At 34.4% G+C, this 47584-nt stretch carries 48 protein-coding genes, 1 tRNA gene and 1 pseudogene (1 of these 50 cut by a window edge); 18 read left to right on the top strand and 32 right to left on the bottom strand.

The features are described from left to right. The first annotated feature begins 104 nt into the window (after positions 1-104). Entirely contained in the window at positions 105-536 is a 432-nt protein-coding gene (locus BA768_RS02570; protein WP_065719562.1) for a hypothetical protein, read from the top strand. Between the two features lie 509 nt (positions 537-1045). On the opposite strand, the gene BA768_RS02565 is transcribed toward BA768_RS02570, so the two are convergent. After that, a complete protein-coding gene (locus tag BA768_RS02565; protein ID WP_065719561.1) occupies positions 1046-1255 on the bottom strand; it encodes a hypothetical protein in 210 nt (69 codons plus the stop codon). A gap of 234 nt (positions 1256-1489) precedes the next feature. Here BA768_RS02565 and ybaK point away from each other — a divergent pair, with 234 nt between their 5' ends. Next, positions 1490-1960 (top strand): Cys-tRNA(Pro) deacylase, encoded by a 471-nt coding sequence (gene ybaK / locus BA768_RS02560; RefSeq protein ID WP_065719560.1) that lies wholly within the window; start codon positions 1490-1492, stop codon positions 1958-1960. A 27-nt stretch (positions 1961-1987) separates the two neighbouring features. Here ybaK and BA768_RS02555 read toward each other — a convergent pair whose 3' ends face one another. The 3 genes from BA768_RS02555 to BA768_RS02545 form a co-directional block, all read right to left on the bottom strand. Then, complete coding sequence (locus BA768_RS02555) at positions 1988-2833, bottom strand: AraC family transcriptional regulator (RefSeq protein WP_065719559.1); 846 nt, start codon at positions 2831-2833, stop codon at positions 1988-1990. Positions 2834-2849: 16 nt separating this feature from the next. Further along, on the bottom strand, positions 2850-3386 hold the full coding sequence (locus BA768_RS02550) for an FUSC family protein (RefSeq protein WP_065719558.1): 537 nt from the start codon (positions 3384-3386) through the stop codon (positions 2850-2852). Between the two features lie 292 nt (positions 3387-3678). Then, positions 3679-4305, bottom strand: coding sequence for a hypothetical protein (locus tag BA768_RS02545; protein ID WP_165601765.1), 627 nt, complete (start codon positions 4303-4305; stop codon positions 3679-3681). A gap of 371 nt (positions 4306-4676) precedes the next feature. Between BA768_RS02545 and BA768_RS02540 the strand changes: the two genes are divergently transcribed. The 7 genes and pseudogenes from BA768_RS02540 (at position 4677) to BA768_RS02510 (ending at position 9385) form a co-directional block, all read left to right on the top strand. Beyond that, positions 4677-5591 carry an AEC family transporter gene (locus tag BA768_RS02540; protein WP_065719556.1) on the top strand — a complete coding sequence of 305 codons (915 nt, stop codon included), beginning with the start codon at positions 4677-4679 and terminating at the stop codon, positions 5589-5591. 127 nt (positions 5592-5718) lie between these two features. Beyond that, on the top strand, positions 5719-6498 hold the full coding sequence (locus tag BA768_RS02535) for an SDR family NAD(P)-dependent oxidoreductase (RefSeq protein WP_065719555.1): 780 nt from the start codon (positions 5719-5721) through the stop codon (positions 6496-6498). A 46-nt stretch (positions 6499-6544) separates the two neighbouring features. Continuing rightward, a pseudogene (locus BA768_RS02530) lies at positions 6545-6709 on the top strand (Dps family protein); the annotation flags it as partial. 438 nt (positions 6710-7147) lie between these two features. Further along, positions 7148-7220, top strand: a tRNA-Phe gene (locus tag BA768_RS02525). Between the two features lie 113 nt (positions 7221-7333). Next, positions 7334-8512: a thioredoxin family protein gene (locus tag BA768_RS02520; protein WP_065719554.1), complete on the top strand. Its 1179-nt coding sequence runs from the start codon at positions 7334-7336 to the stop codon at positions 8510-8512. 10 nt (positions 8513-8522) lie between these two features. Further along, positions 8523-9173 (top strand): DUF3575 domain-containing protein, encoded by a 651-nt coding sequence (locus BA768_RS02515; RefSeq protein WP_083206567.1) that lies wholly within the window; start codon positions 8523-8525, stop codon positions 9171-9173. A gap of 5 nt (positions 9174-9178) precedes the next feature. Then, positions 9179-9385: a hypothetical protein gene (locus tag BA768_RS02510; protein WP_065719553.1), complete on the top strand. Its 207-nt coding sequence runs from the start codon at positions 9179-9181 to the stop codon at positions 9383-9385. A gap of 54 nt (positions 9386-9439) precedes the next feature. Here the strand turns inward: BA768_RS02510 and BA768_RS02505 are convergent, their stop codons facing one another. Continuing rightward, positions 9440-10636, bottom strand: a complete 1197-nt coding sequence (locus BA768_RS02505; protein WP_065719552.1) for an exo-beta-N-acetylmuramidase NamZ domain-containing protein — start codon at positions 10634-10636, stop codon at positions 9440-9442. 4 nt (positions 10637-10640) lie between these two features. Between BA768_RS02505 and BA768_RS02500 the strand changes: the two genes are divergently transcribed. Together BA768_RS02500 and BA768_RS02495 are read left to right on the top strand one after the other, a co-directional pair. Then, positions 10641-11870: an ABC transporter permease gene (locus tag BA768_RS02500; RefSeq protein WP_065719583.1), complete on the top strand. Its 1230-nt coding sequence runs from the start codon at positions 10641-10643 to the stop codon at positions 11868-11870. 356 nt (positions 11871-12226) lie between these two features. Continuing rightward, the gene (locus tag BA768_RS02495) at positions 12227-13210 is read left to right on the top strand and encodes a PLP-dependent cysteine synthase family protein (RefSeq protein WP_034677106.1); all 984 of its coding nucleotides are present in this window, start codon (positions 12227-12229) and stop codon (positions 13208-13210) included. Positions 13211-13264: 54 nt separating this feature from the next. Here the strand turns inward: BA768_RS02495 and BA768_RS02490 are convergent, their stop codons facing one another. From BA768_RS02490 to BA768_RS02480, 3 genes are all read right to left on the bottom strand, one after another. Beyond that, a complete protein-coding gene (locus BA768_RS02490) occupies positions 13265-13795 on the bottom strand; it encodes a hypothetical protein (protein WP_065719551.1) in 531 nt (176 codons plus the stop codon). Positions 13796-13925: 130 nt separating this feature from the next. Then, positions 13926-14228, bottom strand: a complete 303-nt coding sequence (locus BA768_RS02485; RefSeq protein ID WP_065719550.1) for a chaperone modulator CbpM — start codon at positions 14226-14228, stop codon at positions 13926-13928. A 3-nt stretch (positions 14229-14231) separates the two neighbouring features. Further along, entirely contained in the window at positions 14232-15149 is a 918-nt protein-coding gene (locus tag BA768_RS02480) for a DnaJ C-terminal domain-containing protein (protein ID WP_065719582.1), read from the bottom strand. Between the two features lie 92 nt (positions 15150-15241). On the opposite strand from BA768_RS02480, the gene BA768_RS02475 reads away from it, so the two are divergent. Beyond that, a complete protein-coding gene (locus BA768_RS02475; RefSeq protein WP_065719549.1) occupies positions 15242-16441 on the top strand; it encodes a dicarboxylate/amino acid:cation symporter in 1200 nt (399 codons plus the stop codon). A gap of 52 nt (positions 16442-16493) precedes the next feature. Here the strand turns inward: BA768_RS02475 and BA768_RS02470 are convergent, their stop codons facing one another. From BA768_RS02470 to BA768_RS02410, 13 genes are all read right to left on the bottom strand, one after another. Beyond that, entirely contained in the window at positions 16494-17822 is a 1329-nt protein-coding gene (locus BA768_RS02470; protein ID WP_065719548.1) for a hydroxymethylglutaryl-CoA synthase family protein, read from the bottom strand. A gap of 142 nt (positions 17823-17964) precedes the next feature. Next, positions 17965-18795: a T9SS type A sorting domain-containing protein gene (locus BA768_RS02465; protein WP_065719547.1), complete on the bottom strand. Its 831-nt coding sequence runs from the start codon at positions 18793-18795 to the stop codon at positions 17965-17967. A 172-nt stretch (positions 18796-18967) separates the two neighbouring features. Further along, the gene (locus BA768_RS02460; protein ID WP_065719546.1) at positions 18968-21478 is read right to left on the bottom strand and encodes a M1 family metallopeptidase; all 2511 of its coding nucleotides are present in this window, start codon (positions 21476-21478) and stop codon (positions 18968-18970) included. A 79-nt stretch (positions 21479-21557) separates the two neighbouring features. Then, entirely contained in the window at positions 21558-21776 is a 219-nt protein-coding gene (locus BA768_RS02455; protein WP_065719545.1) for a hypothetical protein, read from the bottom strand. Positions 21777-21836: 60 nt separating this feature from the next. Then, on the bottom strand, positions 21837-22145 hold the full coding sequence (locus BA768_RS02450; RefSeq protein WP_034674183.1) for a hypothetical protein: 309 nt from the start codon (positions 22143-22145) through the stop codon (positions 21837-21839). After that, positions 22142-22381, bottom strand: a complete 240-nt coding sequence (locus tag BA768_RS02445; RefSeq protein ID WP_034674181.1) for a hypothetical protein — start codon at positions 22379-22381, stop codon at positions 22142-22144. The genes BA768_RS02450 and BA768_RS02445 overlap by 4 nt, the downstream gene beginning before the upstream one ends. 43 nt (positions 22382-22424) lie before the next feature. Then, positions 22425-23219, bottom strand: coding sequence for a thymidylate synthase (locus tag BA768_RS02440; RefSeq protein WP_034674180.1), 795 nt, complete (start codon positions 23217-23219; stop codon positions 22425-22427). Positions 23220-23353: 134 nt separating this feature from the next. Next, positions 23354-24103, bottom strand: a complete 750-nt coding sequence (locus tag BA768_RS02435; protein ID WP_065719544.1) for an SDR family NAD(P)-dependent oxidoreductase — start codon at positions 24101-24103, stop codon at positions 23354-23356. 128 nt (positions 24104-24231) lie between these two features. Continuing rightward, positions 24232-24672, bottom strand: coding sequence for a hypothetical protein (locus BA768_RS02430; protein WP_034674176.1), 441 nt, complete (start codon positions 24670-24672; stop codon positions 24232-24234). Between the two features lie 75 nt (positions 24673-24747). Continuing rightward, positions 24748-26022 (bottom strand): alpha-amylase family glycosyl hydrolase, encoded by a 1275-nt coding sequence (locus BA768_RS02425; RefSeq protein ID WP_065719581.1) that lies wholly within the window; start codon positions 26020-26022, stop codon positions 24748-24750. A gap of 235 nt (positions 26023-26257) precedes the next feature. Beyond that, positions 26258-26851, bottom strand: a complete 594-nt coding sequence (locus BA768_RS02420) for an IS1096 element passenger TnpR family protein (protein ID WP_065719543.1) — start codon at positions 26849-26851, stop codon at positions 26258-26260. A gap of 132 nt (positions 26852-26983) precedes the next feature. Then, positions 26984-28015, bottom strand: a complete 1032-nt coding sequence (locus BA768_RS02415) for a sensor histidine kinase (RefSeq protein WP_034674171.1) — start codon at positions 28013-28015, stop codon at positions 26984-26986. A 46-nt stretch (positions 28016-28061) separates the two neighbouring features. Further along, positions 28062-28739, bottom strand: coding sequence for a response regulator transcription factor (locus BA768_RS02410; protein ID WP_034674169.1), 678 nt, complete (start codon positions 28737-28739; stop codon positions 28062-28064). Between the two features lie 197 nt (positions 28740-28936). Between BA768_RS02410 and BA768_RS02405 the strand changes: the two genes are divergently transcribed. The 3 genes from BA768_RS02405 to BA768_RS02395 all read left to right on the top strand — a co-directional run bounded on the left by BA768_RS02405 (position 28937) and on the right by BA768_RS02395 (position 34167). Beyond that, positions 28937-31567, top strand: coding sequence for a TonB-dependent receptor plug domain-containing protein (locus BA768_RS02405; RefSeq protein ID WP_065719542.1), 2631 nt, complete (start codon positions 28937-28939; stop codon positions 31565-31567). Positions 31568-31585: 18 nt separating this feature from the next. After that, positions 31586-32776 (top strand): hypothetical protein, encoded by a 1191-nt coding sequence (locus BA768_RS02400; RefSeq protein WP_065719541.1) that lies wholly within the window; start codon positions 31586-31588, stop codon positions 32774-32776. Between the two features lie 218 nt (positions 32777-32994). Then, the gene (locus tag BA768_RS02395; RefSeq protein ID WP_065719580.1) at positions 32995-34167 is read left to right on the top strand and encodes a hypothetical protein; all 1173 of its coding nucleotides are present in this window, start codon (positions 32995-32997) and stop codon (positions 34165-34167) included. Between the two features lie 64 nt (positions 34168-34231). On the opposite strand, the gene BA768_RS02390 is transcribed toward BA768_RS02395, so the two are convergent. The 7 genes from BA768_RS02390 to BA768_RS02360 form a co-directional block, all read right to left on the bottom strand. After that, positions 34232-35077, bottom strand: a complete 846-nt coding sequence (locus tag BA768_RS02390; RefSeq protein ID WP_065719540.1) for a helix-turn-helix domain-containing protein — start codon at positions 35075-35077, stop codon at positions 34232-34234. 71 nt (positions 35078-35148) lie between these two features. After that, positions 35149-35733 (bottom strand): ankyrin repeat domain-containing protein, encoded by a 585-nt coding sequence (locus tag BA768_RS02385; RefSeq protein WP_228388264.1) that lies wholly within the window; start codon positions 35731-35733, stop codon positions 35149-35151. 85 nt (positions 35734-35818) lie between these two features. Further along, positions 35819-37150: an amidohydrolase gene (locus tag BA768_RS02380; RefSeq protein ID WP_065719539.1), complete on the bottom strand. Its 1332-nt coding sequence runs from the start codon at positions 37148-37150 to the stop codon at positions 35819-35821. 196 nt (positions 37151-37346) lie between these two features. Further along, the gene (gene hemL, locus BA768_RS02375; RefSeq protein WP_065719538.1) at positions 37347-38630 is read right to left on the bottom strand and encodes a glutamate-1-semialdehyde 2,1-aminomutase; all 1284 of its coding nucleotides are present in this window, start codon (positions 38628-38630) and stop codon (positions 37347-37349) included. A gap of 89 nt (positions 38631-38719) precedes the next feature. Then, positions 38720-39775 carry a glucosaminidase domain-containing protein gene (locus tag BA768_RS02370; RefSeq protein WP_034674155.1) on the bottom strand — a complete coding sequence of 352 codons (1056 nt, stop codon included), beginning with the start codon at positions 39773-39775 and terminating at the stop codon, positions 38720-38722. A 62-nt stretch (positions 39776-39837) separates the two neighbouring features. Further along, entirely contained in the window at positions 39838-40743 is a 906-nt protein-coding gene (locus BA768_RS02365; protein ID WP_065719537.1) for a 1-aminocyclopropane-1-carboxylate deaminase/D-cysteine desulfhydrase, read from the bottom strand. Between the two features lie 61 nt (positions 40744-40804). Next, the gene (locus tag BA768_RS02360; RefSeq protein ID WP_034674151.1) at positions 40805-41134 is read right to left on the bottom strand and encodes a hypothetical protein; all 330 of its coding nucleotides are present in this window, start codon (positions 41132-41134) and stop codon (positions 40805-40807) included. 31 nt (positions 41135-41165) lie between these two features. Between BA768_RS02360 and BA768_RS02355 the strand changes: the two genes are divergently transcribed. Both BA768_RS02355 and BA768_RS02350 read left to right on the top strand, forming a co-directional pair. Next, entirely contained in the window at positions 41166-41348 is a 183-nt protein-coding gene (locus tag BA768_RS02355; protein ID WP_034674149.1) for a DUF5522 domain-containing protein, read from the top strand. A gap of 1 nt (position 41349) precedes the next feature. After that, positions 41350-41877, top strand: a complete 528-nt coding sequence (locus BA768_RS02350; RefSeq protein ID WP_047480708.1) for a DUF4136 domain-containing protein — start codon at positions 41350-41352, stop codon at positions 41875-41877. Between the two features lie 93 nt (positions 41878-41970). On the opposite strand, the gene BA768_RS02345 is transcribed toward BA768_RS02350, so the two are convergent. Beyond that, entirely contained in the window at positions 41971-42771 is an 801-nt protein-coding gene (locus BA768_RS02345; protein ID WP_065719536.1) for a T9SS type A sorting domain-containing protein, read from the bottom strand. Positions 42772-43046: 275 nt separating this feature from the next. Between BA768_RS02345 and BA768_RS02340 the strand changes: the two genes are divergently transcribed. Next, positions 43047-44840, top strand: coding sequence for an endonuclease (locus tag BA768_RS02340; protein ID WP_065719535.1), 1794 nt, complete (start codon positions 43047-43049; stop codon positions 44838-44840). 77 nt (positions 44841-44917) lie between these two features. Here BA768_RS02340 and BA768_RS02335 read toward each other — a convergent pair whose 3' ends face one another. The 3 genes from BA768_RS02335 to BA768_RS02325 all read right to left on the bottom strand — a co-directional run. Next, positions 44918-45874: a hypothetical protein gene (locus BA768_RS02335; protein ID WP_065719534.1), complete on the bottom strand. Its 957-nt coding sequence runs from the start codon at positions 45872-45874 to the stop codon at positions 44918-44920. An 88-nt stretch (positions 45875-45962) separates the two neighbouring features. Then, the gene (locus BA768_RS02330; protein ID WP_123947048.1) at positions 45963-46763 is read right to left on the bottom strand and encodes a hypothetical protein; all 801 of its coding nucleotides are present in this window, start codon (positions 46761-46763) and stop codon (positions 45963-45965) included. A gap of 27 nt (positions 46764-46790) precedes the next feature. Then, positions 46791-47584, bottom strand: the 3' portion of a protein-coding gene (locus BA768_RS02325; RefSeq protein WP_065719532.1) for a M23 family metallopeptidase. 2233 nt of this gene lie beyond the right edge of the window; 794 of the gene's 3027 nt are visible here — the last part of the coding sequence; the start codon falls outside the window, past its right edge — the gene reads right to left on this strand; it ends in the stop codon at positions 46791-46793.

Genomic DNA, 47584 nt, shown 5'->3' with positions numbered 1-47584 from the left:
TGGATTCAAAACAAGAATACTAAGTAAAATAATGACACTCACATTTATCCAATTCATAAATGTTTTTGTTTATAAAAGAAAAATGAATAATATTAAAATAGCTATTGTGTGATAATGCACTACGGGTTAAAGTATTAAAAATACAGTCTGGAACCAACAAAATTGAAGAAGAAAAAAAATTACGTTTATTAATCAATAGTAGTGCTCTGGATTTTATTAACGATACCTTTAAAAATGGAAAAAATGCAGATAGTGTCAAAGAGGTTAGAAAACTTTATGAACTGAGAGTTGCCTGGTTAACGGGTGGAGATTTTCATGAGGTAAGAAAAAATTCTCAAAATGAAATTGAAGAGCTTTCTTTCCTTGAACAAGTTATTCATGTTCAGTTTGTGGTAACAGATTTTAAGCGTAAAATATTGCTCAAATTATACAGAGAAGGCTCTTATACTTCTGAAAATATTCGAAAATTAGAAAAAGAAATGGATCTTGATGAGTCGAGACTCCGCAGTCAGCTGAAAAATATGTTGGATGATTAGAAGAAGGAAGTTTTCGCTCCAAAAACCAAGAAAAATATAATATGAGCATAATATAGAAAACCATGCTTTGGTTTAACAATATGAAGTGAATGGAAATTTGCTTTCCTCCAAAAATTCTGAAATACCTTGAAAATTTCCAACTTAATAGGGGCATTTAAAAGCAAATCTTAATATTTCTTCGAGAGTTTACCAAAAGTTGCGAAAAAAGTTTATTGAGCGACATCTTTTTTTTTAATCTAAAATAAGAAAAGAAACTTTAGCCACAAAGCTGTTTCAATAATTTTCAAAAAAAGAATGACAAAAGCTATTCCTCAATGCTGTTGTTTACAGCGCTGACTATATTGTTTGTAAGTAGCTCATTGGCATTGCTTACTTAATCTTCCAATCAACAGTTAATATACGAATTATTTTTTCATGAAAACACCATCTATTTTTGACCATATTACCTAAAATTATAAATTTTTATAGACTTTATCTCCTTAGCTTTATCTATTTTGTATAAGATTCCGCTAAGGTAAAATCGGATTGCTTGCGGTAGCAACTCCCGTAGTAATACCACTTAAATTAACAACAATAGTAGGATTTACTATTGTGAGCATATCCCTTCTGTAAACACTCACACTAAGTCTGGCATCTATTTTTTTATCAAATGACCTCTCATTATTGGGAGTAAATTTTACATGCCAAGTACCATTTTTTACAAAAGATCGATCTGCCACACGTTACTCAAAAGGTTTTTAAAACCCAGCTTGACAACCAGATTTTGCTTCGATCTATTATGGACTATTATTCTTTGATGATCTGGCTTTCGCTGGCAATCTTATTTCTTTTAATTTGCTACTATATCAAAGAGAAAAAAGTGTATGTTCACTTCAGACCATTATTGCCTATCTAACTTAATAATTATTTGGTATTTGGGAGAAACAATAAAGTATTTATAAATTCAATCAAAAATGGAAAAGACCAATGCGACCAGAACGCTTGACAGATTACAGATAAGTTATGAGCTTAATAACTACCATATAGATGGTGATGATCTAAGTGCTGTTCATCTCGCCGAAATAAATGGAATCGATATTAACACTTTATATAAGACCTTGGTATTGGTGGGCGAAAAAACTAATCTACTTGTAGCGATAATACCTGGCAATGCAACTCTTGATCTAAAAAAACTTGCCAAGCTCAGCCAAAACAAAAACTGCAAAATGTTGCCGACAAAAGATCTGTTAAAATTTACAGGCTACGTCCGTGGTGGTTGCTCCCCTATCGGAATGAAAAAGCAATTTCCCACTTATGTTGACAATGTTATTTTGAATCAAGAACTGGTGTATGTCAACGGTGGAAAAAAAGGAACGCAATTAACGCTGAATCCTAATGAGCTAATTGCTGTCACCAGTGCAACAGTTGGCAATATTATCGTATAAAAACTGAGCATCTTTAAAAACTCTTTCTTACTCTTTTCTATTTCTTTTGGCACAAGATGAAGGATTTACACCCAAATTGTTTTTATAATAATGAGAAAAATGGCTTTCATCATTAAAACCAAATTCATCAGCTATATGTTTTAAAGTAAAATGTCCTGCTTCCAACCTTTTATTAATAAGTGATATCCGATATTGATTAATATATTCCCTGTAGCCCATTTCAAAATTTCTTTTAAAATAGGCACTGAAATAAGTACATGAAATATTAAATTGGGATGCAATACACCTTATTCTTATTTTATTAGGATCGTAAATATGATGATGGATGTAAGATATGAGTTGTTCTTTTTCCTGCAGATTATCTTTTCCGTTAAGCGACATATCCTGCATGGTTTCTTTTATGATACCGAAAATAGAAAGTATATGGTGAAAAATAACTGGGGAAGATGCTACAGCATGAACTTCATTATAAAGCAATATATTATCTACTGTATTCCTTAATACTTTGTGGATTTCTGGACTAAACTCTAGTTTTATCTCCTTTAGAATTTTATTATTCATGATTTTTTCAGGAGTATTGTCTATATAATTCGAAAATTTCCAATACTCTTTACTTATGAAATAAGTACTTGTATATTTGATGCATACAATTCTGCTTTTTTCTTCCATTATAAAATTATGTTCATCTTCCGGAGAGATAACAAACAAATCTCCTGATGTGTACAAAAAATCATTTTGATTTATTTGATGAATTCCCCTTCCATTATAAATGTATACCAGCTCAAAATAGTTTTGTCTGTGAACTGTCAAATGAAAATCATTCTCCTCAAAATCAAGTATTTCCAATGTATTGAATTGCTTTAGTTGAGCCATATAAACTTGTGTAGAATCAATCTTGGGGGTTTTCTATTTTTTTATGTTTTATCCTCTCAATTATAATTGTTGCCATCAAAGAAACTGTACCGCCTGCTACGGATTCTAAAAACCGCATCAAACCAGACTGCCAGACAATATCAAAAGTCTGATCATGAGTGCTTAACCCTACAATAATTACAGTTATGCAACCAATCTTCAATGCTCCTGTCCATTTGAAAACTGAGATAAATATACAAGTCAGAAAAAGAGAAATACCCACTGACAAAAATAGATTATTGGTAAAATAAATTATTGACGTTGCTAGAAAAGCACCAATAAAAGTTCCTAGTATTCTATCTTTCATCAGGTTTTTAGCATTTTTGGGAAGATCATCAAAAACTACAATGGCAGATATGGCGCACCATATACCGCTCAGATAGTCATCAGAAAGCTGTAGAACCATATTAATACCAAGTCCAAAAAAATAGGAGATAAAAATTACCAAAGTAAGCAACGAAGCTTTTACATAAATGCTGGCATCTGTATAGTTTTTGAGATTATATAACTTCATTGGGAGTAATTTATTTTGGTATTACAAATATACAAATCAATGTTCTATTGATACAATTTACAACAATTAGTTATATAGTAATTCTGCATAAGAAGATTTATAGCCAAGACATACTGATTACATTTTGGGGATCTAGTTACGATGAACTTTAAAACTATGAAAGGATATTTACAGCAATAAAATTTTTCAACATCTGATTTTCCGATGCTCTGGAAAATATTCATAAACTTTTAACATTAAATCTAAAATCTCTTAATATTTTAAAAGTAAATTTGTAAAGGATGTTTGCAAATTATAAATATAATATTTTTAGAGCTGGATATGCAAATAAAAATTGGTAGTTCTTAATTTTAAGACCACTTTTATCAATAGTCTTCCATAAAATCAGTTTTTTAATCAACCTTCGGAAAAGTTTATTAATAAAAAAGACTAAAAGAAAAAATGCGGCAACAATCCCCAATGCCGTCAGCCAATTTGAGGTAAGATTTTCTAAAGCGTGATCCTTCCTGCTGTTCACAATTTGGGCATCGATATCTGACAAATATCTTTTTGCCAAAGAATCCTGAGAGGCATTTTCCCAAAGTGCATCCTCCTCTCCGATGCTTGTAATAATCTTGCCCGCATATAGAATATCAATGTAATCCCTATTAATTTGAGATTTTAGAGAATCTTTAACATATATTTTCTGACTGTAAATTTGCTGTATATGGTGCTCTGCCGTCTGTGCCCTGTCATATGCAGAGTATGGTCCTAAATTTCCGTAAATATTAAAAATATTTCTACCAAATAGCGTTACGGGATAAGGTTTAACCTTTTTACGCAAAGCATTGATTTTTTCTTTTTGAACGGCAATGCCCAGTGAATCATTGGTTCTTATTTTTTTAAGCTCAGATTTATATTTCTCTAGTTCTTTAGACATTGAATTGATAATATTATCCAATTCATCCTTAAGAATTGATGTTCTTATAGAATCTTTTGTTTTTAAAAGTTTATTGTTTTCCTTAATTTTCTTTAGTTCGGCAAAATTAGAATTCTGATGACCAGCAGGTACTTGTGCAAAACATATTATATTGAAAAAAATAAGCAAGAATACTTGGACAGATATGTTGTATTTCCTTCATATAAACGTCTTAATTTCCTACAAAATTATGAAATTATAATAGAAATACCCGAAAACTATTAAAAGTTCAGGAAGCAATATCATAAATATACAAACGTTTATATCTTTTGTACAAGTAAAAAAAATAGACTTTATAATAATTTTGCAATGGAACACTTACCTACAAAATAATGGTTAACTTTATAATGATAGCCTTCTGTATATCAGCGGGGATGACATTCAGATCCGCAAAACTGATTCCGCAGGATGCACACAAAGGCATCAACACTTGGATTCTATATTTAGCACTCCCTGCAGTTTCCTTCAAATATATACCGAAGATCGAATGGAGTAGCCAGATGCTTTTCCCTGCCCTCTCCCCATTGATAGTGTGGGCAGGAAGCTGGATTTTCATGGAATTGTATTGCCGCCATAAACGTTATGCTCAGCGATCCAGAAGCACACTGGAGCTTGCAGGCGGTTACAGTAATACATCCTTTATAGGATTTCCACTGATTATGGCCTATTATGGAGAGCAGAATCTTAGTATAGCGATTATTTGCGATCAGGTGATGTTTGTTCTTATTTCAACAGTAGGGATTATTTGTGCCATTAAAGGAAACCGTTCTGATAAAGAGGGAGTCAAGCCTTATGTACTAGTAAAAAGATTGATAACATTTCCCCCGTTCATTGGTTGTATGAGTGCTCTTATTCTATCAAATGTAACAGACATCAGCATAGCAGAACCATTTTTTGATAAACTAGCAGCAACTGTAGGACCTCTTGCGTTGTTTTCAGTTGGTTTACAGCTCAAATTCAAAGGGTGGAGACAACAAATCTCCCAGATTTCAATGACAATGCTTTATAAATTAATAATCGCACCTGCATTGGTTTTAGTAGCAGCTCTGATTTTAGGTGTAAAAGGTGAGGTTGCCCGGATTAGCATTTTTGAAGCCGCAATGCCTACCCTCATTACTTCCAGCATTATTGCCGAACAATTCAGACTAAACACTAAGCTGATCAACCTCATCATTGGCATCAGCATATTGGTAGGATTTGTTACCACTGGATTTTGGAATATCATAATGAAATTTTTGATGATTTGATTTTCGGATAATTTCGAAAAACGTACAATATTTATACATCATTTTATCATTATTCTACAAAATAATTCCTATTAAAATTCAGTAAATTCGTATTACACTAAAAGATTAAATTAATAAACAATCGTATATGTGTAAGTTTAAAAACAAAATAGTATTTATCACAGGAGCTGGTGGGGGTATAGGAAAAGCTACTGCCATGACCTTTGCAAAAGTCGGAGCAAATGTAGTTTTGGCTGATGTGAAAAAAGAATTTGTTGAGCCTTTGGCACAAGATATTCAAAAATTGGGAGGTAAAGCATTGGCATTAGCATTAGACGTGACCGAATATCAATCTGTAAAAAATGCAGTTGATGAAGCAGTAAAGACTTTCGGAACCTTAGATATAGCAGTCAATAATGCAGGTGTTGTAGGCATTGGCAGTATTGAAGAAATTGATGAACAGGAATGGGACAGAGTACTTTCTGTAAACGCAAAAGGTGTTTTTATATGTACCAAAGTTGCCTTGGAAGTTATGAAACCTCAAAAAAGCGGGGCAATCATCAATACTGCTTCAATAGCCGGTAAAATGGGAATGGCGCATTTATCACACTATGTTGCATCAAAATTTGCGGTAATCGGATTTACCAACAGTATTGCAAAAGAAGTTGCGGAAACAGGTATTACGGTCAATGCTATTTGTCCGGGTATTATTGGAACCGGAATGTGGCGTGGCGAAGGAGGTATTGCAGACCGTTGGAAACAACCTGGCGAAACTGAAGCTCAATCTTGGGAACGCAACAAGAAAACATTGATTCCGCAAGGAGTAGATCAAAGTGCAGAAGATATAGCAGAAGCTGTAGTATTTTTAGCATCAGCTCCACATATCACAGGGCAGGCAATTGCAGTAGATGGTGGTATGACTATGTAATGAAATTCTATAAATATAAAAATTCAAATCTATAAAAAATAAAAAAATGGATACACAAATCGGAATTAAAAGTGAAAGCAGACAAGCTGTGGCTGACATCCTGTCTAAATTATTGGCAGATGAATTTGTATTGTACACTAAAACAAGAAATGCGCACTGGAATGTAGAAGGATCAGATTTTCATTCAATGCATCTTTTCTTTGAAAGCCAGATGTCGTAAATCGTCATGATTCCTGAATAATAAGGTATATTAATCCATTGTCTTGGTAATCGTTTATATATTCGAGATAATAGTTATATTCAATATCGTTGAACTCTATACTTAAAAGTCTAAATTGTGTTTAGTGCAGATTATTAATTAAGTTATATTTAATTAATTACGGTATAGCAACAGATTTTATCATCATATATTTTTATTTTTTTAGTAATTAATTGGAATTATAAAAAAAAACTTCATACTTTTACTAAACAATTTGCGAAAACACGTTCAATGTTTGAGGTGGAATATTAGGTTACCTAAAAAAATCATCTTTCTTAAACTCTATATAAGAAAGAATTTTGAAACAAAACATATATTCCTGGAGAAACCACAAAACCGCCTTTCATTAGGCGGTTTTCTTTTCAAAAGTTGATAAAGCACAAACCAAAAGGTTTCTTAGCTCAGTTGGTAGAGCAATGGATTGAAAATCCATGTGTCCCTGGTTCGATTCCTGGAGAAACCACAAAACCACTCTTTTTTCAAGGGTGGTTTTTTGTTTTTCAATCTTTTAAAGCATTTCATCATTTATTTACAATCAAAAATAAGTATCTTCGTTTTTTTAAAATTTTATTCATCATGAAAAAATTGATCTCCGGATTATTTATTTTTCTCAGCATACTCATTTTAGCCCAAGAGGAAGGAATTCAATTTGACCAAAGTGCTTTTAAGGATCTTTTAGCAAAAGCAAAAAAAGAAAAAAAACTTATTTTCATTGATGCTTACGCAGTTTGGTGCGGTCCGTGTAAGATGATGGACAAAAATGTTTTCACCCAAAAATCGGTAGGAGATTATTTCAACAAAAACTTTGTGAGTTCTCGAATCGATATGGAAAAAGGTGAAGGAAGAGAGATTGCTCAAAAATTTTCGGTGCGTTCTTATCCTACTTTTCTTTTTCTAAATGGCGACGGGGAATTGGTTTCTCAAAATTACGGTTATATGGAACCAAGCCTTTTTCTTTCTATGGCACAAGATGTAAATGCTGTAAATTCTAAAGAAGGTTCATCTAAAGAAAGATTTGCCAAAGGTGAAAAAAGCCCAGAATTTTTAAAAAACATCATGAAACTTCACTCAAACTCGGATTATGAGTTTTCCAAACAAGCTTCAGAAAGGTATTTTGGAAATAAACCTAAAGATGAAGAACTTACAAAAGATGATGCCGGATTTTTATTTTATTTTCTTAAATCTTCGGAAGATCCGAACTATAAAACTTTTGTAGCCAGAAAAGCTGAGATTATTAAATTCTTACCCGAAGAAAATTATAATGAATTCAACAGTCAGTTAATTTTGGGAAAAGTTGTTCAGGAATCTATTGATGAAAAGAACAAAAAAATCAACGATATTTACTTCTTGAAAACCGCCGAACCTTTAGTTGGAAAAGAAGCAGCAATTTTAAAATTAAACCAAACAAAGCTCGCGTACTATGAGCAAAATGCTAATTTTGCCGAGTACGAAAAAGCGGCGTTGGAATATTATAAAAATGCCGATTCTTTTGAACCTAATGAACTTCTAAAAGCAGCCTGGATTTTTTCTGACAACATCAAAAACCCATCTTCATTGAAGAAAGCAGCAGAATGGGCAGAAAAATCTGTGATGCGCGGAGAAACCTCTGAAAACACCTATATTCTGGCTAAAATTTATTTCAATTTAGGAAGCAAAGATTTAGCAAAGAATTTTGCAGAACAATCTAAAAATATAGCTGCACAATCAGGTAAAGATGCGAGCTTGGCTCAAACATTATTAAACCAAATTAAATAAAACTTACGATTTGAAACATAAATTTTTTATCGCCGCAGTAAGCTTATTTTCAATCATAAATATTAACGCTCAAGAAACTCAGACTACAGAGGTAAAACCTGAATCTGAGAAGAAAGTATATATAAAAGGGAATGCTTTATTTATTCCTATTGGAATTGTTAATATTGGTCTCGAACACCAAATTACTGATAAAATAACGGTTCAGGGAGATGTTTTCATCTCTCCATGGAAATCGTTTGACGGTCATGAATTGCAATATTATTCTGTATCAATAGAAGGAAGATATTATTTTAAAGAAGCTTTTAACGGATGGTTTTTAGGAGCGAATATAGGAGCATCGTCTTTTGTTTTACAAAAATGGAATTATTGGAACGATGATCCTTATCAAAGTAAAAATGAAGAAAATGTTATTTTTACAAAATCAAATTTATATCAAAAGGGATACTCTTTTTTAGCCGGAATTACAGCAGGCTATCAGTTTAAATTATCCGATAACTGGAGAATGGAATTATATGGAACCATTGGAACTTCCCAAGACGTTTACAAAGGCTATGACAGAGTATCCGGAAAAAGATATGATGAAAATCCTGACGGTTACAACAGAAGCGGTGAAATCATTCCTTACAGAGGAGGTGTAATGATTTCTTACAGATTAAAGTAAACAACATGAAATTATTAGGAAGAAACCACATCATCATCTCTATTATTACGTTTGCAATACTTTTTCTGATGAATTATTTGGGAAACGAAGAAGCGGATAAGTTACAACGTGCTTTGATGACAGCTTTAGCAGGAGTAATCGGACTAACGATAGGTTTGTTTATTTTAAACAAAGGAAAGGATGATAAAAATCCGCCACAGAATTTTGATTAAGATCAATAGAAATATATAAAAATGTCAACCGTAAAGTTTACAGTTGACATTTTTTTAATCCTGATAAACAATATATTTCTGTCTTATTTTTTCAAACTTATCTAAACCCGGTTTCCAGGAAGATTTAATTTCTTTCTCTGATTTTCCGCCAACGATTTGTTTTCTCAATTCATCACTTCCCGCTAAAGTATCGAAGAAGAGATTCTTCAGAAAGAAATCCTGTTGCGGGTTTTTATAATTTTTATATGCTCTGAGTAACCATTCCAAATTCAATTCACGCAAATCTTGCCTGTATTCTGAAAGATTTTCCCCATAACATAATTTACCGTTCAGGAAAGGGTCTTTTGCACCGAAATTCGGTTTTGGAGTAAACTGATACGGTAAAGAAGTTGTCCAAGGTGAGCCATAAATCTGAAATGGAAGATTTGTACCTCTTCCTACAGAAACCTGAGTTCCTTCGAAAAAACATAAGCTCGGATATAAATTGATAGATTTATCATTCGGTAAATTGGGAGAAGGTTTATCTAAAATTGCATATCTTTTTTTCTTATGATATTCCTTCATTTCTATTAAAGTATATTTAACCTGAACCTTATTTTTCAGCCATTTTTCACCATTCACCATGTTACCGTATTCACCTATTGTTAAACCATAAACTACAGGAATCTCATGCATTCCGACAAAACTTGCCCATTTTTTCTTTAAAACAGGTCCGTCAATATAGCCGTCATGTGGATTTGGTCGGTCTAAAACCATGATTTCAACATTATTTTCGGCTCCGGCTTCCATTAGATAAGTCAGTGTTGAGATATATGTATAAAATCTCACACCGACATCCTGAATGTCAAATACCACAATATCAATTCCTTTTAACTGTTCAGGTTTTGGTTTTTTATTATTTCCATACAGTGAAACAATCTGGATTCCTGTTTTTACGTCTACTCCGTTTTTTACTTTTTCTCCAGCATCTGCATCACCTCTGAAGCCATGTTCAGGTGCGAAAATGGTTTTAATTTTCACATTATTTTTAACCAGAAAATCCACGAGGTGCGTTTTATCTTTCAACAAACCGGTCTGATTGGTTACAATTCCTATTGTTTTATTTTTCAAAAGAGGAAGATAAATTTCCGGTCGGTCTGCGCCGGTTCTAAAACCGTCTTTATCTGAAGTCTGAGAATAATATCGACTGAATACTCCTAAAAAAATTAGGCAAATAAGAACTAATGTTTTAATTTTGAAATTTAAATTCATAAGCTTGAAATTTCCATTATATTTCTCCCGAAAAATAGCGTTTTCCAAAGATAACAAAAATAACCTATCCCGGGTTATCATCTTCATCGGCAGACTTTCTGTGGCTTTGGGGATTATCGTTTCTCTCATCACCGTTTCTACAGGTTTGGGATCAAAAAAAGCGATCAAAGAAAGGCTTGGTGATTTCAGCGGACATATTACCATAAAATCTACCAAGTCAAATTCTTCTTATAACACTTCGGTTCTTGACCAAGAAGGTCTCAATATTAAAAATATCAAGGCTCTTCCCGATGTTGCTACAGTTCAGCAATATGCAATGGTTACGGGAATTATGCGAAACGAAAATAGCTTTGCGGGAATTATTTTTAAAGGTGTAGATAAGGATTTTGACAGTTTAAGATTTAAAAAGTTTTTAATTGCAGGAAAAACTCCGTTTTTTAGCGGAGAAGGGTATAATAATGGTGTTGTGATTTCGGAAAAAATTGCCAATGATCTGCATCTTAAGGTGAAAGACAGTATTGTTACCATCTTTTCAAAAGCCGATCAGAAGCCGATCTACAGAAACTTTGAGGTAGCCGGAATCTATAAAACCGATATTAAAATGATTGATGACCAGTTCGTCATTGGCGACATTAATCATGTAAGAAGAATTCAGGATATGAAACCAGAAGAAATTGGCGGTCTTGACATTTTTTTTAAAAACATCAACAAAATTGATCAGGATACACCGAAAGTTGAAAAGTTTATCGGGTATAAAAATTACGCTGAAAAAGCAACCGATAAATATCCACAGATCAATGACTGGATCGGTCTTTTCGACACCAATATCGGAATTATTATTTCAATTATGCTTTTGGTGGTGATCATTAATATCATCATGGTTTTGCTGATTCTGATCATCGAGAGAACCAATTCTATCGGATTATTAAAAACTTTGGGCGCAACCAACGGACAGATTCGTGCAACGTTTATTAACTATACTCTGATCATCATGATTCCCGGTCTTTTATATGGGAATGCAATTGGTCTTGGACTTTTATTTGCTCAAAAGTTTTTCGGGATTATCAAATTAAATCCTAAGGATTATTATGTGAGCGTTGTTCCTGTTGATCTAAATCCTTTACTGATTGTTTCAATTTCTGTAGGAATTTTGATCATTTCGGGACTGGCTTTGGTGATTCCTAGTTATCTGATCAGTAAAATTTCTCCGGTGAAAGCGATTAAGTATAATTAGTGAATGGCGAATTGTGAATTGTCAATTTGCTTCGAAGTGAATTTTTCTGGTTATTCTAAACTTTTGAATTATGGCTAAATATGTCTTAGCCCGGATTGAGCGGTATGTTTGAGCTCTTTTCTTTGGTTTCTGCGGCGGCAAAGCCGCCGCAGAAACCAAAGAAAAAGCGAGTAGCGAAAACCGGAAAAAGCTCCTAAAAATCATATCACTAATAAATTAGACAAGGATTTACCGATTATTTATCAGCTATTTTAGTGTATTGTAAAATCTGCACTTAAACTAAATTACTTCTAATCATTTATATAGACCATCAATTATTCTGAAAAATGTATCTTTGCGATGCAGAAAAGACATTTATGAAATACGCAGAAAATATACTCGAAACCATAGGAAATACGCCACTTGTGAAACTTAACAAAGTTCTTGGTGAAGATTTCCCGGCATTGGTTTTGGCAAAAGTAGAAACTTTCAATCCCGGAAATTCGGTAAAAGACAGAATGGCGCTGAAAATGATTGAAGACGCCGAAAAAGACGGAAGATTGAAGCCGGGAGGAACGATCATCGAAGGAACTTCAGGAAATACCGGAATGGGATTGGCTCTTGCAGCAATCATCAAAGGTTACAAATGTATTTTTGTAACCAATTCTAAACAATCAAAAGAAAAATGCGACATTCTTCGTGCGGTTGGAGCTGAAGTAATTGTTTGCCCGACAGATGTAAAGCCGACTGATCCGCGTTCTTATTATTCAGTTTCAAAAAGATTAGCAAAAGAAACAGAAAACGGATGGTATGTAAACCAATACGATAATTTATCGAACAGAGCCGCTCATTACGAGTCTACTGCGCCTGAAATCTGGGAACAAACGGAAGGAAAACTGACTCACTTTTTGGTTGGAGCAGGAACCGGAGGAACCATTACAGGTTGTGGAATGTTTTTTAAAGAGAAAAATAAAGACATTAAAGTAATCGGAGTTGATACTTATGGCTCGATCTTGAAAGAAATTCACGAAACAGGGGAAATCAATTTGGGAAATGCTTATACGTACATTACGGAAGGAATTGGCGAAGATATTCTTCCTGAAAACTACGACATGTCTGTGATTGATCATTTTGAAAAAGTTACTGATAAAGACGGTGCTGTTTACGCAAGAAAACTGGCAAAAGAAGAAGGAATTTTCTGTGGATATTCTGCGGGAAGTGCGATGGCAGCTTTGGTTCAGATGAAAGATCAGTTTACCAAAGATGATGTGATTGTTGTACTTCTTCACGATCACGGTTCAAGATACGTTGGAAAAATCTACAACGATGAGTGGATGAAAGAAATGGGTTGGCTAGACTAATCAGTTTTCAAACTATAAAACAAAACTCAGAGTAATTTGCTCTGAGTTTTTTATTTATTTGACATTCTTCTGTACTGCTTCTTTAAGGAACTGATAATCTGAATCACTCATTGCTTTTCTCGGAAACATATAATTAAATTTCCCTTCCAAGGCAATAAATTTTTCGCCGATTTCCGCCGAAGTAAATTCCGTCCACAAACTTGCTTCTTTTTTATTATTTAAATTAACCTTAAAAACTTTATTATTGAATTTAATCTGGTAAATTTCAGGATTTTCTAAGGTCTTCAAATAAGCAATCACCTCTTTTCTCCATTTTGAAACTTTATTGATTGCTAAAGAAAGATACACTGCACAAAGCAAGAACAAAAAGCTCACAAAATACAGAATTCCGAATTTTTCTTTACTTAAATCATCTTTAAAAATAAAAAGAATCACTAAAATCAAACCTACAACAATGGTCGTAACCGTTTTGCCTTTCGTAGTGGAAGAGAAAAACAAATTTCCCTGATTTCCCGCAAAATATACTTCTTCGAAATCTTTCCTGTTGATATTTAAATTGATAATCTTATCCTGATTCTGATTCATGCTGATTAATTTGTGCCCGTAAAGATAACTTTTTAAGATTTCTCTAATGGATATTTTTAATAGGATTTTATCCTATCCTTTAGAAAATCGTCCTTTCAGGACTCTTTCAATCTCAAACTCAACCTTAAAGCTACCTATCTTCATATTTATCATTTATTGCAGAAAGCTTATTCATCAGTTCACGGTTTTTTTGTCTCAAATCGTTCATTTTTTTAAGCATTTCATGAATAACTTCCAATCCCGGAAGATTGATTTCTAAGTCGTAATGCCAATTGGCAAATCTTTCGAAGTAGGGTAAATCTTCATACATCAGGTAACGAGTTTCATTTTCTGTCTGAACATTCAGCAAACCGGAATTAACCAGCTCATCAAAAAAAGTGATTTCAACTTTGTATATTTTTACGAGTTCTTCTCGCGATATTCTTTCATTCATGGCTTAGGAATTTTTAAGTTGTTCAAAAAGTTCTTTCTGCTTATCCGTAAGATTTGTCGGTAATTTTACTTCGTAAGTCACAAACAGGTCACCAAACTGCCCTTCTTTTTTATAGACAGGAAAACCTTTACCTTTCAATCTCACAGTTGTCCCGTTTTGGGTTTCAGGCTTCACTTTCAGATTAACGCTTCCATCCAAAGTATTCACTTCCACATCGCCACCTAAAACTGCAGTATACAAATCAATAATAACTTTTGTTTTTAAATCATTTCCAATTCTTTCAAAATTCGAATCTGTTATAATATTAAAGGTGATGTATAAATCTCCATTCGGACCGCCATTAAAGCCCGGATTTCCGTGACCTTTCAATTTTATCTGTTGCCCGTCATACACTCCTGCAGGAATTGTAATTCTTACTTTTTTACCATTAATTTCAAATGTTTGCGGATGCGTTGTTGCAGCATCTTTTAAGTTTAAATTCAACTCTGCGTGAACATCCTGCCCTTTAAATTTTCCTGAAGCACTTCCTCTCGAGCTCCTTCCGAAGCCACCTCCTGTTCCACCAAACATATTTTGGAAGAAATCGGAAAAATCTTCACCTTCTCCAAAGTCAGCTCCGGAAAATCCGCCTCCGAAGTTTCCGCTTTGGCTTTGATACTGCCTTTGCTGTTGTTGAGCTTTTTCGTATTCTTCACCATGCTTCCAGTTTTCGCCGTATTTATCATACTTTGTGCGGTTTTCAACATTGCTGAGAACTTCATTGGCTTCATTCAGTTCTTTAAACTTCTTTTCCGCTTCTTTATCATCGGGGTTCAAGTCAGGATGCAGTTTTCTTGCTAATTTTCGATATGCTTTTTTAATATCATCCTGTGATGCGTTTTTGTCTACGCCTAAAATTTTATAATAATCTATATAAGCCATAGAAACAATTTTCCATAAGATCAACAAATTTGAGACCGAAATTGTCTGTTTAAATATTAAAAAATTAAATCTATCTTTGATAAAAATCAACCATGAAAGAAGTCTTAAAAAATTATTCGGGAATCATTCTTCTTCTTTTGGGAATCACCATTGGAAGCCTTATCGGAATCTTTTTACCGGAAGTAGTTTCTTATATCAAACCTTTAGGTGACATTTTTCTGAATCTTCTTTTTGTAAGTGTTGTTCCGTTAGTATTTTTTGCGGTCTCTAATTCTATAGCTTCTCTCGAACAGGACTCAAAATTTGGGAAGATCCTGTTGATGATGTCTTTTACGTTTCTCTTATTCATACTCATTGCTGCAGTTTTTACAATTGGTGCAGTTTATCTTTTCCCGGTTTCTTCGATCTCTGGTAGTTCGGAACTGATTGCGGAAGCAACTAAAGAAGAAAATTGGAGCGACCGGATTGTAAGCTTTTTCACGGTGGGAGAATTTACCGAACTGTTTTCAAGGAAAAATATGTTGGCTTTGCTCATTTTCGCATTCCTGACTGGTTTTGCAGCGCGAAAAGCAGGAGAAAGTGGCAAACCTTTCAGAGTTTTTATTGTTTCCGGATATGAGGTGATGAAAGAATTGCTTTTAATGATTATGAAAATTGCTCCGATTGGTTTGGGTGCTTATTTTGCCTTTCAGGTTGCCACACTTGGACCTCAGCTTTTCGGATTTTATGCAAAGCCTCTCGGTTTGTATTATATTGCAGGAATTGTTTACTTCTTTGTGTTTTTTACGCTGTATGCTTTCATGGCAAACGGACAAAACGGAATTAAAAGCTTCTGGAAACATGCTACCTACCCAACATTAACAGCGTTGAGTACCTGCAGCAGCTTTGCCACGATGCCATCCAATTTGGTGGCGGCTTCAAAAATTGGTATTCCGAGTCAGATTGCCAATTTGGTTATTCCGATTGGGACAACACTGCATAAAAATGGCTCGTCGATGTCGTCAATTATTAAAATTTATGTAGCATTTCAGATTATCGGAAGAGATTTTTTTGAACCGTCGAATCTTCTTTTGGCTTTAGGAATCACTGTTTTTGTAAGCATTGTCGCAGGCGGAATTCCCAATGGCGGATATATTGGAGAAATGCTGATGATTTCGGTCTACAACCTTCCACAAGAAGCTGTTCCTGCCGTTATCATCATCGGAACATTGGTTGATCCTTTGGCAACAGTTTTAAATGCAGTTGGTGATATTGTCGCAGCAATGTTTGTAAATCGGTTTGTGAAGGTTTGATTTTTTAATCAAAATAAAAAAAGCACTTCATATGAAGTGCTTTTTTATCATTTTAACCTTTATAACCATAATATCTCGCTCCTTTCAACACAGGATTCTCCAGTTCTACAGATTGCAAACCAAATCCTTTGTAATCAGGGTTTACAGAATATTCCAACTGTTTTCTGTGAAGTTTTTCGTAGGTATCAAAATCAATGGCCAAACGGTTTTTCAGATTTTCAAATAAATTCCATTTTTCAACAACTTTTTTCCAGTTTTCTGAAACTTTTCCGGCAAAAACTTTAGATTTCGAGCCACTACCGTATCCTAAAAACCCAATCTCATTACCTGCTAATTCTTCATTTTCATTAAAAGAAGTTTGCACGGCAGAAAGCAAAGCCATAAAAATCGAAGCCGTGTACATATTTCCTATTTCTGATGAAGCACGTTGAGATTTCTCTATTTTATTATTGATAAAATTCAGATAATCCTCAGATTTAGCCACAGTTTTCTGATCATCAGGAGTTTCGAAAGAAAGCCCATTTTCCAGGCTATAAATCTCTGTAAAAACTCTTTTTCCATGAAAAGCATACGGAAGGTGGAAGATCAAATATTTCCAGTCTTCATAAGGTTTATCTCTCTTTGTAATTTCTTTATAATGGTTGTAAGCTTCTCTTATCCTGTCCTGATAGCACTGATTGGAATATTGCCCATCGAAAACAGGTTCATCTGTAAAAATCTCAATTTTATCAGGGAAATTTTCCGGAGAATTTTCTAAATCTTCTTTTTTGAAATGACGTCTTGGCTTGAAAAAATCAAAAACACTTTCTGTGGCAACTCCCCAATTGTTTTCAATTTCAATTAAATCAGGTTTTGCAGAAACCAGTAAGGCAACAGCACCTCCACCCTGAGTATATTCGCCGGAAGAAGCCAGTTCGTATTTTGCATAATCACTTGCAATCACGATTGCTTTCTTTTCCGGATTTACCCTTACAAAATCTAATGAATTGTGAAGTGCATCAACTGCACCAATACAGGCAAAAGTCATATCTACAACATCACAATTTTTAAAACCTCTTTCGCCAAATTCTGTTTCCAAAACTTTTTCTGCCATTTGCATCGCGTAAGAAGCTGTTGGTTTTGCGGCATCGATTGCACTTTCTGTTCCTAAGTAAATTCTAGATATTTCTTTTGGATTTAAATTATAATCTTTTATCAGCTTTAGTAAAGCTTCAGCAGCAAATGTTGCAGCATCCTCATGAACATCGGGAAATCCCATTTTATGCAGTCCTAGTCCTTTTTCCAGTTTTGCAGGTTCGATTCCTCTTTTTTCTGCTAAATCTTTAATTTCCAAATACAAAGAAGGCACATAATAGCTTGCTGCCTCAATTCCAAAACCCATAATCGTTAAATTTTAAACTAATTTATAAAAGATTATGCAAAAAATCACTGATGATTACATTAATTTTTAATGATTAAACAAAAAAGCATCCCTGACGAGATGCTTTAAGATGAATATCTGATTTGATTAAATTTTAATTGTCTTATTTCTTGATCATTTTAAAGGATTCTGTACCGCGATCAGTTTTTCCACTAACGATATAGTTTCCGCTTGCCAAAGAAGAAACATTGATTCTACCTTCATTCGCGCCTGCTTCATATTGACCGACTTTTTGACCTGAAATATTATAGATAGAAATTTCATGAACCTTCTCGTTGCTCTTATAATTTAAAACATCCTGAACAGGGTTAGGATAATAACTGATTGACGATTTTGCCGGTTTTTGAAGATCTTTAACAGCTAAATTACTACCAGAAACTACCACTGCATCTACCAAAGTAGAATATCCGTAATCTGTTTCACATTCGATAGCAATCTGGTACGTTGTCGGTGGAATACCGATAGATCCTGATGAAGTCCATGCAGTAATATCAGAATGGAATTCTGCAATCTGTACCCAAGCTGAAGTTGCTGACGTTCTGTAAAAAACTCTCAGCCAATTCTGATCAGGGCTCCAATAAGGATTAATATAATAAAAACTTACGGTAGGACTTGTAACAGCCGATAAGTTCAAAGGAGGGCTTACCAATTTGGTCTTGTCAAAATCATGAGAAGTTCCGGGATAATTTGCAAATTTTGTTCCTTGATAAGCTGTAACACCCCAACTTCCTGTGCTTGCAGAAGTTGCAAATGTCCAGGACATATTGTTTAATTCATAAATTTGAGTCCAGTCTGCTCTTGTAGGAGAGCTGTCCTCAAAAGTCTCAGTCCAGGGAAATGTCGTAATCTGTGCATTTGCAAAAACACCTGTAGCAACAGCTATTGCAAATAATAAAGGCTTTATTTTAAAACCAAAAAATATTTTTGTTTTCATAATTATTATAATTTAAGTTATTTTAATATCAAATATATAAATAATATTTTTTAAAATTATCAAATAAATAACATTTTAAACAATACGTTAAAAAATTAATTTTCACAAAGTAATATTAAAACCAAAAAAACCGCTGCTTTCACAACGGTTTTAATTATAATTTTTTTTAAAACTATTTAAAATTTTCGATAGCCTTATTTATAGCATCAATCTGCGAATTGATACTTGCCGCTTTCTGAGGATTTTGTTTAAGGAGTTCCATTTTCTTGTTTAATCCTTCTTTCAGCATTTGGGTAATCATCATTTTCACTTGAGGATTGTCTCCCATCTGACCTTTTGCCTGTCCCAAAATCTTTGTAATACTTTCTGTAGCTTTCAGATTATCGGAAGTCATAATCCAGTTGTAGCCTTCTTCAGCAACTTTCCCCAATTCGGGATCCTGGAATTTCACAAAAGGATAAAAAGCTACAACAGGAGCTAAATTCGCCATTTGAGAAGTCACCTTATTTTTAACCACAACAGGTAAAAGCTGATTCAGCATTTCTTCTGAAGCATCCTGTAAATCTATTTTATCAGCAAATGTATTGGCTTTTGACGGGTCTACAGAAATAATAGCAGCCAAAGAATTTACCTTTACCGAATTGGAAACTGCATTTAACCCTTTTTCAAAAATTGCCACATATTTTTTGTCTTTGGTTTTCGCTAAGGAGGCAATTGCAGCTCCCTGAACCAATGTTTTTGGATCATTTACGGCTAATTTTTCAACGTCTCCGGCTAAAGTTTTCGCTTGTTCGGGAATACTTAAATCCATTAATTCCAAAGCTTTAATTCTGATTCTGAAAAAAGAATCTTTTAAAGCGGCAGACAATAATTTTGTGGCAGCAGGATTTTTACCTACCTGATCTTTGATACCGTTCAGCGCATTGTATTTGCTCTTAAATTCCTTAGAATTGGTAAACTGAAGAAGATTTTGTTCCGGTGTTTTAGAATCGGTAATATCGGCAAGTAAAATTCCGTCGGCATTTATATTAATTAAATCCGGGTTTTTAGACGAATCAAATGTAAATGTATTTTTTGCGGCAGCATTTGCCCAAACATTGTATCTTTTAGGTTTACCATTATCATACACATCAATTGCCAAGGGAAATTCGAACGGAAGATCCTGTGACTGATTCAAAGTAACGGTAACCTGTTTTTTTACTGGTTCAAATGATGTAGTATAACTCAATTTCGGGTTTCCGCTTCCGAAATACCATTGATTGAAGAACCAGTTTAAATCTTTTCCTGAAACTTTCTCGAATGATAGTCTAAGCTGATGCGCTTCGGCATTTTTGTATTCGTTGGTTTTAAGATAGTCTGTGATTCCTGCAAAAAATGCATCATCACCAAGATAGTTTCTCAGCATGTGCAGAATTCCGCCTCCTTTCTGATACGTAACAAGATCGAAAACATCTTCGCGGGAACTGTAGTCAAACCGTACCAGATTCTTTTTGAAATCTCCAGGATTATGGATGTAATGATCTACATCTTCCATCTGATGATAATCTGCCTGATCTTTACCATATTTATACTCGTTCCAAAGGTATTCTGAGTAATTGGCAAAAGATTCGTTCACCGTTAAATTACTCCAGCTTTCTGCGGTAACCAGATCTCCAAACCAATGATGGAATAATTCGTGAGCGATCGTATCTTCCCATTTATTTTCATCGATCAACTGACCTGGTTTTTGTAAAATGTCACTTCCGTGAAGCGTTGCTGTTGTATTTTCCATTGCGCCGCTCACGTAATCTCTTCCCGAAATCTGTGCATATTTCGACCAAGGATAATCATAACCCAATTTTTTAGAGAAAAAATCGATCATTTCAGGAGTATTTCCGTAGATCTGCTTTGCGTAAGGCTCATATTCTTTTTCGATATAATAATCTACCGGAATATTTTTCCATTTATCTTTTACAACCGCGTATTCACCAACTCCCATAAAGAAAAGGTAAGTTGAATGTCTTTTATCCATCACCCAATGATCTGTTCTTTCGCCGTTGGATTCTTTTTTTGATTCTTTTAAAATTCCGTTTGAAAGCGTAACGTATTTATCAGGAACGGTCATAAAGATTTCCTGCGTTGTTTTCTGATTGGGTTTATCAATGGTCGGAAACCAGGCTGAAGAAGATTCTGTTTCACCCTGAGTCCATATTTGTGTTGGCTTATCCGGATCCTGACCTTGTGCATTAATAAAATAAAGTCCTTTCGCATCATTGATTGCGGCACTTCCCTCTTGTTTTACTTCATTCGGACGAGAGGTGTATTTAATGTAAACTGTATAATCCTGGTTTCTGGTATATGTTTTATCTAAAGTGATTTTTAAAATATCATTTTTATAATTATATTTCAACGGCGATTTTTTACCATTCTGATCCAAAGCCACCTCGTGAATCAACATTCCTTTTGCATCAAGCGTCAATTCGTTTGTCGCATAGAAGTATGGCGAAGCGGTAAGCCATTCTTCCCCATTCATCTGTTCTTTCTGATAATCAAAATTGACTTTCAGTTTGGTATGCTTTAATTCTGTAAGTTTGGTATGGGTAGCTCTGTAAACTTCGTTTCTTCCGGAAGTCTCAGTTTGTGCAGATACATTTGCGGAGAATAAAACTCCGAGTATTGCAATTGATAAAATCGCCTTTCTCATTATTAATTATTTACACAGCATTCAGAAACTATCAGGAAAACCTAATGTTTATTCTGAAGCCTATTTTATTATTTTAAGATTATTTTTTGATCAGAATGTCAAATATATCATTGACTAATGTTTCGTAGTCACCTTTCTTGAGCTGTTCTTTTGTTTTCGCAAAAGCTTTCTTCAGTTCACTTTCCGGATTTTCATCGTCGATAACTTGAATATCATTAATACCTTTCACCTGAAGCAAAAGTTCTTTCAGTTTTTCGACATCCGTATTTTCTTCGATATTGATTTTAAGTGATTTCATAGTAGATAGGTAGGAATTCAGTACTGAAAGTTACAAAAAAAGTGAAGTTTTGCGCTTCACTTAGTCTTTATTAAGTAGTCTTATTAAATTGTCAGGGTTGCCTTTTGATGGTAGAAATAAAAGAATTTCAACAGAATCAATTTGAATATCAAAATATACTTTCACCTGTTTCTTTCCCAATAATGCAAATCGTAATTTACTATCAGAATCAATTTTAGGATACGAAATTATTTTATCACTTAATGATTGTTTAAATTTCTCAAGATCTTCTTTAAACAAATATAATTCTTTATCATTCCAGCGATGGTTCAAAAAATCAATTATTTCCTGAAGACTTTTAATCGCATTTTTTGAAAAAACTATTTTCATTTTTTACTAAAAATCGAATCAATTAATTCTTGCGAAAATTCTTCGTGTTCCCCATTTTTAATCTCATTTCTGCTTTGTTCAATTAATTGTTTAAACTCATCAGAGTTCTCAATTTTACTCCAAGAATAAGTTACGTCTTCATCAGTTTCTACGCTTACAACTCCTTTTACTTTTGAAAGAAGTTTTTTAATGTAAGAAACATCTGCATATTCGTTAATATTAATTCTAATTTCCATACTTACAGCATTTTAACCAAAGTTAATGATTAAATTTTAAAAATCAAATCGCTACAGGTGCTTTAATTCCCGGATGCGGATCATAATTTTCCAACGTAAAATCTTCAAAATCAAAATCGAAAATATTTTTGATTTCAGGATTTATTTTCATTGTAGGTAAAGCTCTTGGTTCTCTTGAAAGCTGTCTCTGAACCTGCTCAAAATGATTGTTGTAAATATGAACATCTCCAAAAGTGTGAACATAATCGCCCACTTCCAGACCGGTAACCTGTGCAACCATCATCAATAAAAGCGCATAGCTTGCAATATTGAAAGGAACCCCCAGAAAAACATCTGCACTTCTTTGGTATAGCTGAAGCGATAATTTTCCGTCTGCAACATAAAACTGAAACAAAGCATGACAAGGTGCTAAAGCCATGTTTGGAATTTCCGCAGCATTCCATGCAGAAACAATCAATCTACGAGAATCCGGATTTTTTTTGATCTGCTCGATGACTTCAGAAAACTGATCCACCACTTTTCCGTCTGCACCACTCCAACTTCTCCATTGTGCACCATAAACCGGACCTAAATCTCCGTTTTCATCCGCCCACTCGTTCCAGATTGAAACACCGTTATCCGTAAGATATTTGATGTTCGTATCTCCTTTGATGAACCAAAGCAATTCATAAATAATAGATTTCAGGTGAACTTTTTTAGTGGTTACTAAAGGAAATCCTTTCGACAAATCATAACGTAACTGGTATCCAAAAACACTGCGCGTTCCTGTTCCTGTTCTGTCTGTCTTATCGGTTCCGTTATCTAAAATATGCTGAAGTAAATCGAGGTAGTTTTGCATTTTGAGGCGAATAATTGTGAATACAAAATAAAGAATTTTAAAATTAAAAACCAGATAAAAACAGAAATATTAGTGATAGAAAAAAAGCATCCACAAAATCATGAATGCTTTTTAAAATTTAATTCTATATAAACTTAAACAGCAGTATAACCACCATCAACAAGATAGTAACCTCCGGTCATAAAAGAAGATTTGTCTGAGCTGAGAAATAAGACTAATTCTGCAACTTCTTCCGATTTCCCGAGTCTTCCCATCGGATGTTTTCCAATTAAAGCTTTTTTGTGTTCTTCATCAAGCTGATTAAGCAGCGGAGTATCAATATAACCAGGACCTACCGCATTACAACGGATATTTTTCTGTCCGTACTCTGCACCAATATTTTTTGTTAGTCCGACAACCGCATGTTTTGTAGAAGTGTAAGCTGAAGAAAGTGGTGCTGCAACCGTTCCGTGGATGGATGCAATGTTGACAATAACACCACCGCCATTTTTTTCCATTTGTGACAGTTCATATTTACAGCCATAAAAAACGCCATCCAAATTGATGTCGATTACCTTTTTCCAGCCATCCAAAGTATAGTCTCCGGTTGGGTTTGCTTCTCCACCGATTCCTGCATTGTTGCAGGCAATGTCTAATCTTCCGTAAGTTTCAACAGTTTTGGTGACAAGTGCTTCAACCTGTTCGGGATTTGAAGTATCTGCTTTTACGAAAGTTGCTTCACCGCCTTGCGATTTGATTTCTTCAACAGCTGATTTTCCGTGTTCTTCGTTGATGTCTGAAACGATAACTTTTGCGCCTTCTTTAGCGTATAATTTTGCAATGGCAAGTCCTATTCCTGAACCTGCACCTGTAACCAATGCTACTTTATTGTCTAAAATTTTCATAATAAATGTATATTAATTATGATTTTTAAACTGCAAAAAAGATGCAAATCGGTTTTAATAACAGTTAATTATTTCATAAATGTTTCTTTTTGAAGCAATAATATTTTTGAAACTAATTCCCGTTTAAATCATTCGATCGAAATAATCTTTTGACTGATATTGTTTAAAGAAAAACTTTCGTTTATAATTTTCCCATGCATTGCTTTTGCCAAAGGAGATTCGGGAGAGATGCAGATTATTTTTTGATTTTCAAAAATGATTTCGCCTAATGAGACAGAAATATAAAATAGTCCTTTTTCGGTTTTCACAATTGCTCCCTTTTCTACTTTATCGGAAGGTTTTACTATAATATTTTTCAAGAAATCCTGCTGTTTCAGTACTTCATTTAGCTGTCCTTGAAGATTATTGATCTCCTGCTGAAGCATCTCTCTTCCTGTTTCGTATTTATCACCCATTGAGCTTTTTGTATCATTATTTGAAGCACGGGTCTCAGCAATAAGCTTCTCGAAATTTTTGATTTTTTCTGAAAGCTTTTCTTTGATAATATTGATGAGTGAAAATTTGTTCATATTAGGTTGTGGCTAAAGCCTTTTATTTATTTTAATTAGAAAGCGGGCTTTATACTAATATTAAAAATTAAAATTTTATTTTTCAAAAACAGCATAGTCGGAAACCTTAAAAGTAAAACTTTTCCCATTGCTAAAATCTCTTTTGCCACCATCAAAAACATTATTGAAAATTCCGCTTACATTTTCATCTTCAATAGAAAATTCAACGTCTTCTTTTGAAAAATTTAATACTACCAAAACTTCATTCCATTTGTTTTTTCTGATAAAAGCAAAAATTTTATTATTTGCAGATGTATGTAAAAGATAAGTTACAACATTCGGATCTCCTCCTCTTAAAGCAGGATTTGAAGATTTCAGATTTAATAAAGTTTTATAAAAATCGGCCATTTTATAATCATTCGTCCAGTCGATAGAGTCTTTTTCGAAAAATTCCAACCTTTTTAAATTGGGAAGTTCCTGACCTGAATACAGCAAAGGAATTCCGTTCCAGGTTGCAGAAAACACAGCCATAGGCTTTGTAATGTCGCCATATTTTTCAAACTCGGTTCCGTTCCATGAATTTTCGTCGTGATTGGTTGTAAACCATGCTCTCATTGAAGAATCTCCTATTTGAGAATATTTTCTGAGCAAATCTACAAGTTCACTGATCGGTTCATTATTTTTATAAAAATCGGCCGATTTATGCATCCATTTCCATGAGTAACTTGCATCGAAAATCTTACCATATTCCGGATTTTCGAGCTCATCAAATTCGCCTATAAAAAACAGAGGTTTTATTTTTTCAAGTTCGGATCTTGCTTCTTCCCAGAAATCTACCGTTACCCACGATGCAAGATCACATCTGAAACCGTCGATATTTGTTTCTTTAATCCAGAATTTCATCGCTTCGATCATCTTTAGGCGCATTTCTTCATTCTGATAATCCAGCTCAATGATATCATCCATACCAGAAGCCATTTTAAAAGTATTGTTTTCTTTCAGATAAAATTCGGGATTGGTTTTCGTCCAGATATGATCCCAACCCGTATGATTGGCAACCCAGTCGATAATCACTTTAAAACCTAAACGATGCGCTTCATTCACCAAATGCTTGAAATCGTCCAAAGCTCCGAATTCAGGATTCACCAAAGTATAATCTGATGCAGCATAAGGACTTCCGAGATTTCCTTTCTTATTGAGTTGGGCAATCGGTGTAATGGGCATAAACCACAACGTTTTTACACCCATATTTTTGAGGCGGGGCATTTCTTTTTCAAATGCTTTAAAAGTACCTTCTTTGGTGTATTGTCTTACATTGACTTCGTATATATTGGTGGTGTGTTTCCATTCCTGAGGTAAATCCATATTCATTTTCATTTTATAATCTAAGAAACATGTTCTGTTTGGTAAATCTTTTTTAAGTTTTATAATTTAAATCAAATATAAGTTCTCACTGATTGTGCAGATTTAGCAGATTGTGATATAAAAATCAGTCTAATCCGTAAAATCTGCGAGAGGAAATATTTTTACAAAAATAGGAATTTGAGTTTTAAATTTTATTAAAACAAAAAACCCTGAACTTGAATTCAGGGTTGTATTTTAAATTTTATCTTTCGTTGTCATCGTCTTCATCATCGAAAACGTCATCGTTATAGTCTTCTTCCTCTTCATCATCAAAATCATCATCTTCATCTACAAAGTTGTTGCTTCCTCCGAAATCATCATCAAAACTAAAATCATCATCCATCAATGGCATTGCCGATTTTTTGTTTTTGGAACCTGAAGAACCGTTTTTGGTTGGTGCTTTTAAAGGTGCGTTTCCAAATCTGTAAGTCGTGATCGGATAATTTACGCCTTTCGTCTCTTCAACAACTTCTACCAATTCGCAGAAAAACTCCCAAAGATCCAAAAGACCATATTGGAACTGTGCTTTATCTCCTGCAGATTCGAAGGCTTCATCGATGTACACATCAGACATAATCTCTCCGTCTCCATCATCACTCATATCTTCTAACGGCACACTTTTTACAACAGTACCATCCTCTTCAAGAAGATTAAAAGTAGAAAGCTCATCTCCGCTAAGGTTGAACGCACTTTTAATTCCCAAATGTAAGTTCCAGAGTGTTTGTTTTCCTTTGATCTCCACATCTCGGAAAATGTCTTCTTTTGTATCTAATATTACACGGATCTTATAAACCATATCAGTATTTCAATTACTTTTTGCCTATATTTATTATGATAAATTCTTGTTGCAAATATATAATAAATGAGATTTTACAAAAAATATTTAATAATTTTTTAGAAACTTTTTTTTTCTTACATTTCACCAAAATCATTTACTTTTATCGAGCATAAAACTGAATTTTGTGCCTTCAAGATAGACGCTTTCTGCAGTAATATTTTCGTTATGTGCTTCCAGAATATGCTTTACAATAGCTAAACCTAAACCGGAACCGCCCTGTCTTCTGCTTCTGCTGGTTTCCACTCTGTAAAAACGTTCGAAAATTCTTGGTAAAAGTTCGGCTTTAATTCCCATTCCGTTATCAATGACTTCAATAAGGACTTTGTTTCTGAGAACACTTGTTTTTACCACTACCCTTGCTTCCTGCCTGTTGGCATAATGAATGGCATTTGAAATGAGATTAATAAAAACCTGAGAAATTTTTTGCTTATCGGCATCCACAAAAATCTGGCTGTGCAAAGTCTGCAGCTGTAAAGCGGTATTGTTTTTCTCTGCTTCAAGATCAAGAAGATCGAAAACTTCTTTTATAAGAATATTGACATCAAATTTAGAAACATTAAGATTGATTTCTCCGGCTTCCAGTCTATTGATCATATCGAGATCGTTGACAATGGCGATCAACCTTTCTACAGAAAAACCGATTCGTTCTAAATATTTATCGCGAATCATCATATTGTCTACTCCGCCGTCAACCAGAGTTTCTACATACCCCTGAATGGAAAAAAGCGGAGTTTTAAGCTCGTGAGAAACGTTTCCGATGTATTCTTTACGGTAGCTCTCCATTTCCTTCATCATATCCATTTCTGTTACCTGCTGCTGATTGAAATCTGAAAATCTTTCGCCAAGCTCTTTCAGCGTTATATTGTTCTGATCACTATAAACAATTTCTTCGGGAAGGATTTTTGAGATCTTTCTGACCTGCTTTTTGGCGTAATAATTAAAAAGCAGTTCGAGAACCACATAATTAATAATAAACATTAAAAAAACACAAAGAAAAAAGCCAATTTTGAATTGGGAAGTATTGTAATATATATCTTTTAGCGAATCGAAAACGATTACCAAAATGAGCATTACCAGAGTAAGCAAACATGATGAGACGAAGGTGAGTCTGTAAAATTTCAATTTTACAAAATTTTGGGGTTGAATGTAAAGGTAGGAATTTTCTGAATTAAACGATCAGTTTATATCCTATCCCTTTTAAGGTCTGAATGGTATTGATTCCTAATTTCTCTCTCAGTCTTCGGATGTGCACATCGATTGTTCTTTCACCAACAATGACATCATTACCCCAAACTTTCTCAAGAATCTCTTCTCTTTTGAAAACTTTTTCGGTGTTTGAAGCTAAAAGGTAAAGCAGATCAAATTCTTTTTTAGGCAATAAAAACTGTTGTCCGTTTTTTGAAACCCTGAAATTATCTTTATCAATAACGAGATCTCCAATTTCAATCAATTTAGCATTATCAGAAACCTGAGAAGTCAGCTGAAGCAATGCATTAACTTTAGAAATAAGAATTTTCGGCTTGATAAGCTTTACAATATAATCGTTTGCACCTGCCTGAAAACCCGCCAACTGAGAAAACTCCTCGCTTCTTGCCGATAGAAAAACAATAAGTGATTTTTGAAGTTCTTTTATCTTGCGAAGTTCCTGGCAAGTTTCAATACCGTCTTTTTCAGGCATCATGACATCTAATAAGATCAGATCAGGAATAATTTCTTTGGCTTTATCGATCCCTTCATTACCATTTGTGGCGGTGTAAATGTCGTAACCTTCTTTTTCCAGATTGTAAGACAGAATCTCTAAAATATCGAGTTCATCGTCTATAAGAAGAATTTTCTTTTGATTCATTTTCAATTTTTACGGTTCAAAGTTAACAATTTTTGAATGATGGATGAACACAAGGGTTATCGTTCACATAAAGTTAACAATAATATTGTTTTCGTAATATTTAGTTAAGAAAAATTTAAAATTCTCTAAACCATTTACACCATCAAACTTTTCTTCCTTTGCACCGAAAGAATATACAAACTAAAGGAAGTAAAAGAATGAAAATTTATAAACTCAGCATTGCAGTCCTATTTTTATCCGGATCTGTATTCTATGCACAGGAAAACCAGCAAGATACAGTAAAGAATGAAAAGAAAATTGAAGGAGTAGTAATTCAGGGAAGTACAAATAAAAAAACTGAAACTGCAATATTACTGGATCAAAAAAAAGCTGTCATTCAAAAACAGGCAATAGGTGCTGAAGAAATTTCAAGAAAAGGTATCTCTAATGTTGAACAGGGTCTTACTAAGATAACCGGTATTACAACCGTAGACGGAAGAGGTTTATTTGTAAGAGGTTTAGAAGAGAGATATAACTACTTATTAATAAACGGACTGGGATCACCATCCAATAACCCTTTCCAAAAAATCATTGCTTTGAAACAGTTTCCTACAGATGTTGTGGGAAAACTGAATATTTATAAAACGTTCAACTCGAATCTTTATGGAGATTTTGCAGGTGCAACTTTCGACATTGAAACTTTGACAATGGACCGCTCTTTTTCCAAGGTTGAATTCAGTGTGGGAGTAAATACTTTAAGTACTTTCAGAAATAACTTCTTGGTGTCTGAAAACACTGATGGTATGAAAGGATATTTCGGACTTAACAGCAGAGATAGACGCTTTCCTGAAAATCTTGATAATATAAGACCTTCCAATTATCGTTTCAGCACAGATGAGTCACGAGGCTATTTTAAAGACAATTTTAATGTGGACGCAATAAAATCAATGCCCAATACTAGCATAGGATTTACGACTGCACAAAAAATTAAAGCCGGAGAAAACGGAAACCTTGGAATTTTATTCTCACTCAACCAAAGCTCGGAATTTTCTTTTAGAGAAGGTGCGAAAAATCAGTTCCTTGATAATGGCGGACAAACAATTGTACTTAATAATAAACTTCAAAGAAAATCTTACAATTACGAGCTGGAATCTTCTGCCCTACTAGGCTTAGGATATAAAAGCAGAAAAACCCAGATAAACCTGAATGCAATCTATCTACAAAATGCCAATAACATTGTGGAAGATTTCTTCGGATACAAGAATCAGCAGGTTCAAAATGAAGATATCGGATTCTTCAGAGTAAATCAGCTTGATATTTCCAGATTTCTCGATTTACAACTTACCGCTTCTCATAAAATCAACGACAGACATAATGTAAAGGCAGGTGTAAGTTATGTAATGAACAACTACCAGCAACCCGACCGTAAAATTATGGAAGGTTCCCGACAAGATAACCAAGGAAATATGCTTAGTGACGATCAGCTATTGATTACTTATGGTGGAAACAATATCATCAGACAATATCTTGACGTAAATTCAAGGTTTTATGGTTCCGCATTTGGTGAATATACTGTCTCACTGGGTGAAAAAGGAGATAAAAAAGAATATCCGATTCAGATCAGTTTAGGATATAATGGTTTTGCCGATCTTAGAAAAACTTCTTACCGTTTTATCTTCGCCTATCCAAATGGAACAGCGGGACAAGGATTTATCATCGACAGAAATAAACCTCAGGCAGGATTTGACAGAGATATGCAAAACAATCTTTTCTATTTTCAGGAAGGTTCTGATGCATATTTGCCATTCACCTCTATTTATCAATTCGTAAATGCAGGATACCTGAATTTCAACTACAAACCAAACGATACCTGGGATATTTTAATTGGTGCACGCTACGAAAATGATTTAAGCTTAATCAGATACAACAAACAAGGCAGTGAAAAAAGAGAAAGTATCGAAAAAAACAGAGACTTGTTCTTACCGTCATTGGCAGTAAAAAAAGCATTAAATGATAGAAGTAATTTAAGATTAGCTTTCAGCAAAACTGTGACAAGGCCTGTACTGATCGAAACAATGCCGATTGAATACATTAATCCTGATAACGAAACCATTGTTGGAAACGCAAACATCCAGAATAGTGAAAACTATAATATTGATTTAAAATACGAATACTTCCCTACCAACAGAGAACTTGTTGCGGTAAATTTGTTTGCAAAAAGAATTGATAACCCTATTGAAAGATCTTTTAGAACTTCGGGTAACTCCAATGGTGTGGCAATAACCTTTTACAATGCGAAAAAAGCAGATTTGATTGGTTTAGAACTGGAAGGGGTGATGAGTTTATCAAGAATTTCTGAAGCTTTAAATAAATTCAGTCTTGGTGCAAATGCGACATTTATGTACACTAATGTTGAAAGAAGCCCGGAACAGCTTCAGCTTGAAAAGCCTGATGGATTTACTGAAGATCAGCTTAATAAAAGAGGTTTACAGGGTGCTGCGCCTTATACTATTAATGCCGATTTAAAATACGAGATTAAAAAAAGGAACTCTCTTAACAGAACATTTTCATTTGTTTATAATGTTTCAGGATCTAAAATATTTGCAGTAGGTTCTTCAGGTACGGATAATTTCTACGAAAAACCATTTCATCAATTAGACTTTGTTTATCAGGAACAGATTACCAAAAATTGGAATATAAAATTCGGCGTTCAGAATATTTTAAACACTCAGTATAGAATTGAGTTGGGAGACAAAAGCTACTATAACGTAAATACTAACAATAACTTTCAATACACTAATTACTACAGAGGTACAACGTTCAACTTTACTGTAGGATATACATTCTAAAAAAATAAATAAAATAAAATGAAAAGAATACTCTTACCTTTAGCAACTGTGTTAATTACAGGATTCAGTATGACATCTTGTACAATTGAAGTGAATGACGGAATTGAAGAAGCTCCAACAATAATTTCAGGTGACGAAACTTTAAAAGGAATTATTTCAAAGGATGTGGTTTTCAAAAAAGGAAACTACACTTTAGACGGAATTGTAAAAGTTACTAACGGTGCAAAAATAACTATCGAAGCAGGAGCTGTATTTAATGTAGTAACGACAAAAACAAGTGCTTTGGTAATTCTAAACGACGGATTAATAGATGCACAAGGAACAGCAACCGAGCCAATCGTCTTCACCACTTCTACTAAAACTCCTGGAGACTGGGGTGGAATCACAATCTATGGTGAAGCTCCTATCAAAGCTTTAAATGGAAATACAACTGCTGTGTCTGAAGATGGAAATGCATTAACTTATGGAGGTACAAATCCAAATGATAATTCAGGAATCATGAAATTTGTACGCGTAGAATACGCAGGTAAAAAAATCGGAGACGGTACATCAGAAACCAACACCTTTACCTTCTATTCAGTAGGTGCAGGAACGGTTTTAGAAAACCTTGTAGCTTATAAAGGAACAGACGATGGTTTTGAATGGTTCGGAGGAACGGTAAGTGCTAAAAACTTAGTATCTTATGGTAACTTTGATGATTCTTTCGACTGGCAAGATGCATGGAGCGGGCAAAACAATTCAAACTGGTTTGCTTATCAGGTTGGAACAGGAAATTTCGGAATGGAAATAGAAGCTTCCAGTAATGCGGATAATGTAGCTCCTAAAGTAAATAACCTAACACTAATTAGAGCTGCAGGTACAAATCCTGAAGCTGCAAATTCACCAGAAATTACAGCTATTCAATTTAAAAAGCAAGGTTCTGGAATTTTCAGCAATGTGTATATTAGTGGATATAAAAACATTGGCGCACAAAAAGCTTACTCTGTTCTTATTCAGGATAGTGCTACTGAAACCGGACAGGTAAATACAGGAAAAATTGTAGTTTCTCCAATGACATATTTAGATTCAGACAATCCATTGGTTTGGGGATATGCATTCACACCAAATGGAGGAAAAACTTTCACAAATGCTACTACAGTAACTAAAGTATCTCTACCAACAGGAGCTTGGGCAACTGTAGACGGAGTTAACCTTCTTTCTGCATTATAATCAAGTAATTAGTTTCTTCATATCAAATTGAAAAACACGCTCGGGAAGATTCTTTCCGGGCGTGTTTGTTTTTTTATTAAGCTCAAAATTATTTATATTAAATTTCAAATATTCATTTGTATTTTCCGTTGGCAGAGTAAAGAGAAAATGGTAATTTGGTCTTTTCAAACAAAAGAGATTTCTGCGAAGAATTTTTACAGGAAGAAATTCAAAATATTATGAAGAAAAATTATTTCAAATTAATCATAACTGCTTTTATTATAAGTTCTGTATCGTTGGGTATTCAGTCTTGCAGTACAGACGAAGAAACCATCAATTCTATCATTCCGACAGGGATTGCTCAAGATCCGAACAATTTCAAAGGTGAGGTTACCAATGGCGAAGTCGTAACTCTTGATCCTACAAAGGTATATGTGATGAACGGTTCGGTAAAAGTAAAAAACGGTGGAAAACTTGTGATTCCGGCAGGTATAAGGATTGTTGCTACAGCAGGAGCAGATTCTTATATTCTCGTAGAACAGGGCGGACAAATATTTGCAAACGGAACAGCAGGATCTCCGGTAATGTTGATGTCAGCAACGGCAGCGCCAGGAAACTGGGGCGGATTGATTATTTGTGGTAAAGCACCCATCAATACAGGTGCTTCCGGAACTTCAGAAATAGGAAATTCACCTTATGGAGGAACAGATGCGGTCGATAATTCTGGTATTCTGAATTATGTGAAAATCGAAAATGCAGGTGCTCCTTTCGGAACCGATAAAAAATTCAACGGACTTTCTCTGTTTGGAGTAGGAAGCGGAACAAGAGTTGAAAATGTAGCTCTATTTAATACAGCCGATGACGGAATCGAAATTTATGGCGGAACAGTAGCTGTTGCTAATATTGTTTCTATCGGCAATACGAATAATGCTTTCAGCTTTAAAGACGGATGGGTGGGTACAGCCTCTAATATTTTCACTAAAAGAAGAACCGACGGCACAGGAAATAACGGAATCAAAGGCATCAACAACGCTACAAATCCCGATGCTTCTCCCCGATCAAACCCAACCATTAAAAATGCAACAATAATAGGAGGTAACGATACCGGTGAAACCAATGCTGTAAGATTATCTTCAGGAGCTCAGGCAACTGTCGAGAACTTTGTCATCTCTAGCTGGAAAACAGGCTTTAATCTTGAAAGTGATGCGACAGTGACTTATTTCAATGGTCAGAGCAAAATAAAGGACATTCTGTTTAATGCAAATGTTACAACAAAAGCATCGGCAACTTCAAGCGCAGGAACAGCAGTAACTATTGTAGCAAATACTTATACCGAGAAAACCGATGCAAGTGGAGCCGGAAATGGAGAAACTACTCCAACTTGGGCAATTGGATGGTCCGGATTACAATAATCTATTAGATTTAAATTAATAATAATTCCTTGGAAATTTTTTCTGAGGATTTTTTTATTACATATCATCCTTTAAACTGAGAAGGCGTCATCCCCGTCTGTGATTTGAAAAATTTTGAAAAACTTGCCTGATCATAAAATCCCAGATCAAAAACAATGTCTTTCACAGACATTTCACTCACTTTGAGAAGACGTTTGGCTTCAAGCAAAATTCGATCCTGAATCAATGATGAAGCCGAAGAATTGATACTTTTTTTGCAGATGACATTCAAATAATTTGGCGAAATATTAAGCTTTTCAGCATAAAATGAAACTGATCGCTCTTCTTTGAAATACTCGTCAATAAGAGGTAAGAATTTTGAAAAAATAGGATTGTAATGATTCTGATCATCATTGTTAAATGTAAGCTCAACGGCCTTGCTCAATAACAATCCGATTACCTCATTTCTCTTCCTGATAATCTCCCAAAAAATATTTTCTTCATCCAGTAATTTTTTGATTGCCTTAAATTCATAAATGATTGATGTAAATGCATCATCAGAAAGATCAATCACCGGATGATTCTGGTATAAAGACTGGGAAAATCTCAAAGTGGGAACTAACGTTTCAAACCAGTTTCGGCTGATCATCAACTGATACCCTACAGTTCCGGGTTCAATTTTCCATTGATGTACCTGATCAGGAAAAACCAGATGAACTTGTTTATTTTTGATTTCATAATCTACAAAATCGATCGTGTGGCTGCCTTTTCCCCGATCAAAAATATTAATTACAAAAAAATCATGCTTGTGCGGATGATCAATTGAACGCTCACCATACAGCTCATTGAACAGTAAATTACTGTCCAACGACTGGTCTTTTCGGAAATCCTCAATTCCCAAAACCGGAAAGTGATCAGACTGATGATGCATCCAAATGATTTGCTTTTAAAATTAAAAAAATTTAATAAAGAAATCATTTTTAACATTATTATTTTTAAGGATTACGATTCCAATATTTTAGCAATCTGACTGAATCCCAATCTGTACGCATGTTCCAAAGCAGTAACACCGTCTTTATCTGCAATATCTTTTGCCCCTCCATTTTTTAAAATCTGAACAATCTGCTGATATTTAAGACTACCATCACCAAGAATCACGGCTTCCATTAAAGCAGTCCAACCCAACCTGTTCACATGATTGATCGGAAAATCTTTTGTGTAAGCCAAAAATTTCACCGTTTCTACATGACCTCTTTCACAGGCAGGAATTAAAGCAGTTCCGTTGTACCGATTGAAAACATCGAATCTTGCACCGTTCTGAAGAAATAATTTCACCAATTCTGTTTGTCCATTTGCTCCTGCATACAAAAATGGACTGTCTAACTGCTGATCTTGCAAATTGACATCTGCACCATATTCTACAAGCAGTTTTGAAATTTTGATCTTTTTTCCTACCGCAGCAAGTAATAGCAAAGAACGTCCCCTCGAATCTTTTGTGTTCACATCAATCCCACTTTCCAAAGCTGCTCTTACGCCCTCTGCATCATTACTTTTTACAAGTTCAATTATACTTTTATTTATAACCATTTCTTTCTTTACAGACTGAGAAAAGCACATTTCAATTACAAGAAATAATAAGAAAATTAAAACTTTCGTCAGTTTGCTATTTAAATTAATAAACAATATTTCCTTTATAAATGAGGGATTCCACTTTTGAAATTCTTGATACCGCTTCTGCAGAACAACTTGCATTTACCAATACAAAATCTGCATCGTCACCATTTTTTGGCCACTGTTGAACTCCTTTATCATCTAAAGGAAGAAGATCAGCCGTTGCAAGTTTCAGACTTCTCGAAAGTAAAAATTCAGTTGACTGCCCATAAAGCTGAGCATAAAGATTTGCTTTTTCCAAAACACTTCCTGTTCCGTAGGTATTCCAATGATCTACGATACTGTCATTTCCAGTATAAACGATTACATTGTGATTTTTTAAAAGTGGCAGAGGCATGATGAGGTTCCCGATTGGTATTGTAGAGATGATACCAATTTGTGTGTTTCCTAATTTTTCGGCAATTTCTTCCTGTTTTATCTTTTCTAATTTTCCTAAAACAAAACAATGACTTAAGAAAGTTTTTCCTTTCAGTGCAGGATTTTCATTTACTTTATCAATTAAATATTCCACCGTTTTCAAACCCGATTCTCCGGTTTCATGTAAGTGGATATCAATTCCTTTTTGATGATCCAGAGCCAATTGAACGGTAAAATCCATCATCTTTTCAATTGCTCCGTCGATTGTGTAAGGATCGACTCCACCGATGAAATCTATATTCATCTTTGCAGCTTCTTTCAGATAAGGCACAGAATTTCTGTAGAAAACGCCATGCTGTGGAAAAGCCACAATCTCAGCACCAAAACTTTCCTTTTTCTTGTCTAAGGCTTTTTGAAGATTTTTCAGGGAATCTAATTTGGAAGTTGGCTCGATGTTCACATGGCTTCTTGCAAAAGCAGTTCCTTTTGACTGTAGCAACTCAATCATTTTTTCTGCTTTATAAGTAGAATTTTTGAGAATTTCGGGCATGATCTGTTCTTCAAGTTCAATCATTCCTTTCACGCCGCCTTTTCTTTTTCTTACAGCCTGCCATTTATCTCCATAAAAAGTTTTATCCAGATGAATATGCATATCTCTGAATGCAGGAAGCATTAAAAATCCTTTTGCATCCACCGCTTTTGCTTTAGGATCATTCTTGCTGATTTTTGTGATTTTTCCGTTTTCGGTTTCAACTAAAAACAAATCTGTATTAGTACCAATTACTTCACCTTCTTCATATTCAAAACCAGTTTCAAGACGGACATTTTTTAAAGTTAATTTTCCGTTAGATGATAAAGTTTTATTTCCATAAACTGTTTCTGCATTCATCATTACAGGTGACAAACCTATTCCTGCCATTGCTAAAGCAGAATTTTTGAGAAAATCTTTTCGTGAAATGTTATTGGATTTTACCATTCTAAATTTCTATCATACAAAATTAGGAAGTAGCAAAACTTTATAATTGTATATTTTATTACATTGCTTGTATGAATTATTTATTAACAGATTTTGAAAGCTTTTATCATCTTTAATGAAATATTAATCTTTGTTCTTTTATAACAAAAAAAGGATGAAGCTTAACCTCATCCTTTTAAAATATTTATTTTTATATCTAAGAATATTCAAATTTTCTTACCGCTTCCAGAGTCATATCAATTTCTCTGTCTTTAATCGCATCACTGATGAAATAGGTTTCATACCCACTTGGCGGAAGATAAATTCCGTTGGTTAACATCTGATGGAAGAAATTATTGAACAGTGCATGATTGGCATTTTGAGCCTCATCAAAATTGGAAACCGCATTGATATGAAAGAATACCGACATCATCGAACCTTTTCTGTTGATTCTATGCTCAATTCCTTTCTCATTTAAAATTTTACCGATCTCTAAATCTAAAGTTGCTGTTGTTTTTTCTAATCGGTTGAAAAATTCAGGATCATTTTTAATGATTTGCAAAGTTTTTAAACCTGCTCTCATCGCCAACGGATTTCCGCTCAGTGTTCCTGCCTGATAAACACCACCTTTTGGTGCAAGATGATCCATAATTTCGTTTCTGCCCGCAAAAGCTCCAACCGGAAGTCCGCCTCCGATAACTTTTCCGTACGTTACCAAATCAGCTTTCACATTAAATAATTCCTGAGCTCCACCAAAAGCCAGTCTGAAACCAGTCATCACTTCATCAAAAATCAATAAAGCTCCGTTTTCGTCACAGATTCTTCTCAGGTTTTGTAAGAAATCATTTTCTGGCAAAACGCAACCCATATTTCCTGCAACAGGCTCGATAATTACCGCAGCAATTTCACCGTGATTATGCCTGAACAGATCCTGAACCTGTTCAAAATCATTATATCTTGCCAACAAAGTATCTTTTGCTGTTCCCTGTGTTACTCCAGGAGAATTTGGATTCCCAAAAGTTGCTGCACCACTTCCTGCTTTAATCAAAAACGAATCAGAATGGCCGTGATAACAACCTTCAAATTTTATAAACTTGTCTCTCCCGGTAAAACCTCTTGCCAGTCTGATCGCACTCATGCAGGCTTCCGTTCCCGAAGAAACCATTCTGATTTGGTCGATATTAGGAACATTTTCTGTAATAAACTTTGCAATTTCAGTTTCTAATTCAGTGGGTGCGCCGAAAGAAAAACCTTTTTCCGCCTGAATTTTTAATTCTTCCAAAACTTCAGGATGCGTATGCCCTAAAATGGCAGGTCCCCAAGAGTTGATGTAATCTATATACGTATTATCATCCGCATCGGTAAGATAAGCACCTTTCGCCGATTTCATAAAAACGGGAACTCCCCCCACTGATTTAAAGGCACGAACCGGAGAGTTTACACCACCGGGAATGTATTTGTAAGCTTCTTCAAATAAAGCCGAACTTCTTTGGTATTTCATTTTTTTAGTTGACAGTTGTCAGTTGTTGATCGTTGATAGATTTGCTGTTATAAAACAAACAACCATCAACCCAAACCCAACAACCAATTTTAGTTTCTAGGTTTTTTATCGATCAAATAAATCAGCTGCCCGGAAGAAGGTTTTTGACCTTCATCCATTCTGTTTTTTGCGTATAATTTATTGAGTTTAATTCCGAATTTTTGGGCAATATCGTACATATCTTCACCATATTCTGCTTTGTACGTTGCTGTATTTCCTGCCGAGTTTTTAGATTCTAGAAATACAATTTCATTTTTTGCCAGTGCATTTCCTTCAAGCTCGTTCCATTTTATAAGTTTGCTTTCGCTGATCTTGAATTTTTTAGCAATAAACTGTATATCTGTATCTTCAGGAATGACGATATATTTTAAACCACCATTCGGATGACTTTTAATTAAAATTGAATTTAAAATCTCCGTTCTGGTCTTTACTCTTTCTTTTTTCTCAGGAGCTAAAGCATAAACCTTAGGCTGAGATTGAGTTTTAGGAGTCGGAGCGATGGTTTTCTTCTTTTCCTTAACAGGTTCCAGCTGAGCCATAAACTGTCTGTCTTCCTGCAATCCCGGGTATTTTTTTAGTACTGCATAAAGAACTTCTTTAGAATTGACATCATCAAATTCATACAGTTTATATTTTTCAATCTTCCCGATTAGAATCGATGCATAACGGGGATTTGTTGCATAACCTGCTTTTTTCAAACCATGTGCCCAAGCTTTGTAATCCTTCATATCAAGGTCAAAAAGTTTGGTGTAATATTTTCTGGTTGCCAAAAATATTGAGTGGTCTTCGTAAGACTGTTTCGGATCATCATACACACGGAAACATTCATTCGGAGCATCATCGGTGTGCTTCATTGTTTTCCCGGTCCAGTCTTCTTTACATTTTATTCCGAAGTGATTTTTCCCTTCCTGAGCCAAACGGCTTTGTCCGCCACCTGTTTCCAAAAGTCCTTGTGCAAGCGTAATTGAAGCCGGAATTTTGTATTTCTCCATTTCTTCAACAGCGTATTGTGCAAATCTTTGGATGTACTGATCTTCTGTTGCCCAGGTCTGAGCTGAGAATTTTGATAAAACTAAAAGGCTAATTAGTAAGAAAAGTCTTTTCATTTTTTATTTTTTTGAATAAATAAACACTTCGAATAACTAATAAGAGTGTTTTACTTTTACATTTATAGTATTAAATCTCTGTTCTGTTTCTCCAGCATCAGATTAACTCCCTCAATTCCCTGCAAACCACCAGTGTGAAAACAGAGAATTTTACTTCCTTCCGGGAAATAATCCGCATAAATCATTTCAAAAACTTTCTGCATCATTTTTCCTGTATAGATAGGCTCTAACGGAATATCAAACTTCATTTTAAAATCATTGATAAAACGCACATTTTCATCATTTATTTTACCATAACCGCCAAAAGCTGCATCGGTTAGATGAAAATTTTGTTTTGAAGTTAGTTCAGAAGTCTTGTTTTCCAAAGAAGAATCATCAACCACCTTAAATCCTATAACTTTCTGATTTTCTTCACAAAACTCTGAAATCCCCGCCAATGTTCCGCCGGTTCCAACTGCTGTGCAAAGATAATCAAAATCTTTTGTATCGTTATTGAGCATCATTTTTATGCCCTGAACCGCATTTATATTCGTTCCGCCTTCAGGAATAATCAACGCTTCAGGAAATTCCTGCTGTAAAAATTCGGTGAGTTTATCTTTATGGCGGTATTCTTCACGGGTAACGAATTTTAGATTCATCCCATTTCTTTTAGCAAACACCAAGGTCGGATTATGCGTCCATTTATTTTCTAATTCTTCTCCACGAATAATTCCTAAAGTTTTAACCTTAGCCAAATTTCCTGTTGCTGAAACAGCTGAAATATGATTTGAAAATGCTCCGCCAAAAGTTATGATAAGAGGGTTTTTAGGTTGATTCTCAAGATAATGATTAATGTTAAAAAAAAGTTTCCAGTATTTATTTCCTGAGATTTGAGGATGTATTAAATCTTCCCTTTTGATAAAGAGTTTAATATTTTTCTGAACGGGAATTTCCTGAATCGGAATTTTCTCTGATAGAATTTTTAACATTACAGCTTAAAACTACACTACAAAATTAAGATTTTTAATTATTTTAATAATATTTTAATTTTCATTTCATAAACTTTGTGAAACTCCAAAATTTTCTTTTTTTGAGATAATTTAAATCATGCTCCATTGCATAAGCTTCCCTTTCAAAAGATATTGACTTATAAGCCTGATAAGCATTTTTCAACCTGAAAAAATGATAATAATATTCCACCATATAAAGAATATAAAAAAATATGATCAACAGTTCTAATTGCTGTCTGATGTGAATTTTTTCATGATTAATCAATACTCTATTCTTCTTATCTTCAGGATTCTTGATGAAAATAAAAGGAAAGAGTGTAATGCCGTTTATTTTTGTATTTTTGAGGAGCCTTTGGCATACAATTATCATAATAACAAATATAAAAGTTTTGATTTAACTTATGGCACTTTTTCAAATCAAAGAAGGTGAAGACTTTTACTATAACGAGCAGGGCTATAAGGTTTTTACAGAAAAATTTCATCTGAAACGTGGACATTGCTGTAAAAGCGGATGCAGACACTGTCCGTACGGATATGATAAAAAGACAGACACATTTATAAAAACCAATAAAAAAAATAAATAAAATGAAGAAATATATTTTTATTTTGCTTGCTGCAAGTTTAGGTTTGTCATCATGCAGCCCTTTCAAAGTGCGTTCAGATTACGCGCAGACAGCTAATTTCTCGTCATACAAAACGTATAAAATCAGAATAGATGATCTGAAGCTGAACGATATTGATAAAGACAGGGTTTTGAACGAGCTTTCTAAGCAATTGCAGATGAAAGGTCTCCAGTCTGGAGAAAACCCTGATTTGATCGTTAATGTGAAAGCAAATCACAAAAAAGTTACTGATATTACGACATCCAATCCTGGCGGAATGTGGGGATGGGGCGGTGGTTTCGGATGGGGAATCGGAATGAACAGAACCTGGAGCAGCAACTACAATGAAGGAGCAATAATCGTTGATATGGTTGATGCAAGATCTCAAAAGCTGGTTTGGCAGGGAATTGGAAGCGGAATTTCTGTAGACCGACCAAAAGCTAAGCAGAAACAGATTCCTCAGATCGTGGGTGAAATTATGGCTAACTATCCTCCGGGAATGAAGAAATAATAAAATTTTCAATTTAAATTATATAAAAGTCAACACAAATTTTGTGTTGACTTTTTTTGATTACACACTAAAAATAAGGGTTTTTAAAAATAATTATTCTTTGATGGTTTTAACAGTCTGTGATTTTCCGTCTTTAAATTCTATCGTCATAAAATAAATTCCTGCTTTCAAATCGCTTAGATTTATTTTCGAAGATGGTTTTTCTATCATTCTGATCAGTCTTCCGGAAACATCTGTGACTTTTAATTGTTTTATTTCTTTTGTGTCAGAAAGGGTAATCACATCAGTAAAAGGATTTGGATAGATTTTAAAATCATTTAATTTTAAATCGCTGGTAGATAATGCCGTTTTCGGTTCCCAGACTGCATCATCCCAATAGTGACCAGCCCAGGTTGTTCCGGGATTTCTGATGGCCAGTCTTGCATTTGCAGGAACTGTTGTAGGCACATCAAAAATTCTTTCTGAAGTACTATCATATGTGCTATTAGTGATTGTAATCGATTGCAGTGTTACAAAAGTTGTTGCATCATCAACGTCCGTTATATACCCAAAATCTAAAAGTCCCGGTCCTGAATTTACTCTTACCTTAAATTTAAAGTGGTGCGTTCCCGCATTGATATTGGTAAGTGACGGCATGACGACAATGGAAACTTTATTATATCCTGTCTGATAAACATTACTCGGGCTGGATGCAGGAGAAGTGCTTGAAATAATCTGATTTCCGCCACCTGCTGTAAGAATACTATTCCAGCAAGAAGGAACTACTCCCATGTTACAGCATGACAGCGTATCAAAATTTTCAGAAAATTCAGATACTGCATTACACTGGGCATTCAAAAATGAACCGACAGATGCAGTAATAAGACCTGCAAAAAGAAAATTGTTTTTAATCATTCTAAATAAATTTAATCACAAAAATAAATATAAATTCTATTGCCATTTTATAAATAATTATGATTTATATCAATTAAAAATTCATTCATACTTTATATTAAACTTAATTAATTTTAATAAAAGAATATAAAATTTACAAATACCACTGTTTCAAAATCAAACAATAAATATTGTGCATAACGTTGTAAAATTTAATATTAGTGAGTCTTACTTTTAATAATAATGTAATTTTACATTCACCAAATTGTATTAATCTTACCGCAAATTATATTTTTATGAAAAAACTATTTTTATTCTTTACATTCTCGCAGCTGGCTCTTGCACAGGCTCCTGCAGGATATTACAACTCAGCCAACGGATTATCAGGAGCTCAGCTTAAAACTGCATTAAGCAATATCATCACTAACGGACATCAGGACAAAGGCTACAACGGACTTTGGACCGCTTACAAGACAACCGATATTGATAAAAATTACGAAAATGACGGCTCTATTCTCGACATTTATTCCGAAAGACCAAGTTCTGCAGATCCTTATAAATATACTCCCGGAAATAATCAATGCGGAACGTATTCTACCGAAGGAAATTGCTACAACCGTGAACACATCGTTCCTCAAAGTCTCTTCAGTGAAGCTTCTCCTATGAAATCTGACGTCCATTTCATCAGAGCAACCGACGGAAAGGTAAACGGAATGCGTTCCAATTATCCTTTCGGGAAAGTCGGGAGTGCAAGCTTTACTTCTTTAAATGGTTCTAAGCTTGGAAGCTCTTCTTCTGCAGGATTTTCAGGGACAGTTTTTGAACCGATTGATGAATTTAAAGGTGACGTAGCCAGAATGGTTTTTTATTTTGTCACGAGATACCAAAGTAAACTTTCTACATTCTCTACAGGAAACATGCTTGGATCTTCGGCATTTCCGGGACTTCAAACGTGGGAACTGAATGTACTTTTAGCTTGGCACAATCAGGATCCGGTTTCTCAGGCTGAAATTAACAGAAATAATGCTTCTTATACTTTTCAGGGAAACAGAAACCCGTTTATTGATAACCCAAGTTATGTGAATCAAATCTGGGGCGGACAAGCTCCAACAACAGACACACAGACCCCGTCAACTGTTACTAACTTAACGGTTTCCGGTAAAACAACCAATACAGTTTCTTTAACATGGAATGCTTCCACCGATAATGTAGGGGTATCATCTTACGATGTTTATATGAATGGTAGCTTAAAAACCAATGTTGCATCAACTTCTACAACTGTTTCTGGATTAAACCCCTCTACAACGTATAATTTTTATGTAAAAGCGAAAGATGCAGCAGGAAATGTTTCTGCAAACAGCTCAACTGTTTCGGCAACAACAAATGCTGGAACAACCAATCCTAACCCGACAGGTTGTGTAAGTGAAAATTTCGAGACCATTCCATCGGCAAGCTCATCATCGTATTCTACAAGGACATGGACGAGCAACGGAATTACATGGACTGCAACTGATTCCAGAACCGATCAAACAATTACAAATAAAGCCATAACCATAAGAGACGGATCATTAAAATCAAACAGCTCAGCAAACGGAATTGGCTCATTAACCGTTACAACTCAACTGAAATTCAGTGGAAGCAATGGTACTTTTAATATTCAGGTAAATGGTGTAACGGTCGGCACTGTACCATATAGCACAACTGCAACGACTACAACCATTAACAACATCAATGTTTCCGGAAATGTAGTGATAACTTTAGTTAATAATTCTGCCAGTAACAGAGTAGCGATTGATAATTTAAGCTGGACTTGTCATAATACAGCTTCAAGACAAGCGAAGACCCCAAGTTTTAATGCGGAAGCAAAAGAATTAAAAATCTATCCTAATCCAATTGTGAATAATGAAATTTTTGTAAAAGGTGAAACTGAAAGCATCAAAAAAGCGGAGATCTATAACCTTCAAGGGAAAGTAATGCAGACTTTTGATCATCCTTTCAGAAAGGAAAATTCAATTAGAATTAAAAGCTTATTACAGGGAACTTACATTTTAAAACTTGACGAATCAGCCTTAAAATTTATCGTAAAATAATTTGTAATTATTATCACTAAGCAATAAAAATGCTGTCCTGAATTTCCGGACAGCATTTTTATAAATTGACGATTTAATCAGACAGCTTCAAAGCTAAAGTCGGTCGTATATTTTATATCATATTGTTTATATGATTGGCAGACATTCATATTTTTAATCAATCCATTATCTTTTGAAAGAGTAAGATTTCCTGTAAAACTAAGATCATTCTGAGTGTCATCAGCTAAAGACTGGACAAGAGAAATTTCGTTTTGATTTTCCAATGAATTTACTGTTTGCTGAATAGGTAATGAATCAGAATTGAAATTTATTTCAAAAAAAGATGTTCCGTTTCTAAAAGGATTTCGGAATGAGGAAAAATACGTTTTCAAGAAGTAATCCTGCTTCATTTTCTGATCAAAAAGTACAGGGTTCTGAACGACATATTTAAATTCTTCAAGATAAATTGCAGCATATTTGTCATGAAACAGATCATACAATTTTGCCATTATTCCATTCAAATCATTCAAAATCTTATTTTTTACAGCAGTTCTAACTAATTCTCCTTTAGAATTAACATAAACCTCCACCGAACCTAAACAATTCATGCTTTCGACAGCAAGATAGCTCATTTTGGTATCATGAAGATTCGAAAACTGATCTTTTGAAAAATGAAAAAGATGTTCGTTGAATTCGTTTTTAATCCATTGTAAAGATGCGACATAAGAGAATGCGTTCTCGATTATTTTACCACCGTCATTGGTTGATTCTTTAATTTTAACTTTAAAATCATTGGAAAACCCAACCGGATCAAATATAATTTCCGGATTTCTTTCTAAACTTTTGAAAGGCGCATCATTTCTTGCGTTGTAATCATTTATTTTCTTTAAATCAGGTAAAAGAAGCTTCTTTCCGGGGACGAGCTCTTTTTCGATAAAATCTTCATGTCTGCAGTAGGTATTGTGAAATTCTTTAACGTATACAGGATTTTCAAGCTTAATTTTTTCTGCAATGTTTTCCAGTGTATCTCCGGGAAGTATAAAGTGAATCATCATAAATTTTAGAGCTTCATTTAGAAAATTGCGATTTCAGATTATCGTAAAGGTTTATAAATATTATTTTCTTTTCAAAAAATTTTTAAAATTAATCGGCATTATAAACAATTTTTCTCCTGACAGACTGATTCTGGTTATACAATTCTATATCTGTTACTCCGCCTTCGTAGAGCATTTCAATGATGACCGAATTTTTATTGATCTTATAAGAAATTTCAACGATTCCATTTTTATTTACCTTTTCAGAAGTATTGGTTTTCGGAAGCTTTTTAAGCAGAAATTCCGAATCTCTTACCAACGACTGATTAATAATTTCCTGATAAACATCTTCGAGCGAATTGGAAGAAATGATACATTCCTCACCCGACATCATCTCACCAGTAAGCTCCTTACAATTAGTTTTAGCAATATTGGCTATTGATTTTTCGTTTTTTCCGGCTGTAATACCACAAACTTTTCTGAAATCATATTGAGTAAGAAGTTCTTTTTTGAAACTAATTTCCACAGGTTCTTCTGGATCAGCCGTAATATCAAAAAGTTTTTCTGAACCGGGTACAAAATTGAGCCACGCAACTGCATTTTCTACTACCTGTATATTCTGTGAAGATTCTGAAAGATTGTTTTTTACATATAATTCCAAAACAATTTTATCATCAGAACTGCTTTCAATTCTGATAAAAACATCCTTGTAATTTTTTACCGCCGGAAGATTGCTGGACAAAACAAGCTGTCGGAAAAACTCTTCACAATTGATCTCTGACTTTTGCTCAACAGTTTTTGGCTGAACAACTTCTGCACTTTTTACTTCAGCAATCGGTTCTGCTTTATTGGACGCCTTCTGGCATCCAAACATGAATAAAACAAAAAATAGTATTGCGCTTTGCTTCATTTTTTTAATCATAAATTTAAATATAAACTACAAGGCTTCTATAAATCTGGCTCTGATATTCTTTAAAGAATCCTGATAAGCCGTTTGTGCGGTTGTATCTTTCGCATTAAACCATCGTGCATAATTTCCGTTGTATTTGATGATGTATTTTGCTTTGTATTCCATTCCGGCAAGTACAGAAGGTAATTTTACAAACTCTTTCTGCTTATCGGTAATCTGTGCATTTCCTCCTGCTCCACTCAAACCTTTACCTTCAAAAGCACTCCATGTTCCTGTTGGCTGCTCGATGAAAAGTGAAGAATCCCAACCGTAATAAGGCGGTTCTCCAAACGCTTCCATACCTCCTGTTCCGCAATGCTGATATTGTTTTGATTTGAAATGAGAAGTCTCTAATCGGTACATTTTTTCTACAATGGTAACCAGCTGTTTGCCTGTAACCTCAACTTCTTCTTCCGAACCTTCCCATTTCCATTTCCAAGTTTGGTTTTTATATCGGTTATACAGATCGGTAATAGCTTGTTTACCGTCTTCTTCTGTGAATAGTTCGTCATCACCTGTATCATCATCGAAAGTATTTTTATACCCTTCTCTCAAAATTTCCAGCGGATCTACAAGATCGCTTCTTCGCTTATATTTGTTGTCGCCCGACAAGATATGATTTTTATCTAAATCAAAACCTTCAGTTCCTGTATAATGCTCGAAGTGAATCATATAAATAGTATGACCGCTGATCACTGTAATCCCGTGAAGATAACCGGTAACTCCCAGTTTTTGTCCCTGTACAACCTGATCTCCCTCTTTTACTTCTTTCTTGCTTGGCG

The organism is Chryseobacterium sp. CBo1 (assembly GCF_001693475.1).
Lineage (GTDB): Bacteria > Bacteroidota > Bacteroidia > Flavobacteriales > Weeksellaceae > Chryseobacterium > Chryseobacterium formosense.
The sequence above is the reverse complement of the archived record's forward strand: the minus strand, read 5'-3'. Positions and strand labels throughout refer to the sequence as shown.

Coding starts and splice junctions, on each gene's coding strand:
- ybaK (WP_065719560.1), top strand. CDS start 1,490: ATGGAAAAGACCAATGCGACCAGAACGCTTGACAGATTACAGATAAGT.
- BA768_RS02555 (WP_065719559.1), bottom strand. CDS start 2,833: ATGGCTCAACTAAAGCAATTCAATACATTGGAAATACTTGATTTTGAG.
- BA768_RS02550 (WP_065719558.1), bottom strand. CDS start 3,386: ATGAAGTTATATAATCTCAAAAACTATACAGATGCCAGCATTTATGTA.
- BA768_RS02545 (WP_165601765.1), bottom strand. CDS start 4,305: ATGTCTAAAGAACTAGAGAAATATAAATCTGAGCTTAAAAAAATAAGA.
- BA768_RS02540 (WP_065719556.1), top strand. CDS start 4,677: ATGGTTAACTTTATAATGATAGCCTTCTGTATATCAGCGGGGATGACA.
- BA768_RS02535 (WP_065719555.1), top strand. CDS start 5,719: ATGTGTAAGTTTAAAAACAAAATAGTATTTATCACAGGAGCTGGTGGG.
- BA768_RS02520 (WP_065719554.1), top strand. CDS start 7,334: ATGAAAAAATTGATCTCCGGATTATTTATTTTTCTCAGCATACTCATT.
- BA768_RS02510 (WP_065719553.1), top strand. CDS start 9,179: ATGAAATTATTAGGAAGAAACCACATCATCATCTCTATTATTACGTTT.
- BA768_RS02505 (WP_065719552.1), bottom strand. CDS start 10,636: ATGAATTTAAATTTCAAAATTAAAACATTAGTTCTTATTTGCCTAATT.
- BA768_RS02495 (WP_034677106.1), top strand. CDS start 12,227: ATGAAATACGCAGAAAATATACTCGAAACCATAGGAAATACGCCACTT.
- BA768_RS02490 (WP_065719551.1), bottom strand. CDS start 13,795: ATGAATCAGAATCAGGATAAGATTATCAATTTAAATATCAACAGGAAA.
- BA768_RS02485 (WP_065719550.1), bottom strand. CDS start 14,228: ATGAATGAAAGAATATCGCGAGAAGAACTCGTAAAAATATACAAAGTT.
- BA768_RS02480 (WP_065719582.1), bottom strand. CDS start 15,149: ATGGCTTATATAGATTATTATAAAATTTTAGGCGTAGACAAAAACGCA.
- BA768_RS02475 (WP_065719549.1), top strand. CDS start 15,242: ATGAAAGAAGTCTTAAAAAATTATTCGGGAATCATTCTTCTTCTTTTG.
- BA768_RS02470 (WP_065719548.1), bottom strand. CDS start 17,822: ATGGGTTTTGGAATTGAGGCAGCAAGCTATTATGTGCCTTCTTTGTAT.
- BA768_RS02465 (WP_065719547.1), bottom strand. CDS start 18,795: ATGAAAACAAAAATATTTTTTGGTTTTAAAATAAAGCCTTTATTATTT.
- BA768_RS02460 (WP_065719546.1), bottom strand. CDS start 21,478: ATGAGAAAGGCGATTTTATCAATTGCAATACTCGGAGTTTTATTCTCC.
- BA768_RS02455 (WP_065719545.1), bottom strand. CDS start 21,776: ATGAAATCACTTAAAATCAATATCGAAGAAAATACGGATGTCGAAAAA.
- BA768_RS02450 (WP_034674183.1), bottom strand. CDS start 22,145: ATGAAAATAGTTTTTTCAAAAAATGCGATTAAAAGTCTTCAGGAAATA.
- BA768_RS02445 (WP_034674181.1), bottom strand. CDS start 22,381: ATGGAAATTAGAATTAATATTAACGAATATGCAGATGTTTCTTACATT.
- BA768_RS02440 (WP_034674180.1), bottom strand. CDS start 23,219: ATGCAAAACTACCTCGATTTACTTCAGCATATTTTAGATAACGGAACC.
- BA768_RS02435 (WP_065719544.1), bottom strand. CDS start 24,103: ATGAAAATTTTAGACAATAAAGTAGCATTGGTTACAGGTGCAGGTTCA.
- BA768_RS02430 (WP_034674176.1), bottom strand. CDS start 24,672: ATGAACAAATTTTCACTCATCAATATTATCAAAGAAAAGCTTTCAGAA.
- BA768_RS02425 (WP_065719581.1), bottom strand. CDS start 26,022: ATGAATATGGATTTACCTCAGGAATGGAAACACACCACCAATATATAC.
- BA768_RS02420 (WP_065719543.1), bottom strand. CDS start 26,851: ATGGTTTATAAGATCCGTGTAATATTAGATACAAAAGAAGACATTTTC.
- BA768_RS02410 (WP_034674169.1), bottom strand. CDS start 28,739: ATGAATCAAAAGAAAATTCTTCTTATAGACGATGAACTCGATATTTTA.
- BA768_RS02405 (WP_065719542.1), top strand. CDS start 28,937: ATGAAAATTTATAAACTCAGCATTGCAGTCCTATTTTTATCCGGATCT.
- BA768_RS02400 (WP_065719541.1), top strand. CDS start 31,586: ATGAAAAGAATACTCTTACCTTTAGCAACTGTGTTAATTACAGGATTC.
- BA768_RS02395 (WP_065719580.1), top strand. CDS start 32,995: ATGAAGAAAAATTATTTCAAATTAATCATAACTGCTTTTATTATAAGT.
- BA768_RS02390 (WP_065719540.1), bottom strand. CDS start 35,077: ATGCATCATCAGTCTGATCACTTTCCGGTTTTGGGAATTGAGGATTTC.
- BA768_RS02385 (WP_228388264.1), bottom strand. CDS start 35,733: ATGGTTATAAATAAAAGTATAATTGAACTTGTAAAAAGTAATGATGCA.
- BA768_RS02380 (WP_065719539.1), bottom strand. CDS start 37,150: ATGGTAAAATCCAATAACATTTCACGAAAAGATTTTCTCAAAAATTCT.
- hemL (WP_065719538.1), bottom strand. CDS start 38,630: ATGAAATACCAAAGAAGTTCGGCTTTATTTGAAGAAGCTTACAAATAC.
- BA768_RS02370 (WP_034674155.1), bottom strand. CDS start 39,775: ATGAAAAGACTTTTCTTACTAATTAGCCTTTTAGTTTTATCAAAATTC.
- BA768_RS02365 (WP_065719537.1), bottom strand. CDS start 40,743: ATGTTAAAAATTCTATCAGAGAAAATTCCGATTCAGGAAATTCCCGTT.
- BA768_RS02360 (WP_034674151.1), bottom strand. CDS start 41,134: ATGATAATTGTATGCCAAAGGCTCCTCAAAAATACAAAAATAAACGGC.
- BA768_RS02355 (WP_034674149.1), top strand. CDS start 41,166: ATGGCACTTTTTCAAATCAAAGAAGGTGAAGACTTTTACTATAACGAG.
- BA768_RS02350 (WP_047480708.1), top strand. CDS start 41,350: ATGAAGAAATATATTTTTATTTTGCTTGCTGCAAGTTTAGGTTTGTCA.
- BA768_RS02345 (WP_065719536.1), bottom strand. CDS start 42,771: ATGATTAAAAACAATTTTCTTTTTGCAGGTCTTATTACTGCATCTGTC.
- BA768_RS02340 (WP_065719535.1), top strand. CDS start 43,047: ATGAAAAAACTATTTTTATTCTTTACATTCTCGCAGCTGGCTCTTGCA.
- BA768_RS02335 (WP_065719534.1), bottom strand. CDS start 45,874: ATGATGATTCACTTTATACTTCCCGGAGATACACTGGAAAACATTGCA.
- BA768_RS02330 (WP_123947048.1), bottom strand. CDS start 46,763: ATGAAGCAAAGCGCAATACTATTTTTTGTTTTATTCATGTTTGGATGC.